Annotated in this window: 34 protein-coding genes and 4 pseudogenes; 9 read left to right on the forward strand and 29 right to left on the reverse strand. The window is 41.3% G+C overall.

From position 1 onward, the window contains the following. Positions 1-422: 422 nt before the first annotated feature. The 9 genes and pseudogenes from RMY31_RS34845 to RMY31_RS34885 all read right to left on the reverse strand — a co-directional run bounded on the left by RMY31_RS34845 (position 423) and on the right by RMY31_RS34885 (position 6,562). Positions 423-1,622 (reverse strand): nucleoside hydrolase, encoded by a 1,200-nt coding sequence (locus RMY31_RS34845; RefSeq protein WP_322663934.1) that lies wholly within the window; start codon positions 1,620-1,622, stop codon positions 423-425. Positions 1,623-2,010: 388 nt separating this feature from the next. Continuing rightward, complete coding sequence (locus RMY31_RS34850) at positions 2,011-2,190, reverse strand: hypothetical protein (protein ID WP_409879327.1); 180 nt, start codon at positions 2,188-2,190, stop codon at positions 2,011-2,013. 55 nt (positions 2,191-2,245) lie between these two features. Beyond that, complete coding sequence (rpsU, locus tag RMY31_RS34855) at positions 2,246-2,434, reverse strand: 30S ribosomal protein S21 (protein WP_322663933.1); 189 nt, start codon at positions 2,432-2,434, stop codon at positions 2,246-2,248. Positions 2,435-2,550: 116 nt separating this feature from the next. Then, the gene (locus RMY31_RS34860; RefSeq protein WP_322663931.1) at positions 2,551-2,856 is read right to left on the reverse strand and encodes an RNA recognition motif domain-containing protein; all 306 of its coding nucleotides are present in this window, start codon (positions 2,854-2,856) and stop codon (positions 2,551-2,553) included. 414 nt (positions 2,857-3,270) lie between these two features. Next, positions 3,271-3,567 (reverse strand): annotated as a pseudogene (locus tag RMY31_RS34865) (IS630 family transposase); the annotation flags it as partial. Between the two features lie 137 nt (positions 3,568-3,704). After that, the gene (locus tag RMY31_RS34870; protein WP_322663929.1) at positions 3,705-4,070 is read right to left on the reverse strand and encodes a transposase; all 366 of its coding nucleotides are present in this window, start codon (positions 4,068-4,070) and stop codon (positions 3,705-3,707) included. A gap of 70 nt (positions 4,071-4,140) precedes the next feature. Beyond that, positions 4,141-5,416, reverse strand: a pseudogene (locus tag RMY31_RS34875) (DEAD/DEAH box helicase); the annotation flags it as partial. Between the two features lie 286 nt (positions 5,417-5,702). Then, the gene (locus RMY31_RS34880) at positions 5,703-6,308 is read right to left on the reverse strand and encodes a hypothetical protein (protein ID WP_409879330.1); all 606 of its coding nucleotides are present in this window, start codon (positions 6,306-6,308) and stop codon (positions 5,703-5,705) included. Positions 6,309-6,430: 122 nt separating this feature from the next. Continuing rightward, positions 6,431-6,562: a hypothetical protein gene (locus RMY31_RS34885; protein ID WP_322663927.1), complete on the reverse strand. Its 132-nt coding sequence runs from the start codon at positions 6,560-6,562 to the stop codon at positions 6,431-6,433. A gap of 230 nt (positions 6,563-6,792) precedes the next feature. On the opposite strand from RMY31_RS34885, the gene RMY31_RS34890 reads away from it, so the two are divergent. From RMY31_RS34890 to RMY31_RS34905, 4 genes are all read left to right on the forward strand, one after another. Then, positions 6,793-6,957 carry a hypothetical protein gene (locus RMY31_RS34890; RefSeq protein ID WP_322663925.1) on the forward strand — a complete coding sequence of 55 codons (165 nt, stop codon included), beginning with the start codon at positions 6,793-6,795 and terminating at the stop codon, positions 6,955-6,957. Positions 6,958-7,260: 303 nt separating this feature from the next. Continuing rightward, positions 7,261-7,437 (forward strand): hypothetical protein, encoded by a 177-nt coding sequence (locus RMY31_RS34895; protein WP_322663923.1) that lies wholly within the window; start codon positions 7,261-7,263, stop codon positions 7,435-7,437. Positions 7,438-7,748: 311 nt separating this feature from the next. After that, positions 7,749-9,881 carry an AAA-like domain-containing protein gene (locus RMY31_RS34900; protein WP_322663921.1) on the forward strand — a complete coding sequence of 711 codons (2,133 nt, stop codon included), beginning with the start codon at positions 7,749-7,751 and terminating at the stop codon, positions 9,879-9,881. A 25-nt stretch (positions 9,882-9,906) separates the two neighbouring features. Then, positions 9,907-14,289: an N-acetylmuramoyl-L-alanine amidase gene (locus tag RMY31_RS34905; RefSeq protein WP_322663919.1), complete on the forward strand. Its 4,383-nt coding sequence runs from the start codon at positions 9,907-9,909 to the stop codon at positions 14,287-14,289. A 145-nt stretch (positions 14,290-14,434) separates the two neighbouring features. Here the strand turns inward: RMY31_RS34905 and RMY31_RS34910 are convergent, their stop codons facing one another. The 4 genes from RMY31_RS34910 to RMY31_RS34925 are packed head-to-tail and all read right to left on the reverse strand — an operon-like array spanning position 14,435 to position 18,909. Further along, complete coding sequence (locus tag RMY31_RS34910) at positions 14,435-16,228, reverse strand: response regulator (protein WP_322663917.1); 1,794 nt, start codon at positions 16,226-16,228, stop codon at positions 14,435-14,437. 17 nt (positions 16,229-16,245) lie between these two features. Beyond that, positions 16,246-18,393, reverse strand: coding sequence for a peptidase domain-containing ABC transporter (locus tag RMY31_RS34915; protein WP_322663915.1), 2,148 nt, complete (start codon positions 18,391-18,393; stop codon positions 16,246-16,248). A 6-nt stretch (positions 18,394-18,399) separates the two neighbouring features. Further along, positions 18,400-18,615 (reverse strand): hypothetical protein, encoded by a 216-nt coding sequence (locus tag RMY31_RS34920; protein ID WP_322663913.1) that lies wholly within the window; start codon positions 18,613-18,615, stop codon positions 18,400-18,402. Positions 18,616-18,660: 45 nt separating this feature from the next. Then, complete coding sequence (locus tag RMY31_RS34925) at positions 18,661-18,909, reverse strand: hypothetical protein (protein ID WP_322663911.1); 249 nt, start codon at positions 18,907-18,909, stop codon at positions 18,661-18,663. 410 nt (positions 18,910-19,319) lie between these two features. Here RMY31_RS34925 and RMY31_RS34930 point away from each other — a divergent pair, with 410 nt between their 5' ends. After that, entirely contained in the window at positions 19,320-19,631 is a 312-nt protein-coding gene (locus tag RMY31_RS34930; RefSeq protein WP_322663909.1) for a LysR substrate-binding domain-containing protein, read from the forward strand. 664 nt (positions 19,632-20,295) lie between these two features. Here RMY31_RS34930 and RMY31_RS34935 read toward each other — a convergent pair. From RMY31_RS34935 to RMY31_RS34950, 4 genes are all read right to left on the reverse strand, one after another. Beyond that, the gene (locus RMY31_RS34935; protein WP_322663907.1) at positions 20,296-20,607 is read right to left on the reverse strand and encodes a hypothetical protein; all 312 of its coding nucleotides are present in this window, start codon (positions 20,605-20,607) and stop codon (positions 20,296-20,298) included. A 335-nt stretch (positions 20,608-20,942) separates the two neighbouring features. After that, entirely contained in the window at positions 20,943-21,689 is a 747-nt protein-coding gene (locus RMY31_RS34940) for a SagB/ThcOx family dehydrogenase (protein ID WP_322663905.1), read from the reverse strand. Positions 21,690-21,741: 52 nt separating this feature from the next. Continuing rightward, positions 21,742-23,073, reverse strand: a complete 1,332-nt coding sequence (locus RMY31_RS34945) for a YcaO-like family protein (protein ID WP_322663903.1) — start codon at positions 23,071-23,073, stop codon at positions 21,742-21,744. Then, complete coding sequence (locus RMY31_RS34950) at positions 23,070-24,191, reverse strand: TOMM precursor leader peptide-binding protein (RefSeq protein WP_322663902.1); 1,122 nt, start codon at positions 24,189-24,191, stop codon at positions 23,070-23,072. The genes RMY31_RS34945 and RMY31_RS34950 overlap by 4 nt, the downstream gene beginning before the upstream one ends. Before the next feature lie 261 nt (positions 24,192-24,452). On the opposite strand from RMY31_RS34950, the gene RMY31_RS34955 reads away from it, so the two are divergent. The 4 genes and pseudogenes from RMY31_RS34955 to RMY31_RS34970 form a co-directional block, all read left to right on the forward strand. Next, positions 24,453-24,845, forward strand: a complete 393-nt coding sequence (locus tag RMY31_RS34955) for a hypothetical protein (protein ID WP_322663900.1) — start codon at positions 24,453-24,455, stop codon at positions 24,843-24,845. A gap of 657 nt (positions 24,846-25,502) precedes the next feature. Continuing rightward, positions 25,503-27,326, forward strand: a complete 1,824-nt coding sequence (locus RMY31_RS34960; RefSeq protein WP_322663898.1) for an ABC transporter ATP-binding protein — start codon at positions 25,503-25,505, stop codon at positions 27,324-27,326. A gap of 103 nt (positions 27,327-27,429) precedes the next feature. Beyond that, positions 27,430-27,658, forward strand: a pseudogene (locus tag RMY31_RS34965) (transposase); the annotation flags it as partial. Continuing rightward, positions 27,642-27,807: pseudogene (locus RMY31_RS34970) on the forward strand (IS701 family transposase); the annotation flags it as partial. The pseudogenes RMY31_RS34965 and RMY31_RS34970, both read left to right, overlap by 17 nt. Before the next feature lie 233 nt (positions 27,808-28,040). On the opposite strand, the gene RMY31_RS34975 reads toward RMY31_RS34970, so the two are convergent. From RMY31_RS34975 to RMY31_RS35030, 12 genes are all read right to left on the reverse strand, one after another. Then, entirely contained in the window at positions 28,041-28,859 is an 819-nt protein-coding gene (locus RMY31_RS34975; RefSeq protein ID WP_322663896.1) for a hypothetical protein, read from the reverse strand. A 1-nt stretch (position 28,860) separates the two neighbouring features. Next, positions 28,861-29,145, reverse strand: a complete 285-nt coding sequence (locus RMY31_RS34980; protein WP_322663894.1) for a hypothetical protein — start codon at positions 29,143-29,145, stop codon at positions 28,861-28,863. 133 nt (positions 29,146-29,278) lie between these two features. Then, on the reverse strand, positions 29,279-31,288 hold the full coding sequence (locus RMY31_RS34985) for an ABC transporter ATP-binding protein/permease (protein ID WP_322663892.1): 2,010 nt from the start codon (positions 31,286-31,288) through the stop codon (positions 29,279-29,281). 40 nt (positions 31,289-31,328) lie between these two features. Next, positions 31,329-32,066, reverse strand: a complete 738-nt coding sequence (locus RMY31_RS34990) for an SDR family oxidoreductase (protein WP_322663890.1) — start codon at positions 32,064-32,066, stop codon at positions 31,329-31,331. Then, positions 32,066-32,767, reverse strand: a complete 702-nt coding sequence (gene hypB / locus RMY31_RS34995; RefSeq protein WP_322663888.1) for a hydrogenase nickel incorporation protein HypB — start codon at positions 32,765-32,767, stop codon at positions 32,066-32,068. Before hypB ends, RMY31_RS34990 begins: the two co-directional genes overlap by 1 nt. Continuing rightward, complete coding sequence (hypA, locus tag RMY31_RS35000; protein ID WP_322663887.1) at positions 32,751-33,113, reverse strand: hydrogenase maturation nickel metallochaperone HypA; 363 nt, start codon at positions 33,111-33,113, stop codon at positions 32,751-32,753. Before hypA ends, hypB begins: the two co-directional genes overlap by 17 nt. A 3-nt stretch (positions 33,114-33,116) precedes the next feature. Beyond that, the gene (locus tag RMY31_RS35005) at positions 33,117-34,310 is read right to left on the reverse strand and encodes an agmatinase family protein (RefSeq protein WP_322663885.1); all 1,194 of its coding nucleotides are present in this window, start codon (positions 34,308-34,310) and stop codon (positions 33,117-33,119) included. 121 nt (positions 34,311-34,431) lie between these two features. After that, on the reverse strand, positions 34,432-35,601 hold the full coding sequence (locus RMY31_RS35010; RefSeq protein ID WP_322663883.1) for a DUF6014 family protein: 1,170 nt from the start codon (positions 35,599-35,601) through the stop codon (positions 34,432-34,434). Positions 35,602-35,648: 47 nt separating this feature from the next. Next, on the reverse strand, positions 35,649-36,443 hold the full coding sequence (locus RMY31_RS35015; RefSeq protein WP_322663878.1) for a class I SAM-dependent methyltransferase: 795 nt from the start codon (positions 36,441-36,443) through the stop codon (positions 35,649-35,651). A 47-nt stretch (positions 36,444-36,490) separates the two neighbouring features. Next, positions 36,491-40,753 (reverse strand): amino acid adenylation domain-containing protein, encoded by a 4,263-nt coding sequence (locus RMY31_RS35020; protein WP_322663876.1) that lies wholly within the window; start codon positions 40,751-40,753, stop codon positions 36,491-36,493. Continuing rightward, entirely contained in the window at positions 40,750-42,627 is a 1,878-nt protein-coding gene (locus RMY31_RS35025; RefSeq protein WP_322663874.1) for an FAD-dependent oxidoreductase, read from the reverse strand. The genes RMY31_RS35020 and RMY31_RS35025 overlap by 4 nt, the downstream gene beginning before the upstream one ends. Before the next feature lie 70 nt (positions 42,628-42,697). Then, positions 42,698-48,413 (reverse strand): amino acid adenylation domain-containing protein (locus RMY31_RS35030; protein ID WP_409879340.1); only part of this gene is annotated, 5,716 nt, incomplete at its 5' end.

The following is a 48,413-nucleotide window of genomic DNA, read 5'->3' on the forward strand; positions in this document are numbered from 1 at the left end:
ACTTCACCAATGTAGTAACCATAGAAGCCCAGAACCACGCTCAATAGCAGGCTTAAAAGCACTATTGTTAATTCGGTTAAAGCTTTCAGGGTACTTTTCATGATACAAGTTTCTCTACATCAGTAACGGGTGGCGAGCGCCGCCAGTGGGGCGCTCTTAACTTGCACATTTTAGAACTGTTATGTAGTAAGGCTTTGAGAAGCATCATAAAAATGTGCTTGTTTCATATTTTGCTAGTGCGTTGCTGCCCTAGTTAGAGGCTCAAATCTAGCTAGCCTGTCTTGTTCAGTATTATTGACTTTTGATTTTGGCATACAAACACACCCCACACTATTCGCGATAGTAACTCGCGAATTATTTTCCCTCTCTCTTATATTTTTTCCAAATTGGGATGTTCCCTCTGAAAAGGCGTTACTTATAAATCAAGTTCTCTGAGACTGCTTTTTGCATTTTATTAATTCTCGTACTGCTAGTAGAGTACTAAAAGCTAGAGAACCAAATACTGTTACAGGTTCAGGCACTGTTTTACTTTTAAACACTTCATGTGTGCTGAAACTGATATTGTTAAAGCTAGCATTTAGGCATACGTTCACATTAGAAGGTAAGCCATTAACTTTAACTGTTTGTCCTTGAGTTTCACTAGGTGCTGTATTAGTCACAACTTCTAAATGCAAAGGTACTTCATTACAGAACGACGACTCACTTAGGTTAATAGCGGCAACCAAATCCCAAACTTGAACAGGATTTTCTACTCCTCCAGCAACCACTGACAATGAATAATCCATTAACTGTGATGCCAATATGCTTTCAGGTGTGCCAACTGCTTTCCAAGCATCTCGGTCTGCTGCCGTGAACGTGATTGGGTTTGTTGCATCAAGAGGAGTTAGGGAAATTGGCAACCCTGACGAAAATACTTCTTGTGCTGCAACTGGATCTGCCCAAATATTGAACTCTGCAACTTGATTCTGCGCCAGAATTGGATCGGTATGAAAAGTTAAATTCCCCTCTACATTCACTGCACCACCCATAATTTCCACAGCCGCAATCTTATTTTCAATTGATGGTTCTTGGCGAAGTGCTTGTGCAATGTTGGTTAATGAGCCAGTTGCCAAAATTGCCACAGGTTCTGATGACTGCTTAACAGTATCGATAATCAATTGAGCAGCATTTCGCTCATCCACAGTTCCACTGGGTATTTCCGTTAAAGAAGGTACATATGGTGTGTAAAAACCATCTGCATCGGCTCGCCATACTTCGGGAAAAGCGTTACTTCCTGCTAGGGGTACTTCACTGCCAACTCCTACTGGTATTTCTGGAACATCCAGCCGATTGAGAGCTTTGAGCAATTTCTCACCAAATATTTGTGGGTGAGCCATACCATGAGAAATGGTGATTGCTTTGACTTGAAATTTGGGGTTTTGCAACATATAGGCTAAAGCAATCAAACCGTCCTGGCTACCGTCATCATCCACGATTAAAGGGATGGGTTGATTACTAGTCCTGAAGTCAGCACCAAGAACTGGTTGAGTGTGAATGAATTCAACTACTAGTGCTGCACCTAATACCAGCCCAGTAATGACTTTAGTAACAACAGCTTCTAAGGTTGAAATTTTCGGAATCATTATCTTTATAGAGGTAAAACATGCTCTTGGTTGTTCACCGATATATTACTGTATTGTCATTTCTTGAAGGTTAAGAAAACTGCATTTTTAATAAATTGGGATAGTCAAAGGCAAAAAAACAATTTGGGTCAAGGCTTTTAGAAAAATTTAATATTTCCTAAATCTTCGTTGATTTGGCACTCTTAAGAATAAAGAAATTAGTTTACACACACAACGTCAAAGCTAGAAATTGGTTTTCCAATTTTGGAATCTTTGGGCTTATTGCAGCTTTTCCAGAGGTGAAGTAGGGGCAATTGACGCTACTTGATACCGCACAGAAGAGCATATACTGTGTGCCTGGGTGAATATTTGCTTTTGGGTTAGGGCAGAGTATATACTGTACTCTGCACTAAAAAGAAATTTTATCTGCGTCTGCTTCCTCCTTCTGAACCCAAGGCTTACACCCAACAAACCATGACCGCGCAAGAAAGGTGCGAGACATTGGTGGCTGTAATCCTTTATAGATAAAGCCTTGAAGCCAGTAAGAATTACCATTGCTTAATTTTTGCTTACTGCTGCTAAATTCCATAGAAAAAAACCCTCATAAACACTATGAGGGCATTCGTTTATATTTATGTCAGTTCTCAAGTGCGGAAACGTCTTTTACCCTGCTTTTGTAAAGCTTGTTTTTTGCGCTTGGATTTTTCAATAGGCGTTTCAAAGTGACGATGCTTCCTCATATCTTGAAAAATCCCTGCCTTGGAAACTTCTCGCTTAAATCGGCGTAATGCTGACTCAAGGTGTTCATTTTCACCCACTACTACTTGGGTCATTATTTCTCCTACTAAATCGACTTCATCAATGGCACGATCGGGCGATAACAGTGTAAAAAAAAGAAAGACTCATTGTCTAACCTTAAGGCTTGCTTGTGAATTTTAAGGTTTAAAGCTTAGTAGCGGTTACGTCCACCGCCACCGTATCCTCCCCGATTACCACCAAACGAACCTCTGTCTTCCTTGGGTTTAGCCTTATTCACTTTCAGGTCACGACCCATCCATTCAGCACCATCAAGAGCTTCAATGGCAGCAGCTTCTTCAGCATCTGAATTCATGTCCACAAAAGCAAAGCCGCGCAGACGACCTGTTTCACGGTCATTTGGTAGCACAACCCGCTTAACAGTACCATATTCGCCAAAAACACCTCTAATATCATCTTCTGTAACTTGGTAAGAAAGATTACCTACATAAATTGACATCGATTTTCTCCAAAATTATCAGCGTGTAGAGATTTAAATTTCGGAGATAAGCCTGTGAATACTAAAAACAAACACTGTCACCGAATTAACTCTCCTAATTAGGATGACATAGAAGCCAACTCTATGCATCCAGTAGATGCTTAGTTAACCAGTGATGGCGTGGGTGCAGTTGCAACTGGGGAGATAAAGCTAATGCTACCTAACACTTTTGTCTTATTGTCTTACACAGGCTTACGGTTGAAGCAATATAGCAATTCTCAGTTGGGTGCAGTATAGTAACAGCAGTGGGTGAACCATCCAATAATGTCTTTTTTAGTTACTGCATTGAAGGCATTTGTAATGGTCTGGTCTAACTCTTGATATGTTCTAGCAGCTTGCGAACGCAAAAACTCTTTCACCTTCGACCAACAGTTTTCAAGCTTGTGAAAAATCGGGAGAGTAAGGAGACAAGTAAACTAATCTTGCCCCAATAGATTCAATTGCTTCTTGGATACTTTTAACCTTGTGGGAACTGAAATTATCCATAACTACACAAGCACCAGGCCAAAGTTTAGGAACTAAAACTTGAGTGACATAAGTGTAAAATGCATTGCTATCTGTGCCTCCTTGAAAGGTGATTGCGGCAATAATCCCCTCCAATGACATAGCCCCAATCATTGTCACATTTTTCCCACGTCCATCAGGGCGATCGTCATAAGCACGACTACCTTTAGGGGAACGAGCGCTGAGGCCGAGTCATGGCGATGTTAACTCCCGCTTCGTCGATAAATACCAGGTCGGCTAGGTTTACGGTTCCAATTGTTGTCCAATACTCTAGTCTGAGTTTTTGTACTCGCTCGGTGTATCGCTCACTGGGATGTATTGTTTTTTTTGCGGGTTAGATTCAGCTTTTGGGTGATTCTTCCCATTGTGGCTCGACTTATTTTCACTCCAGCCCTTTGTTGCAAGCGCTCACACAACTCCACCAAAATAGCATCATTATCTTCCTCCACTAGGAGCATTACTAAAGCTATTTGTTCGCTATTTAATTTGGCTGATTGACCTCCACCGTGAGGTTTTGGTTCAACTGTTCCACTACTACGGTATCTTCTGAGTAAACTCTGAACAAAACTTAGACTGACACTAAATCGTTTTGCTAGTTCTCGTTGAGAGCCTTCTTGATTCTTATATGCATTTATCACTTTTTCACGGAGGTCAGTGGAGTATGCTTTCATCCCATATCTACTTACAAATTACATTCTCCATTCTCTCATCCTATATTGCACTCAAGTGAGAACTGCTATATTAGCTTTCGTTGATCAACCGCAGCAACTCTTGTGTTGATATTTTGCCACTTAGATCGGCACCTTCGAGCAGGCTGTCTGCCAAATCTCGCTTGTGGTGATGCAAATCCACAATCTTATCTTCAATAGTATCTTTCGCTACTAAACGATAGATAGTAACTGGGCGTTGTTGTCCGATGCGATGGGCGCGGTCGGAGGCTTGGTCTTCTAACGCTGGGTTCCACCAGGGGTCCATATGGATTACGTAATCAGCGGCAGTGAGATTGAGACCAGTACCACCCGCCTTGAGGCTAATTAAAAATACATCTCCTGACCCAGCTTGGAAAGCATCTACCCGTTTTTTGCGTTCTGGAGCGGGAATACTGCCATCTAAGTATTGAGAACTAATACCTTGCTTATCTAGATAATCTCGAATGATGTGCAAATGGTCAACGAACTGACTAAACACAAGGGCTTTATGGCGATTGTCCAGCAGATCGCCCAGCACCTCAGCAAAAAGTTGCAATTTCGAGCTGGATAGTTCAGTATCAGGCATAACGAGGCTGGGATTACAGCAAGCCCGGCGCAATTTCATAATTTCTGCTAGCACTTGCAGGTGTTTCTGACCAGCAATTGCTTCACTTTCAGTCAGTTTGGATATTGCCTCCCGCCGCAACGCTTCATAAAATGCCATTTCCTCCCAGGGCAAACGCATCTAAAGTATAAGAATCCTTTAATAGCAAGGGTTTTGGCGTTTTTAAAGTTAGCCTATTTTTTCGTCAATATCCTTATCCTGCAAGGGTTTTAGAAATACCGTGCGTTCGCCCTGCATTTCCTCCCGACTCAATTCCACATGCAACAGAATCTCAGTACGAGAAGGCAACTCTTCTAGCACCTGATTTTTTGTACGACGCAACAGGAATGGTTGAATGAGTTTTTTGAGTTTGTTGCGTACTTGATTTGTCCTGAAATTTCTCAATTGGGATTGCAAAGCGTTGATTGAAGCTTTCAAACGAACCCAGAAGTCCAGGATTAATAAAGCGGAACAAATTCCACAGTTCGCCGAGGTGATTCTCAATCGGAGTCCCGGTGGTAATCAGCTTAAAACCACCTTTGAGGTTCATTGCCGCCTGGGAACGTTTGGTGGTCATATTTTTGATTGCCTGGGCTTCATCTAGCACAATTGTTTGCCACTGCACCTGGGACAGCATTTGGGATACTTCTTCCTGCTGCAACAGACCGTAGCTGCATACCAACATATCAAACGGTTGTAACCCAAAGAGTAATTTTTGGCGATCGCGTTTCCCTTTTTTGACGATTAATTCTGGTTCTCCCTTGACGATTTCCATACGGGTGGTGGGCGAATCTTCCCAAAAGACCAATGGGTGTCCAATTAAGGCAGAGATTGCCTTTGCGTTGAACGTATACTCGGTTTTGCCGTGATATCCATAATCGTAGTCAGTAAATGTTTCAATGCAGGCACATACCCGGATATCCTGGGGCGTGAGATAATCAAACTCACCCAGGTTCCCGCTCATGCGCTTGATAGCTATGGGACGACCTTTGCTTCACTCCCCTTTGGCGTTAATCTTTTGCTCGCTCCTGGCTTTTCTGAGGGCTTTGAGACCAACTGTGTAATATTTGGTTATTGCAGATTTGCTCGAAGATTTTATTTACAGATATCTTATTGCTCTGACTGTATTTCTGGTAGTCTTCAATCTGTTTATTAATGAAATTGGGGTCGTGACGGTAAAAACCAATACGAACTTCTCTGATGAACTGGCGCTCGCTCTGGAAATACCGGGTTCCGCTTGCGTAACCACTAGATATAGGTAACACTTTGGAGACAGAGGTCGCTAGGATTTCAAAATATCCTGCTTTTACCGCATCACGAGTAGCAATCTCTGTTATGAGCGGATGGCATTTAGGGCCTTGCCCGCTTGACTGAACTAGCAAGCCTGCTGCTAATAATCCATCAATGTGGCGGCTTAAGCTTTTGTTAATAAAAGGTTTATTGTTTTCATCTAACGTGCCGATTTGATTGAGGCAATTCATGAATGAAGTTCTGTTTATCGGTTCATAAATCACCGAAAATAATTGCACAATCTTTTGGTCTATGTGTGATAGCTGACGATAGTCTTTAGCAAGTTGCATTTGTAGTTTTGTGCTATCAGCATCAGAATCGGTCATGGTACTAATCATCAACACCATTGTCAGGCACTTTAGTAGATTTTGTCACCAGCAAAGCCTCAAGCTGGGATATAAGCTCTTGCGCTTTTTGATGAATTGCAGGATTTTCTAAATTAGCTTCCCTAGTCAAATCGTAAAGCTTTTTGAGCCGGGTTTTCGTGTGCTTGATATTGATAAATTCCTGGGCGATCGTCATATTTAGCTTCAGAAGCTTGTACAAATTCTCCACTTTTTATAAGACGAGCCTTTTTCATATTATTAATATTGTATTTTATTAATAACATTTATAATATTTTATTATTTTGTGTAATGACTTGAGTGATTACTCGTATTTTGATAAAGTTTACCAGGCAGTGTTTAGTAATTAATATTGTTAACTGCATCAATTTTATTGCATTTGGTCACTGTACGCCGAATACTTGTAGAAAATGGCTTGATTGATAAGATTGCTTTTGATAGTTTTCTAGAAAATATATTTAGTTAAGTGCGATCGCTCTTTCAAACCAACGGTGCAACTAATGCCCACACTGGATTATTGCACCAAGCGATTCACCAGCTATGGCATGGTTCGGTTACTGAAGCGAAACAACTGCTGGCGCGGCAGATAGCAAGGGAGAGCGAATGTGTTGATGCTGTTGTAGGGGTATAGGGATGGCGAGGGGTTTTAAGAATGGTGGGTATGAGTGGACTTACTGCTCCTAGCGCTATAGAAATGCTTATTATCATTGGCAGAAAAATGGGCAGAAGAAAACCAAATACATTCCCAAAAAATTACTAGGGGATATTCAAGAAGCCGAAGCTGCTAAACGTTCAGTTGTAGAGATATTAGGGCTATTGGGGGTTGAGGTCAGCCCTAGTAAATTACTAGGGGATAAACAAATAAACCCTAGTAAAATGCGGCGAAACAAGGGGGAGGGTAGCGGTAGTATTCATTAGCGCACGATTACCAAGAATGGCAAGGATTACTAGCAGGTGTACTATCACGCTTGAGTTTTGGAGCGAGGGCGATCGCACCCTCAAGTCATCGAAGTATATCCCCAAGCGTTTACTGAAGCGCGTTCAGCAGATGGAGCAACAGAAAGCGGTGGTTAGGGAGATTTTGCGGGTGTTGAGAATAACGAAACGATGATTTTGAAGCTGAGTTCACGCCTGACTACACCAAGCCATGGATTAACTGAAGCACGGTTCGGTTGGTGAAGCCAAACAACTGATGGGTTGGCAGATAGCCCAAAAGAGCGAACGTTAAGAAAATTACTATTTTTGAGGAGAAATCGATTTTTTCCAAATTTTATTCAGCTTATTTACTAACGTAAATCTACTGACACTGCTAACATAATTTTAAATGCTGTTCTGAGGATTTGTACGATTAGAGCCACAATTACATGAAAAGTGGTAGCTATCGGTGTTTAGTGGCTTGTCTCTTCTTTAGAATTAACTGCCGTGAAAAGGATTTTGATTTTAACAGCTAACCCAAAGAATACAAGCAGACTACGCCTGGATGAAGAGGTGAGGGAAATTCAGGCAGCGTTGGATCAGTCAAAACAACGAGACGAATTTGAAATCATCACTCGTTGGGCAGTTCGAGTAGACGATCTACAGCCGATTCTACTGGATCACAATCCTGATATAGTTCATTTTTCAGCGCATGGTGGAGGAAGCCAAGGTTTAGCACTAGAAGACGAACTAGGGCAAATGCAACTGGTCAGTTCCACAGCGTTAGCAGGGCTGTTTAAGTTATTTAAGGCGAAAGTAGAATGTGTCTTTTTGAACGCCTGTTATTCTGAGGAACAGGCAAAAGCAATTCATCAGCACATTAACTGCGTGGTAGGAATGAATCAAGCGATTGGAGATATCGCAGCTGTTAAGTTTGCTAAAGGTTTTTACCGAGCGATCGCGACTGACAAAACTTACAAAGAGGCTTTCGAGTTTGGGTGTAATTTAATCGATCTTCAAAATATCCCGGAGTCTTCTACACCAGTAATTAAGCTTAAAAAGCCAACTCAGGTAAAACGCAAGAAAGCTGTATCTGCCTCCACTAAGACAACCAGAGTGTTCATTAGCTACCGCAGTCAATCTCCCGATAGAGACTTGGCTCAACAGTTTTTTGAGACGCTGACGGCAGCAGGGCATGAAGCATTTATGGCAGGGGAAAGTATTCGGCTGGGTGAAAACTGGCCGGAGCGTATAGATAGAGAATTAGAGCAATCTGATTACTTTCTGCTATTGTTATCTCAGAAATCTGCAACCAGTGAAATGGTGACAGAAGAAGTAAGGCGTGTGAAACAGTTGCAGGATTTACGCCCCAATCATAAACCAGTTATTTTGCCAATTCGCATCAATTTTCCTTTGAATTCGCCGCTGAATTATGATTTACGGGGATATTTACAAAGAATTCAACAGCGAGAATGGAAATCATCTGCTGATACGCCTCAAATTTTGGAAGAAATTTTGACTATTTTGGCAGAAGGTCATGAGCTTAGTTTGACGCAAGAGGAGCTAATAACAACTCCACCTGCTATAGAAAGCTTAGAATCTCCACCTTTACCAGTTGCAGAACCAGAATTGCCGGAAGGGCAGGTAGATTTGGCTTCTCTATTTTATGTGGAACGCTTTCCTATCGAGTTTGACTGTTATGAAGCAATTTTGAAGCCTGGTTCTCTTATCCGCATCAAAGCACCCCGGCAAATGGGTAAAACTTCACTAATGGCACGTATTCTTCATCGAGCCTCACAACAAGGTTCTCTAATCGTATCTTTGAGTTTTCAACAAGCAGATAGTAAAGTGTTCGCAGACTTGGAGCAATTTTTGCGCTGGTTCTGTGCAAGTGTCGGTCGAAGACTGCGATTACCAAATCGGTTAGCGGATTACTGGGACGATATTTTTGGTAGCAAAGATAATTGTACGGCTTATTTTGAGGAGTATCTTCTAGCACAAATCAGCGAACCCTTAGCTTTGGGTTTGGATGAAGTCGATCTTGTATATCAGCACCCTGAAATTGCTTCTGATTTTTTTGGACTCCTGCGTGCTTGGCATGAAGAGGCAAAGAATGGAGGCATATGGAAGAAATTGCGATTGATAATAGCTCATTCAACGGAAGTTTATATCCCAATGAATATTAATCAATCGCCTTTTAATGTAGGGCTATCAATTGAGTTGCCGGAGTTTAACGTTGAGCAGATCCAAGATTTAACACGCAGACATGGGTTAAATTGGGGTTCTAGCCAAATTGAACAACTGATGGCAATGGTTGGAGGACATCCCTACTTGGTACGAGTAGCACTTTATCGCATTGCACGGCAAGCTACCACGTTGGAGGAATTACTAAAAGTTGCTCCTACAGATGCTGGGCCTTTTGGCGACCATTTGCGACGACACTGGTGGAATCTGAAACAACATTCAGACTTAGCAATGGCAATGAAACAAATTGTTGCAACAAGCACACCAGTACAGTTAGAGCCAATACAAGCTTTTAAATTAAAAAGTATGGGATTGGTAGAACTAGAAAGCAATAACGTTTTACCCAGGTTCAATTTATACCGCCAGTATTTCCGCGATCGCGCGGCTTCTTTATAACGAAAATCTTATAGTTTCTCTGTATATGAACGCAGCACAAAATCCAGCCTATGAATATCAAGTCGGAGGGAGCTTGCCAATTGATGCTCCTACTTATATATTGCGGCAAGCAGACCAAGACCTTTATCAAGGATTAAAGGCAGGAGAGTTTTGCTACATACTGAATTCGCGGCAAATGGGCAAGTCTAGCTTGCGGGTACAAGTTATGCAAAGACTGCGAGCAGAGGGCGTTGCCTGTGCAGCAATTGATTTAACCAGAATTGGCAGCCAGCAAGTAACACCAGACCAGTGGTATGCAGGGATTATTCGGATTTTGGTCAGCAGTTTTGAACTTTCAAAAAAGTTTAATTTGCGGAGTTGGTGGCCTGAACAAGATCATCTTTCGCCGGTGCAGAGGTTAAGTGAATTTATTGAAGAGGTACTGCTGCCAGAAATTGATAACAATATTGTTATTTTTATTGATGAAATCGATGGTGTCCTCAACCTCAAGCATACTGTGGGAACTGACGATTTTTTTGCTTTCATTCGAGACTGCTATAATCGACGTGCTGATAAGTCAGAATATAAACGCCTAACTTTTTCTCTTTTAGGAGTAGCAACGCCGTCAGATTTGATTGAAGATAAAAAACGCACCCCTTTTAATATCGGTCGAGCAATTGAACTATCTGGTTTTAGTTTAGAAGAAGCACAGCCATTAGCTATAGGATTGGTCGGTATAGTTAGTAATCCTCAGCTAATACTGCAAGAAGTATTAGCTTGGACTGGTGGGCAACCCTTTCTAACTCAAAAACTTTGCAGATTCATCCTTGGAGCTTCCCCTCCTTTATCAGATAATAATGAGACGTTGTGGCTAGAAAACTTAGTGCGCTATCGTGTGATTGAAAATTGGGAAGTCCAGGATGAACCTGAGCATTTGCGGACGATATCTGAGCGAATTTTAAGCAGTGAAAAAAGAGCAGGAAGGCTTTTAGTACTGTATCAACAAATTTTGCAACAAGAAAAAGTTGTAGCTAATGATAGTTCTGAACAAATGGAATTGCGGTTATCAGGACTAATAGTCAAGGAACAAGGTTATTTAAAAGTTTATAACCATATTTACCAGTCAGTGTTTAGTCTGAATTGGGTTAGTCAAGCTTTAGCAAATTTACGACCATATGCACAATCAATAGAGTTATGGCTAGCTAGTAATCGTCAGGATGAATCACGACTGTTGATTGGAAAAGCATTGCAAGATGCGAACACCTGGGCCAGAGGTAAAAGTTTAAGCGATTTGGATTATCAGTTTCTAGCTGCTAGCGAGGATTTGGACAAACGAGATGTGCAGAAAAAATTGGCAGCAGAAGAACAGGCAAAGCAGGTTCTAGCAGAAGCTTACCGCAAAGCTAATCAACGCATTCGCATTGGAACGGTGGTGTTGGGGATAACTTTGGTAGGGGCAGTGGTATCTGGAATCTTTATCTTATCAATTAATAGACAGGTGCAGCTAGCTAAAAAAAGTACACAATTAGAAAAAAAAGGAATTATAAACCTAGAGCAATTTGAGTCTGATTCTGTGAAAACTTTGGTAGCTGCGATTGAAAATGGAAAAGAGTTAAAAGAATTGGTGGATCGTAATCGTCTGGAAAAATTGGAAGAGTATCCGACTACCAGTCCTGTTTTAGCTTTACAGACGATCCTAGACAAGATGCCACAACCAAAAGTACTCCAAGAGAAGAATATTATTGACAGTGCTAGCTTTAGTTCTGATGGGCAATATGTTCTCACTACGGTAGGAAAGACAGTCAAAGTGTGGAATAATTTGTCTGGACAGGAAATTGTAACTTTGAAAGGACATCAAAACACAGTAAATAGTGCCAGCTTTAGCCCAGATGGACAACGCATCGTCACTGCGAGCAATGATAAGACAGCTAAAGTGTGGGATTTATCTGGGCGTGAGATTGCTACTTTGAAATATCAAGGCATAGTAAATAGTGCCAATTTTAGCCCAGATGGGCAACGCATAATTACTGCTGCTGATGACAAGACAGCAAAAGTGTGGAGTTTGTCTGGAGAAGAAATTATTACCTTACCCCATCAAGATAATGTCAATGTCAATAGTGCCAGTTTCAGCCCAGATGGACAATATATCGTTACTATTTCTTGGAAAGAAGTTATAGTTAAAAATCCTAGTTCCTCAGACGAAACTGAAATTATCAACCAAATAGCCAAGGTGTGGAACTTGTCTGGACAGGAAATTTTTTCCTTGAAAAGCAATCAAGGCAAGCTAGACAGCGCCAGTTTTAGCCCGGATGGACAAAGAATTGTCATTGCTGGTGATGACAAAACAGCCAGTGTGTGGGATATATCTGGACGAAAAATCCTGACCTTGCAACATCAAGATAGGGTCAAGAGTGCCAGTTTTAGTCCAAATGGAAAGTATATCATTACTACTTCCGACCCAAATAATAAAGTTAAGGTGTGGGATTTATCCGGACAAGAAATTGCTGCATTAGGATCTCAAGACAATGTTAATAGCACCAGTTTTAGTCGAAATGGAAAGTATATCGTTACTACTTCCGACCCAAATAGTACAGTTAAGGTGTGGGATCTGTCTGGAGAGGAAATACGGAACATCCTTAACTTAAATCATTTAAATCCTGTCAAGAACGCCAGTTTTAGCCCAGATGGAAAACGCATAGTTACTATCACTTCTGATGGCTCGGCTCGTATTTGGTTAGTACAACCGCTCCCTTTGCAAGGATATTTGGGTAATTTTAGCCCAGATGGGAAGCACATTCTGACGATCTCCTTGGACAGGACAGCTACAGTGTGGGATATATCTGGACAGCAAATTGCTACCTTACAAGGAAATCAAGACATAGTAAATAGTGCCAGTTTTAGTCCAGATGGAAAACATATTTTAACAGTCTCCTTAAATAAAACAGCTAAGGTGTGGGATATATCTGGACAGCAGATTGCTACCTTAGAAGGACATCAAGATATAATAAGCAGCGCCAGTTTTAGCCCTGATTCTCAATATATTGTTACAGCCTCACTTGACAAGACAGCTAAGGTATGGGACATATCTGGACGAAATATTGCTACCTTGAAAGGTCATGAGGGCGTAGTAAATAGTGCCAGTTTTAGCCCAGATAGAAAACGTATACGTATACTTACTGCTGCTGATGATCAGACAGCTAGGGTATGGGATATATCTGGAAGAAATATTGCTATCTTAAAAGGTCATAAAGGTATAGTAAATAGTGCTAGTTTTAGCCTAGATGGAAAACATATCGTTACTGCAAGCAATGACAAGACAGCTAGGGTATGGGATATATCTGGACGAAATATTGCTACCTTGCAAGGACATCTGGGTCTTGTAAACAGTGCTAATTTTAGTCCAAATGGTCAGTATGTTGTCACTTCATCTGTTGATAATACTGCTAAATTATGGAATATCTCGTCTGACCAACCAATTGCTACCTTGCAAGGACATTTAGGTAGTGTAAACAGTGCTAGTTTTAGCCGGAATGGACAACGCATTCTTACCACTTCTCTTGATGAAACTGCTAGAGTGTGGAGTTTGTCAGGACGGGAAATTGCTAATTGGTCTAATGTTGATAAAGCCAGTTTTAGCCCAGATGGTCAGAATATCCTTACTACTTCCTTTAATAATTATGCTTATATACGCTCAGTCAAAAACTTAGATCAACTACTAACGCAGGCCTGTGAATGGTTACAAGGCTACATACCCTATGGGGCTGATATACGTGAGACTTTAAAACTTCCTACTTGGCAACAAACTGGACAAATATGTAATTTTTCCTCAACAGTAACTTTGCCACCTGCATCTTTAACACCCCAGAAAAAAATTGTAGTAGTCGATCCCGGACATGGTTTGCCCCCAGATACTGGAACCAAAGGCTTTGTGGTTGAAGACGATGTAGCTTTATCTATCAGCAAAAAAATAGCAGCGATTTTGCAGCAACATGGTGTTCAAGTATTGCTAACGCGGGATACATATGACAATGTTTCTGTAAGTAGCATAAAAGACAGCTTGTCATATAGGGCAAACAAAGCAAGACAGGTTGGCGCTTCCTTATTTATTAGTATTCATGCAACTGCATTTAATAACAAAGTAAATGGAATTGAAACATATTCTGATACCAATAGTCGGCAACTAGCCAGAGTAGTTCACAGTAGCATTATTCAGAATATTAGTGGCTTAAGAGATAGAGGGGTTAAATCAGGTGACCATTTATTTATAATCAGGAATAATAGTGTACCTGCGATTTTAATAGAGACAGGTTTTATCGATCACCCCAAAGATGGATTGCGATTGAGCAATATAGATTACCAGAATCAAATGGCTGATGCGATCGCTAGTGGTATTCTCAAGTATTTACAACAAAACGAAGTAACTGAATAAGAGCTAATTTTTAAATAAATTTAAAGTTTTTGTTGGTGGAGATAGGGAACAGGGAACAGGTAAAAAGTGTACTGAGTTTTTTTCAGAAATCAAATGTGAGTCCTATATTAAGGAATCTCTTGTAAATAGTCGCTTTGAATATTAATTATAAATTGGTAAGTAGACGAGCTTTTTTAAGAAGAAACTGTAAAAGTGTTTCTTGTTTTGAAACTATATCTGCCGATCCTTCCATCCCTGCTTGCAGGATACATTCTTTATCCCCTGCTTCGAGCTTAAAACTTTTGGGTTTAATTGTGATTTCATAAGTTTTCAAAGCCTCAGAAGATTGATTTTGGGACATAAAGACATCTGGAGAAACAGCACTTACTGTTCCTTGAAGGATGCCATATTCTGGATAAGGACAAGCAGAAACCCGCATCTGTACATTTTGCTTGGTTTCCACCTTGCCGATGTCAGCAGAAGTGACAAATGCTTTTACTATTAAAGGAGCATATCTAGGAGCAATTTGGGCAATTTCATCACCTGGACGAACAAATTGCTGGCGATTGCGGAGATTAAGTTTTTGAAGAATACCAGCAACAGGGGCACGAATGACTGTATTTTTCAGTTCCGTGGCAATTTGTTGGAGTTCGTGGCGATCGCTAATCAGTCTCGTCTCGATTTCTATACGTCGCTGGACTAATTCTTCTTTTGCTTGATTTAACTGGGCAAGAGTCGCTTTTCCACTGGCGCTGGTTTGGGCGATGTTCTTGTTTGCTATTGCTACTGCTGCATTGCTAGGATTAATCGCTGCTTGCACTCTTTGCAGTCTCGCTTTAGCAGTTTTGAGGCCTGCTTCTCTTTCTCTTAATTGAAGTTGGGGAATCGCCCCTGTGTTTGCTAGTTGTTGATATCTAGCCAGTTCTTCTTGTGCTAATTCTAAGGCTGCTTCTGCTTCGGTGACTTCTGCAACAGTGGTAATTTTGCTATCTTCGTACTGTCGTTGATTTAGTTTCAGTTCTGCCTTGGCTGAAGCGATCGCCTGTTGTATTTTATCTGTTTCTGCTGCCATCTGCCGATCCAAAGTCTGAAGCTGGGCATTGATTTGCTGGATTTGTTGTTGGTTTTGGAAAATACTTACTTGCAGTTGCTTCTTTTTTGTTTGCAGGCGGGAATCTTCTAAATAAGCGATTGCTTCCCCTAATTCAACTTTTTGGTTATCTTTAACTTCGATGCGGGAAATAGTCCCTTCAGTAGCGGCTTGAACCAAGCGCAATTCACCCGCAGGACGCAACATAGCTGGAGCTTTGACAGTAGTTTTGAATTTCAGGACGCTAGCAAGCAAAATTCCACTACCAAATATTACCAAGCAAGCGAACCCTGCCCATGTCAACTTACGACTAATATTAGGAAGAAATTCCTCCGGGGTGGCAATGTGCAGGGATTTGGTAATGAGTTTAGGCTTTGATTCGCTGTATTCGTTAACGGTATTTACGATTTTTTCTTCTGGTTTTGGAGAATTAATTTTTACCCATTGTCCGCCGCCAATGCAAGCATATCCTTTGTGAACAAATTGAATAGCCTCTTTCAATTGAGCAGCAGACGTTTTTTGTTTAGAGACATAGCCCATCGCCCCTGCTGCAAATGCTTTATTTATATAATCTTCACTATCATTGGAACTGAAAGCTAAGACTTTAATGCCTATAAATTGGTTACAGATAATCTGGGCAGTACTTACTCCATCCAGATTGGGCATTTCTATGTTTAAAAGTACTATATCGGGTTGTAATATTTTTACTTGGGCGATCGCACCATGACCGTCATCAGCAGTTCCCACTACCTGTAAATCTGACTCTGACTTGAGCATATTCGTGAAATCGTCTCGAATGGATTTTTGCTCATCTACTATGAGAATGCGAATCATGGATGGGTTAACCCCTTCGGGGAATTCAAAAGTCAAAAGTCAAAAGTCAAAAGTCAAGGGGTTAAAAAATGTAAATGCTCTCCAGAAAGCTTTTGTAAATCTTCTGGTGTTCCCTGTAGCATCAACTTACCTTTATCTAACAACACAATCCAATCAGCACGCAAGATGACTCGGGGACGGTGGCTGATCGTAATTGTGGTTTTTCCCTGACGATACCACAACAGCCTATCCAGCACTTTTGTTTCTAAAACTGGGTCTAATGCCCCTGTGGATTCATCTAAAATCAAGACTGGTGGCTCTTTAACAATTGCCCTGGCTAAAGCAAGTCTTTGCCGTTGTCCCCCAGAAATATTCGCCCCGAATTCTCCTAAAACGGTGTTATATTTATCAGGCATTTCGCTGATAAATTCATCTGCGTAGGCGACTTCACAAGCTCTGACAACTTCTTCTAAGGTAATATCAGGATAACTAAAACGGAAATTATCTAAAATAGAACGCTGCCAAAAATGGGGTTCTTGGGGAACTAACACTACCTGTTGACGCAGAGAATCTAAAGATAAGTCCTGCTGGTTGTAAATGCCATAGCGGATATTTCCCGATTGCAGTGGATATAGTCCTGCAATCAGTTTGGCAAGGGTACTTTTACCACAGCCAGATTGACCAATCAGGGCGGTAACTTGACCTCCGGGAATAGTCAAGGAAAAATCTTCAAGTAAGTCTACCCTACCTGCATGGTGAAAGTTGAGTTTTTTACAAAAAATATCAGCATCACTCAATATATATGCATAAGCTTTTTTAGTTTCTTCTTCGTCGTCCTCTGGGGTACTGTCGATGACTTCTGTGAGTCTTTCCATCGCCGTTCTGGCAAGGGCAAATTCATCTACGAAATCGATGACAGAACCAATAAACCCGGTAAAATTACCGTTCATGCTGTTAAAAGCCAGCAATTGACCGATAGTTAATACCTTACCGATAACTAAAGTACTGCCAAACCAAAGTAAAGCGATACTACCTAATCCAGAGACTAAACTGGAAAATATACCGTTAAGAATATTAATTTCAATTGTATTAAAGGTAACATTAGCCAAGCGACCAAATCTTTCTTGAAATTCCTCCCAAGCTTGAGGTTTGGCATTGGTACTTTTTAATGTTAATGCCCCTTTGAAAGTTTCTACTAACATCCCCTGATTTTCCGCCGATGTCACCAAAACCGCCCGGGTTTTCTGTTGCAAAGTCGGTAAAAAAATCATGGTAGAAAGACTCATTAAAGCTGCGATTAATACTGCTAATAGTGTCAATTGCCAGCTATAGAAGACCATCAAGCCAAAAGACACAACAGCAATAAAAAAGCGGCTGGGAAAGCCGATAACTACTTGAGAAACCAATTGATTGATTTCTCTAATATCTCTTAAACGACTGATAATCTCTCCACTGCGACGGGCTTCGTAATAAGTCAAAGGTAGCCGTAAAATTTGCCGTCCAAATTCTAAAACTAATCCTAATTCTAATCTTTGGGCAAAATGGGCAATTAAGTTTGATTGAATGAACCGCAGAAAACTACTAAACAGATTTATCGCCATTACTCCAATTACCACCGTGGTGAGTAACTGGGTATCTCCTCGCACCAACACATCATCAGTGAGGATTTGCAGGAGGAAGGGGAAAGCCAACGCCAGTAAGCCAATTACTAAGTTGAGGAGGATGACTTCAATTAAGAGACGGCGATAGGGTAAAACCCTTTTGAGAAAGCGACCGAAACCCCCGATATTTTCCTCTGGTTGTTGATAAAAGCGCAGTTCATCGGGAGTCAGTAGCAACATTACCCCGTTCGTCCAAGCTGTGTTTAATTCTTTACGAGTTAAGTAACGAATACCCACAGCAGGGTCAGCTATGATGTACTTTTTGCGCTTCTTCCCGTATAAAACTACCCAGTGGTAGCCCTTCCAGTGAATAATAGCTGGTAGGGGTGCTTGGTCGAGATGGTCGAGGAGTTCAGGAGAGGCTTGCACCTGACGGGCGTTAAATCCCAGAGTTTCTGCCCCTCGTCTGAGTCCTAGTAAGGTAGTACCCAATTGTCCCGTACCAACTGCTTCGCGGATGCGACTAATGGTAAATCTGCGTCCGTAATGTAAGGAAACTGTAGCTATACAAGCTGCACCACAGTCTTCTTCACTATGTTGTTGGACAATTGGGTATTTCATCAGTGGCTAAACACCATCGAAGTGAGGATTGTTCGGGTTGAACAAACCTCCATTTCCTGGTATGCCAGCGTTTCCTGGTTGACCTGCATCTGGATTGTCTGCGGCATGGGGGTTATTTCCATTGCCATTAAAATAACCTCCGGTTTGAGGTTCGCCTGTATTTCCTCTACCACCAGAAATTTGTTCGGAAGTGCGATCGCTTAAATCGGTAAAAAATTCCATTGTATTTCTCCTTATCAACTGAAAGATGTGTTAGTTTCTGAGATTTTATTTTTTGCCGATGATACCTTCTTCTTGGAAGAAGTGATTAGCATTCTCAGGTGCTGTGTTGCCAGCTTTCACTCCATTTTGTAAATCTCCAAATTTAGCTTCCTGCTTAACCAAGAGTGCATCAGCGTTTTCTGTGGCTGTTGCCTGCCCGGGAGCATTTGAAGCATTACCATTATTCGCTGAATATGCTTGACCACCAGAAATTTGTTCAGAAGCGCGATCGCTTAAATCGGTAAAAAATTCCATTGTATTTCTCATTGAATTAATTATTAATGGGAAAACTAAAAGTAGTACCCAATTTTCCGTTAACCACTACTTCTCGGATGCGATTGATAGAAAATCTGCGTCCGTTCCGTAGTGTAAGTAACCTGTTAAACAATGGGGTATTTCATTGCTTATGGTATTTAGTCCTCAAAGTGAGGATTGTTGGGGTTGAAAAACCCTCCAGTTCATGGCTCGCCTGATTTTCCTTGCGATCCAGGTGGCTATTGTAGATTTGGATTTACATGAGGATTATTGCCATTACCATTAGGCATAACATTACGATCTCGTAAATGTAACAGTCAATGATTTATACAAAACATCCTACTTTTCCCACTTTTCCCACTTTTGATACTTAACTTATAAAACTGTAAAATACTATAAAATTTATCGGGATGTCTGAAGAAAAGTATCCTGGGCGGAACGATCGCATCCGTGATGTTTGTCGTTGCGCTGGCTTCTTGCCAAATCTGCATTTGTTTGCCGATAGTCACCCCTCAATGATTGCTCTGGTTGCCGCAGGGCAAGGAGTCGGACTGATGCCGAATGAAGGAGCCGCCCTGCCTCATTCCCAAGTTGTCTTTATGACACTCCACCATCCGATCTACTATGGGCGATCGACTGCTGCGTGGAGAAAAGAAACACCTACTAAATCTTTAGAGAAATATCTCCAAATTCTGTTTGAGAATGGAGAAGCGAGTGTCTAAGTCCCGATGAACTACCCCTGACTATTATCCTTATCTCAAGTTCGGACAATTAGTTATGATTCCTACAGTCATTGAACCCCACCCCGCTGCTTCCGTCTCCCCTCCCGAAGCGGCGGGGTGGGGATTAAGGGGTGGGGTTCTTGGGTTTTAATAAGTAATCAAGCAAACATGATATTATTCGCTGAATATGCTTGATCTCCAGAAATTTGTTCGGAAGTGCGATCGCTCAAATCGGTAAAAAATTCCATTAGTATCTATAGCTTTTGATATTCTCAATATCAGAGCAAAAATGCAAGGACAGTTAAGACATTTAAGCAATAATTTTGAAACAGTTAAGATAGGTCAGAAAAATATTTCATAAATTGATTCAAATTTGCTCAGTCTATAAAAAAAATTTATAAATTAGATCGGTTCGGTTGTTGATAACTGCATTGGGTATGTTCTCATCATCTCCTGCAATTCCACAGCCTCCCCATCAGGCGTATAAACGACCCCACCTGACATTGCCAACACGATTCTCTGCTTCCGCGCCCACTCGAACCATTCGCTGATAACGGCGGTAAGGGTATTCTTGCCCTTAGCCCCACTCTTGCACGAATTGATAAACAGGCCAGTCGGGTTATCGCACCAGCCTTCTGCGATGTCTGCGACAAGCCGCAAGCGTCTACGCATCCTTCACCCTAGCAATCGCCCCCTGTACATTCGCCCAATGCTTCTTAACCACCCCCAAGCATGGCTGGGGATTAATCCGCAATCTCCTCAACTCGTTGCAAACCTCTGCAATCTCCCGCTTGCTCACCTTACCCGTATTTGAATCAGCTTCGACCTCAGATGCGGAAAACTGGTCTTCATCAAAATCCAATTCTTCAGTCGAGTCATCCAGTTCAGGCTCATCAACATAGCAAAAGCTAGGTCTAGAAGGACTTTGGGAATTACCAGGTCGAGGAGGTAAAACGAAATACTCTGAAGAAGACATAGTTTTTTTGGAAGAATGCCTCAAACAAGAACCACGTACATATAACAGTGTTCAATTAGCTCAGAAATTAGAAAGCGATCGCTCTATTAAACTGAGTCCCGACAGATTAAGACGGGTACTCAAAAAAAGGGGGTTATTTGGAAACGAGCCAGAAAGAGCCACAAAGGGAAACAAGACCCGAAAGTCAAACAAATAAAGCAAGCAGACAAGGATATTGATGAAAAAAGAGACTCAATTATAAAACGCCCAAACCCTTGCTATTAAAGGATTCTTATACTTTAGATGCGTTTGCCCTGAGATGTTGTCTAATCATGTTTTGGCTTCAATTAGACATCTTAAAATGATAATTGTTGGTCGCTACGAGTACCAACTGCAACACAATAAACCGCGGCATGATGTCTCCCGTCAATACCCAACATGGCGTTCATGCTTATGTCATGGAATCCACCGATGCAAAGACTGTCGAGTCCCAATTGCACAGCCATTAGACACATATTTTCAGCCTGATGACCAGCTTCCAAAAGCGCAAAGCGGTAGCCGCGCGCACCGTATTTACACATCGATCGCATAAATACAGATGTAAATACGAACAGAGCATTGGCATTAACTGCGTAATCTTGTTGCAATAAGGGTTCTACAAAGTCTGCTGGCACGGCATCATTGACTCGATGCAACCCGTGACCACGGGCTTCATAGTGATACAATCCGGCAGCTAGACCTTCTACCGCCTGGGTGGATACGAAAATTTCAATTGGATAAAGTCCTCCCGCAGAGGGGGAGTTTCGAGCTTCATAGGTGTAACCATCCATTTCACGCAACCCATTGATGCCGCATCCTGCATCTAGTAACTGAGCCAATGAGATCAGTGGCATGACTGTATTCTCAAACGCTCGCACAGAACAACGTCGCTGCAAAAGCTCAGTCAGTGGGTTATCACGTGGTGCTGGCGGTAGTTCCAGAAAAGCAGCCTCTGGCAGATACCGCATTTCAGTAGCCGATACACGCTTGACATAACTTTGGGGTACTGGAGAGTTCAAATGATACAAAAGAGCTAACTCCAGTGGTTCGTTGACTTTGTACATCGCTTTGATTTCCTCATCTTCCGAACTACAAATTACGAATTACGAATTAGTACTAAGCCATAGGATGTGGGCAGGGATTTAAGTCACTTTCAGTACGTCGTCCACCATAACCCAACCTTTCTGGTACCTCAAACAAGCGCCGAGTCCCCAGTGGCTCTAATCCATAGCCAAAATATATAGGGACTAATTCACTTACCAAAGTCCGCACTACTCGAAAACCAAGCGATGCGATATCAGGAGTTGTAATCTCTACTAAATAAGGTTCAGCACTTACTGAATGCAACCTAGCAATTACTGATTGCAATTTCTCTGCTTCTGCTGAAGATGTGTAAGTTAATAAATCTTCGACTTTTACACATTGGTCATGGTGAAACAAAAAATCCAACTCACCCAGCCGAGCTGTTGTGTAGAAAAAAGCGCTGTGATCGTCCAAATCCTTAACATCTTCATATTTATTGAGATTAATCCCAGCACCAGCAGCCATGTGTTCTATGTCACCAAAACGGGCTTGGCAAACTTCAAAAATCGCCTTGCGAAGTGCTGTTGGCCCATCAAGATGACATCCCAGACCAGTTGCAACAGCAGGACTTTTACCTGAATGGTCAATTAACATTGCCATCACAACTGGGACTTTAATATCGGTGGTGAAGTTAAAAGCAACCAGTTCAATGCCAAATCGAGCGTAGTGGCGTAAAATTTCAGTCTCAATTCCTGGTCGGTGGTCGAAATAAATACGTGGAGCAGGTAAGCGATTTAACCATGTAATGATGAAAGCATCGCGCTCAATCAACTCGCACAAGCCACTATAGGCAGCAAACTCAAGAGTTGGGCCACTTGCCATGCCGTTAGAAGTCACGGGTAGAATATAATCTCCTGGTTGCTCCCCGTCCCAATCCAAATAAACAAAGAATGCTGGGATTAAAACCTGTTGCTTGCTTGCTAGAGCCAGGGCAGCCATCCACGAAGTCTGCGTTGTTGGATCGAAAGCTGGATAGGGAAAAGTTGGGTCAGAGTATTGTTTGTCAGAAAAGGAGAAAAAAGTTGGAGGAGAAACGGCGCGTTGGCTTTGCTCACCGTAGGCATCTTCTAATTCTGTGTAACTACTGAAAATTAGTTGCCTGTAATCAATGATACCACCGCAGTAGCGCTCTATAGCTTCGCCTATAGCACCAAAAATTGCTTGTTCATCAGTCATGCCCCTGCCTACGCCATAACGTAAATCATCCTGCTGTTTACGAAGCTGGAAATTTGCTAATTCAGCTTGCCACAAGACTGGCAAATCAAACTCTGTATAAGGTTTGGTAAACCTATTGATCGCGCGGATGATTCCAGTATGCGGGCTGACTAAATCGCGCCAGCGTGGACTAGCAACTGCTGCATTCACTGTGTTTTCTCCTGTCGTGAACAATGCGGACAACCAGGTTTTTTCAGCACAACGTTGTGAGTCAGCTTTGTGCTGAGCAAGTCTAGATGCAGTAATTTACCATTGGTGGCGATCGGTAGACCGAGTAACATTTTCACTGCCTCAAGAGCTATATAACTTCCAACCAACATCTGTCCTATCGGCAAACTTTCTCGCAGCCGTGGTTGAGAACGGCGTTCTCGGTCTAGAAACTGCTCAATCGCCAATTCTGCCTCTGGAAGCTTGGCACAAGCCATAGACCGCATCCGATAGCACAGATAGCAAGGGCCATCCTGAAAAAACACCAGTGGCCCAATAGTTCCTTCAACACCAACAGATCCGCCCGGTAGCAGTGGTCGCTGCATCTTTAGGCATAATCGATTCAAGCGATACGCTAGATTCACAGATACAGCATCGGTGGCCACAATCACGAGGTCAACGTCATCTAGTAAAGCATTTACTGTTGCGTCGTCAGTTAAAGGATCTGTGACGATTTCAGTTTGGGTTACTCCTGCGTTAGCGGAGCTTAACGAAGTTATCGCCTCAATTTGTTGAGCTGCTTCCACACCTTGAAAAGCACCAATTTTATTCACCTGGCTTGACATCATCAGGGAATCGCAAAGACGGAGAAAACCAATACCAGTAGTAGCCAAATTTGTTGCTGCTACCAGCCCTGAACCTCCGAGTCCGAAAACAGCAATTCTAGCGTTGGCTAATTGTTTCTGAACATCTTTTTGCTCAAAACCTAGCTCATGATAAAGGCTGATTTGAGGAAGTAAATAAGCATGACTATCTAAATCAACTGTATCCTCCGAAGATTCCATCACTAAGCGATTGTCAATCAAAAATTCTAAACATTGATTCAGTGAAGAATCTGTCAACTTTTCTCCTATAGCAGCCCGGATTTCTCCTATTGTTCGGGAGCCATCTAGTAAAGGTAATACAATTTTTTCTACATTATGCAGTGCTTGACCTTTTACTGTCAGCGTTCGTCGCGTCGTATTGAAGATCATAGTTTCTTCGTCATTGCAATCTGGCGGTGCAACGTGAATAACAATATGTTCTAATAGACGTAAACGCTGATTATCGTTTAATTTCATAAGCTTTGTTTTATTGTTTCAAGCTTCAGAAAAAATATGAAAACTCGGTTGTATCCGGAATGAGCGAAAGATTAAGTGGCAGTTCAAAAAAGAAAAAACCCTGTTTTTGCAGATTTAATACTCATGTAAGTAAAAAACAGGGTTTCTACGATTTTTTAGAGCAATAATTTGTGGCTCTAATTTCAGAAAAATTCGCTTTCTAGAATTACTGAATTGCTGTTCTATCTACAGGTTGTTTAATATCCGAATCCAACCCGATCAGTGTCTTCTATCACACCCGATATTATTCCAGAATCACTAATTTTACATCCACCACAACCTTTACATCCACCGCAGCCACTGCATCCGCAGCCACGGCATCCGCAACCACGGCAGCCACATCCACGGCATCCGCATCCACGGCATCCGCAACCACGGCAGCCACATCCACGGCAGCCACATCCACGGCATCCGCCGCAGCCACCACAATTAGCAAACCATCTTTGGGTAATCGGAGAGTCAGATTCTCCTGGCATTGCTAATTTTTCTAAAGCCGCTATTTCCTCATCAGACAACAGAAGTTGTTCTAGTTTGTCTACTTTATCTGCCAAACGCATATCTATTGTTTGTTGGGTCAGTGTTGTTTCTGCAAGCATTATCACTTACTCCTTTTAACTTCAACTTAATAGCCTGTCCGTAAATCTGCATTCAAATTTGTGAATTCCGTGGATGTTGTTTTTAAATCAACCAGTTTTCACTTTTAAACAAGCAAATGTGAAGAATGACCAGAAAATAATACAAAGATTAATTAATGTTTAACTATCATCTCCATCCAGATATAGTTAAACAACAAACACTACAGTTTTTATTCAGAGTCTTAACTAGTCCACAAAAGATCAAAATCACTTGATTGTAAGTGCAGGAAAATCCCAGGTGAGATTTGTTTTCCCTAAAACCTTGTCTTTGATAAAAATTTTGCTATTGTTAGCGTCGTATTGTCTTTTTTCGATCGTCTAATTTCTATAACAATATCTTTTTCTCTAGTTTTTTATTCTTTCTGAAGTAGTACTTTATTGATTATTAAAAGTAGTCTTACTCTTTCTAAAGTAGGATTATTTTTAGTTTTGATAGCACCTAAGATATTAAGCTGCATCGTGTTACTCGTGCAGAGAAACTAAAAAAATTGAGAATACAAAGCATCTTGACGGTTAAAAGCAATTTTTGAATAGTGTTCATAGCAAATTTCAAGTTGGTGAATTTTACAACACAAGTCTCAAACTCAGGGATCAAAAATATTTTTCTTAACACAGAATAAAAAATCAGGTTTAATTGATGAGCGATTTAAGAGTTTGGTTTGAAGACTACACTAGAGCTTTATTTCGTTCTCTACCCTTGTTATGGACAGCAGCACCGAAGGAAATGGTCTTTCTCGTCGCTGTCACTTTATTACAGGGGTTTCTCCCTGCTATAAGTGTTTGGATTACCAAGCTAGTGGTAGATACTGTAACAACGGCCTTGACATCGGGCAGAGAATTAAGCTACTCAATTTTGTGGCCTTTGGTAGCGGGATGGGTAGGAGCCTTGTTACTAGAGACGCTCTTGTATCCTTGGGTATTCGCACTTCAAGGAAATCTCAATGACAAGTTAATGGCTCACATTAGCTTATTGTTAATGGGTAAAGCTGATACTTTTCCAGACCTGAGCCGTTTTGAAGATTCTCAGTTTTATGATGAACTACAACTTCTCCAAGAACAAGTCAGCTATAAGCCGTTGAACTTACTGGAGAATTTGGTTGAATTAGGTCGGTCTTTTGTGACACTCATTGTGATAGTTGGGCTACTAATTCCCCTAGCTTTTTGGATACCACTGGTGATTGCGATCGCTACCATACCCCAAATAGTGGTTTCTTCCCAGTATGGAAAAGCTATTTGGCTAACTTTATTTGAGAACAGTCCTCAAGCTAGGAGAATGGAGTATTACACTTCGGTGATGCTCACTGATACCTATGCCAAAGAAATGAGGTTGTTTCAGCTAGGTTCGTTTTTTATCGGGCGTTACCTGCAAGCATTCCAGTCTTTACATCAATCTATGCGCCATCTGAGGGGCAAGCAAGCATTTTGGTCATCTAGCTTGGCTATTCTGAGTACTTTAGGGAATGGTTTTTCTTTTTACTGGGTAGTACAAAAGGCTTTCAGAGGAGACTTTAGCCCAGGAAGTGTGCTTCTGTTCGTACAGTCATTAACTTACTTCCAGAATAATCTAGAAAGATTTATTGCTAATTGGCTGGATCTGTTTGAAAATATTCTTTACATGCAGCAGTTTTTCAACTTTCTCGATAGTCCAATCCCAATGCCGCTGAGCATACCTGGAGAGAAAGTACCAACTCCGATTCGTTCAAGCATTACTTTTGAAAAAGTTGACTTTTGCTACCCAGATGGTCGATTAGCCCTCAAAGATATTTCTTTTACCCTGTACCCTAGGCAAACAGTAGCCATAGTAGGAGAAAATGGAGCTGGTAAAACTACTCTAGTTAAGCTGTTGACTAGATTATACGATCCAACGACAGGAAGTATTTTAGTTGATGGCATAGACTTGAGAAATTTAAATTTAGAGCAGTGGCGACAGCAAATTGCTGGAGTTTTTCAGGACTTTGGTCACTATGCGCTCACACTGGGAGAAAATATCGCTTTAGGAAACCTAGCAGCCCTAGAGCGTCCAGATATTCTGAGATATGCAGTTGAAAAAGCCGATATTGCCAAACTAGTTGATCGTTTTCCCACAAAAGGGGATACACCGCTGGGCAAGCAGTTTGGCGGTACAGAACTTTCTGGAGGTCAATGGCAAAAGTTAGCTCTGGCTCGTGCTTTTGTCCGCCAAGAAGCCCAGCTATTACTTCTGGACGAGCCTACTGCTGCACTTGACCCCCGCAGCGAGTCCGATCTCTACCTTCGTTTTATTGAGCTAACTGAGGGCAAAACTACCATCCTGATTACCCACAGATTGGCTTCAGTACGAATGGCTGACCGAATCTTAGTCCTTAAAGCTGGCCATTTAATTGAGGATGGCACTCATCAGGAACTTTTACAGCATGGAGGCGAATATACTACACTGTGGAATATGCAGGCACAACAGTACGGCATTTCTGCTCAACATTGACACACTCGCTGGCTCAGAGGATGTTTGAAAAGTCGGACAGGGTGTAAAAAAGCTCTCCCAGTATAAGCTGTGAATGGATAATAAACAGCACCGAGAGAGCAACATGAGTAAAGCATACCCCAGTAACCTCACCCGAACCCAATATGAATTTCTCAGTGACATGATTCCAGAAGCAAAACCCGGTGGTCGAAAACGAGAAATCGATATATGGGAAGTCCTGAATGCGATTTTCGCGAGTTCTGGTTGAAGGAGTGACATGGCGGGGATTACCAGGCGACTTTCCGGTCTGGCAGACGGTATACACCTATTTTCGGAACTGGCGCAAAGATGGGAAGATGGGCAAACAAACCTTTGAATACTTTTACAGAAGCTTTAGAGGCTTTCAGAACAGCTATGTATGCACCGATTTTTTGACTGGTTGACCCTCAATCATCACCTGTTTGCTTCTTATAAAGCCAGTTTAGGCTATATTTGGGCTTGATTTTTGTTTAAGTCCCGTTAATAATTTCAGTTGTACTGTGAGGCTATGGAATGGAGAATTGAGGAATGGAGAATTGATGGTTGGGGTGCAGCATTTGAAGTCTTATGAATACTTGCCGCAGGAGTGTCAACAAATGCAGATGATCTGCGATCGCATCAGCAGAATATATTCCGATTCTCTGCAGGAGACAGTCAAAAATCTGTTGCAGTATCAAATAAGTTAAGACCAAAAAACTAAATCTCCTCCCGCATTTTTCCAATAAAAGAGCTAATTGTTATACGCTCTCCAATGCCTGGTAAGACTTCATGAAAATTACGGCTGTTGAAGATAACCAAATCTCCTGTGAGTGGAATATTATGCTTTACTTCTGAGTTAGCTACTAAGGAAGAATCGTAGCCATAGGAACCAGGAATTTTATATTTTTCATCTTCAGGCTGCCACTGGCAGTTGTAGACTTTGCAGATACCACCTTGGCTAGGAGCTTTAATATATACATTCCATACTAGTTGAGAAGTAATATTTCCTATTGTCCAATCTGGAGCATCTAACCCTGCAAAGTCTAGGTGTAACAAGGCAATATTGATATGACGTATCAACCCCGCAAAATAATACCCATACCCTTCATTTTCGTATGCAATTTGTACTTTACTTGATACATTCTGGCGCAAAATTGTTGCTAAACGTTTTAGCGGGTCAAAAGATAAATAAGTTACTTTATTATAAGTTTCAGTAGCTTTTCTAACTCCATCAAAATATCCTGATTTATTCCTATTCCTATATTCAAATTGAGTAATGCCAATTCTGCCTATAGGTGGTTTTACATTTATATAAAAATCAAACCCAACTTTTTCAATTGCTAATGCTAATTTATGGCATTCTTCAATTGAAGCAAAGCGAATGTCTATATGTTTTAAATTAATTTCTAAGTGCGGATTTATTATAATCTCACCAGTATTGGTGTAATGCCCAACAATCACATAACGACCCCCATTTCTCGTCATATTCAAGCCCTCTTTGACAGCAATGGGAATACTTGTGGCTTCAATAGTCACATCAGCACCGTTGAATTTCTTTGAGCAGAAATCTTACAGATTCGGTTTTGCTTCGTTCTGAATATATCAGCTTAAGAATGCTTTCAATTCCAAAACTCGCTATATATTCTCCGATAATACCTACAAGACCAAGCAGTCCTAAACCGCCTAATAAGCCCAACGGCCCTCCCAAAGATGAGAGTAGAGTAACAACAGCGACGACACTACCCCCTGATGTAGCAGTTGCAATCACAAACAGTATGCCAGGAAGACCTAAACCAGCAATTTTTTTGACGAGTTCATCCATTTTACTTACCTATCGATCCTCAATTTTTAGTGAAAATAAGCCCATCACAACCGTTTATATATTTGTTATTTTGGTCATATCGTTTTAATCTCTAAACAAAAATAAACTCTAATCTTTAAAATACTCATAGACATTAAACTCTTATCCATTTCAGCACATGAGTATCTTTATCATAACGGTAGGTAAAGCCGTCCCTGGCATTAATCGATTCGCCTTTGCTTGCCTTACTTCTAATAGTTTTAATGGAATAGAAGGTTAATTCAGCCATTTCCTTATGAGAAAGTCCTTCACTTATGGCTTTTTGGCTCAATCTTTCTAATTGATTCTGGTTAGGCAAACTATCCTTAGTAATCCCAGTGTTGTCAGTAGAGTTCTGAGTTATTTTTTGATTTCGATAATCTTGCACAGTTAAAACTTGCCAACTGGAATCTTGTGTAAGTTCCAGAACCCATTGATGATAATCAAATAGGCTTTCCCGGTGTCCTACACTGATAAACGTTGTTTTCGTTGCTTGTAATTGTTGATATAAACTTGCTTCATTTTTTAAATCCAAAGCACTTGTTGCTTCATCTAATATTGTGAACCGAGGATGAGTCACTAATAGGCGTGCGAACGCAAGGCGTTGTTGTTCTCCCAATGACAATATATTCTCCCAAGGAACTTCTGTATCAAAGCCTTCAATTCGACTTAGCAAGTTTTGTAGATTCACTTGTCGCAAAACGTCCTTAAGTTCTGCGTCAGTCATTTGACGATTAGTTTTCGGATAGAGTAACTGTTCGCGCAGAGTTCCCAAGATGATATAAGGACGTTGTGGTAGGAATAAGACATCTTTTAAGGTAGGTCGCACGATACGACCAGTTCCCGCATTCCATAAACCAGCGATCGCTCTCAATAGAGAACTTTTACCTCTACCACTTGGCCCAACAATTAATAAACCTTCTCCCGGTTGAACGGATAATGATAAATCTTCAACGATTACCTGTTCAGAGTTAGGAGTTTGCAAAGTGACGTGTTCAAAAGCCAGATGATTTTCTTCTATTGTTTTAATAGTACTGGCATCTTCTGCTTGTTTAGTTATGTTTTCTAAAGCATCTGAAAACTCAGATAATCGCTGAACATAACTAGAAAATTGTCCGGCAATTCCAAATTGAGTGATTAATTCTCCCAAAGCAATAGCAAATAGATTACAAGCTAAAGCGGCTTGTCCAAGTTGTCCAAAATCAATTTCATCTCTAATATATAAAGGTGCAAGTACTAAAAAGGGAAATATTTGAATAACAGATTGATATCCTCTACTAAAAATTTCCAAACTTCTTTCCCAACCTATCTTGCGTTCAATATTCTTGAGAAGTTTAATAAAACGCCGTTCCAGGATATTTGATTCTTGGTCTTCTCCTTGAAAAAAAGCTATCGATTCAGCGTGATTTCGCACATGGGTTAAGGCATAGCTGTAGTCAGCTTTAAATGACAGTTCCTCTTGATTAATCTTAGTTAATTCTTGATTTAAGTAAACAGCAATTAAATTGCCTAGTACCGTATAAGCAAGTAGAATCAGCGCAATATTTTGAGAAATTGACCAAACAATTATTAAGAAAGTCACCATTTCTAAAGCTTTTTCCAGAAAAGTAGCAGAAAAGTTCAGAGCATTAGTAGTAACAGGTTCAATTTCTTGAGATAGTCGCTGATCTGGGTTATCAATATCTGCTTGAAAATTTATTTTATAATAAGCACGATTACTTAAATATTTATCTAAAATCTGATTATTAAGGCATTTGTACCAATCAAGAGCGATTTGTTTTCTGATGAATTTAGAAAATCCTGCTAAAAGGGTTACGCAGACAAGTACAACAATATTTGTTATTAAAATATTAATAAATTTAGAATAATCTCTGTCTTGAATTAGGCTATCAACCAGATAGCGATTAACAAAACTATTATAAGCAGTGGTACCCACAAGACCGATTATTAGTAGTATCAGCAGAATCAGTGTCGCCCAGCTACGGATCGCATCTGAAAACGCTCTTTCTCCTGGCTTGGTTGGATACCAGTAAGACCCAGCGATCGCTTTGATATCGCCCCAAAATTGAAGAAAATCTGAAAAAGGATTTTTCTGAGATTGAGCTTGAATAACTTGGGTTGTCATATTTTATAATCTTGATTGTCAGAAGCAATTAGTGTTGTGATTACAGCAGGGTTACACCACCATCCACAGGTAAGATAACCCCTGTAATATAAGGATTTATCATCAAACTCAACACTGCTTGCGCCAGTTCTTCTGGTTGCCCAAGATGCTGGGTAGGTAAAGCTGTTTCACCCCATTTTGACAGATCCGCTAGCTCAGACTCGCTTTGATATGTCAATACGCTTCTATCCTCGATTATGCCAGGAGCAAGAGCATTCACACGAATTGGTGAGAGTTCCAAAGCTAACGTGCGCCCAAATACTGCAACAGCCGCATTGGCGGCGGCGATTACTGAAATACCACCCATCTTTGAAGGTTTGGAGATAGTGACACTGGATGTCAGGGTAATCGAGCCATCAGCCGCTATATATTTCACCGCCGCACGCACAGCATAAAACGTTGCCCAGAATTTTTCCATCGCACCTTGAGCCGTTTGGGTTGTCATCTCTGTTAACAGCGATCGCGGCATATTTCTATCTGGTACAGCCGTGACAACTAAATGATCGAAGTTGCCAATTTTCTCAAATAGCGCATCAACGGAAGCCTCGTTCAAGATGTCAACAGCGATCGCTTCAACATCAAAAGAAACTAAATCCTTGAGTTGATTTAATTTGTCTTGTGAGGGCCCTGATATGACTACCGACGCTCCTAGTTGAGATGTTTTAGTGGCGATCGCTAGATCGATCCCCGAGCTTGCGCCAATAATCACTACTTTTTTGCCTGATAGCGACTGAGACATTAATTGATTACCTTCTTTTTACTTTTTACTTGCTTTTTAGTCTGTTTACGCAACCAATTAAACCAAATTTCTAATCCTTCACCTACTTTAGTAGAAACAGGAATAATCTCAACATCAGGATTTATCTGACGAACGTTTTTTTCAATTTGGCTAATATTAATATCTAGATAAGGAACTAAATCTATTTTTGTAATCAGCAGACAATCTGCCTCTTGAAACATAATCGGATACTTTAGTGGTTTATCCTCTCCTTCTGTAATGCTTAATAAAGCGACTTTTACGTGTTCTCCAACTTCAAATTCAGCAGGACAAACTAAATTACCGACATTTTCAACTAATACTAAATCAAAGTCTGAAGGATTATATTCATGTTCCAGACGATGGATACCACCAGCTACCATTTTAGAATCTAAATGACAAGAACGCCCTGTATTAATAGCGATTACAGGGACATTATATTTCTCTAGACGTTCCGCATCTAAATTAGTTGTCATATCGCCTTCAATGACGGCTATTTTTAACTCATTACTTAAAGCCGCCAGTGTGCGTTCTAATAACGCAGTTTTCCCTGCGCCAGGACTACTCATAATATTGAAACAAGTAATTCCCCATTCATCAAAATGCGCTCTGTTATGGTCAGCACCTTGTTGATTGGCGTGCAGTAAGTTAATTCCTAATGTTGCGTCAAATGTTTGATGCATAAACGTACTCAATTTTATCAATTTTCAACTCTCTACCTGAGCGAATATCCTCCATTGGAGAATTGCATGTAGGACAAGCGTACTGTAAACCAATTTGCGGTGAATATTCCTGTTGACAACGATGACAAAAAGCAATCAGTGGGATTTCTTGAATAATTAGTTTAGCTTTTTCTAAAAAGGTGTTGCGTGTTTGGACTTCAAAAGCAAATTGTAAACTAGCCGGTTCAACGCAAGTAAACTTACCGACAGTTAAGTGAACTTGAGAAATTTCTAGATGTTCGCTTTGAGATTCCCACCAATCTTTTACTGTTAAAATCAGTGCTTTTGTCATGTCAGTTTCGTGCAAAATTTACCTCCATTCTTCAACTAATTCGGGTTGGGCTTCGGGATGAATATATGCAGGCTTTTCTTTGCGCGGTAATTGACCGGATAAAACTAGATGTGCCATTGCATCGCAAATTACTCTTGTCGCCATTAATGATGTCATATCACTAATATCATAAGGCGGTGAAACTTCCACCACCTCTAAGCCACAAACAGGCACATTTTGGATAATTTTTCCCAACAAATATAAGGCTTCACGCGGTAATAAACCACCAGGTTCCGGCCAGCCAGTCCCAGGTACAAAACCAGCATCAATACAATCAATATCAAAACTGATATAAACGCAATCTGTACCGTCTAATGCTCTTTCTAGAGCAAAATCAACGGCTGCATCTAAACCCATTTCAGTAATGTCTGTGACTGTTAAGATATTTGTGGCTCTTTCTCGGCAGACTTTCACACCTTGACGCGGTACTTGCCAGCCACCAATCCCCAGCTGTACTAGGTTTTTAGCTGGAGCATTTTTAATATTTGTGGCGTGAAACCAAGGACAAGTGTGCATTCTTTCGTCTAAGTCTGTTTCTTGGGTGTCTACATGGCGATCAAAGTGAATAATTCCTACTTTTTTATCGCCTAAATGACGACAAACACCCCGAACAGTAGGAAAACCAATTGAATGATCGCCTCCCAAAATTATTGGAAATGCACCAGAATTGAAGATATGTGCAATGCCTTTAGAAATTTGGTCAAAAGACTTTTCATTATTAGCTGGAATAGTAAAAATGTCGCCTACATCACATAAAGTAATCTGCTCGCGCAAGTCTACACCAAATTCAAAATTATAGGGGGTGTATAATGCAGAAATGCGTCGAATTCCTTGGGGGCCAAAACGCGTCCCAGGTCGATAAGTAGTTCCAGAATCGTGGGGAACACCAACGATCGCCACGTCATATTCACCTACTCTTCGTACATCCTCCAAATACGGTGCTTTTAAGAAAGTATTAATCCCTGCAAAGTGGGGAAGTTCGCCGCGCGAAAAGGTAGGAATCGAGCGATCGCGTATACTTTCTGCCGCTTCTAACCCTAATTCTAGTCCTCTGGAAACCTCCTGTTGCCAACCTGTAAGCGGTAAATTGGCTTCTTTTTCTAACGCGCGTCCGGCTTGTGTAGAACGTCCCTGGAAATGAGAATTAGGATCGCTAAAAGATTGTTCACTCATATATATCTTAATGGCATTATTATTTGTAGCTAACCTTTATATCGTATAGCGATGTGGCAAAATTGTTTGAGTCGATTTATTCTTCATTATTACAACAATCCTAAAAATCAAGAATAAGTTGTTATTGTAACTTGGCCCAAATTCCTTGACAGCGTTCAATAACTAGTCCCTGAAAAATTGATTGAATTGAAGGGTGAACTTCTATTTTGTACAGAGAAAAAAGACCAGTAGGACTTTTAATATTTAACTCTCTTCGAGTCAAGGATAATGCTTGCGATCGGTGGAGTTCCACAGCTTGAAGTAAACCTGGATAACTCAAATTACGTAAAGCTAATTGACCATTTTTTGTGATATATATGGCATCATTTTGAAAAAGATGTTCTAAGCTCAAAAGTCCTGCATGTACATCCACATCTTTTTCTAAGCCTCCTAAACGGTGAGCGTCTAAGCCAAAGCGGATGCAGAAATTCACAGCTACTAACTTCCCAGCTTCAATTGCAGGTAAAGCGCAAGCTGCAAACTCAAACCCCAAGCTATCAGCACGCCATTCCTCTGTACCAGCATAAGTATAGTTTTGGAAAAACTTATGCTTTAACTTGAAGTCAAATCCTAAACCACTCGCGTGTCCAGCTTCATGCACTTGAGTATCTGCATGGCGATAGCGTTCGTAATTGATTTCATCTTCTAAAGGTTCTAATAAGAAATTAGCCGTTTCATATTCAAAGATTTTTTGGATACATTCGCGGCTAGAACCTAAAAAACGTCGTTGCTGCTCGCTTGCATTGTTTAATACGGGGCCAGAAGCACTGTTAGCAAAACACCATCTATACGGGACAACAAAAGCTTCACCACTTTCACCGTTGATATTACCGCAACTGGCAATTTCGGTAAAAGAATAGTTTCTTGGAACTGGTTGGCTGAGTTTGCCAAATTTTTCCCGGCAGAGATTTTCTAATTGTTCGATAGATGGCTCTTGGGTGTCGTGTAGTTTCCCATAAATTGCACTTAAAGCTACGTGGGGTTGGGATTGTCGGTTGATTTTGTAAGGTGCAATAATTAGGAAATAACCATTTTTCCCTATAAAATCCTTATTAATAAAGCCTTCAGATAAGATATTCCAATCGTTGTTTTCTAAAGCATCCGCTGTTTTTAATAGCCAACAAGAAGGAATTTCGCCAGAGTTTACCGCCTGTTGACGTAGTTTTTTGATAGCCCTGGCGATTTCATCTCGCTCAATATCTTGGACTATTTCTTTAGTTAATTCTTGTTCGTTGGTACAAATTGTTGTCATTATTCTATCTTTTTATTTGCTTGATTCATTAATTTCAAATCCACAATCTAAAATTGTTTGACTGGCTTTTTTATTGCAACTAACAAATAGGTTATAGATGAAGAACTTAGCAAATTATCAATGGCAGATATATTTACCTGATAGGTTTGTTCATCTATCTCTCCTGCTTGCCATTCTGTTTCAATTGAAGATTTTAGATATCGGTAATGTGTTAGCCAGCACTCATCTGTTACGTCCACAAATTCTAAGAGTTGAAATCCTGCTTGTTGATAAAGATTTTTATACGTCTTAATATCTTTCTCTTTAACAATATTTGTTTGTGGAACAATCCAATCACCAAAAAGCTGTGTATTATCAAAAATGATATCAGAGAGAATAAGATGACCACCTGGTTTTAATACACGCCAAGCTTCTTGGATAAACTTCTTTCTAGTCTCAAAGTAGAAGGCAGCTTCTACACAAATGATGTTATCAAATAAATCATCATTAAATTCCATTTCTACAGCATCCATGCAAATAAATTTGCATTCTGGGGAGTTAATTGTACATCTTTCAATTTGTTGGGATGACATATTAATACCCACAACATCATTAGACGAATAATACTTGAGTAAATAATTAGTCGTTGCGCCTAAACCGCAGCCCACATCCAGAATATTACCCTGCTTTTCGGGAAGAAATTCTAAAAGCTTTTCTATCAGGTTATGACAAGCTGACTGCTGATTCTGAGTATCCTCCAGCCAATAACCTACATTAAAAAACTCTTCTTCTCCATATAATTTTCTAGTCACTGGGTTGAGAATTAAACTGTCGAAGTTGCTGATATATTCGCTTTTATCCATTTTCACCTTATTAGCGATCGATTATTAGTTAATAATTCTCCTCTTAACTACTCCTTTACTTTCTGGATACAAGCCTTCAACCTTTCGGCTAAAACTTGCACATGGGGTTCAGCCATCAGCGTGATATGATTTCCTAGTACAAATTGGATATCCACTTCAGAACAAAACGCACTCCAGCCCAAGGATAAGTCCTTTGTATTCTCAGCATTTAAATGATTATTCGGGTCGTCTGCTAAATCCTCCTCAGCCCGTAGAATTGTCAGTTTACCGGGATAAATCTGTTTTGGTTGATAATCAATTAGACACAAACAACTGGTTTTATAAGCTTCTATCAAATGTCGCAGTTGAGAAGTTTGTGCATCAGGAGGCAACATATTAGCCATTTTGAAATACTGTAAAACGTATTTTAGTTGCTCCTCCTTAGTTAAACCTTGGAGAGTTTCGTAGGAAACATCAATGTCTTTATCTAAATAAAGTTTGATTCCTCTACTCACCTCAACCAACCATCTAACATTATCCCAATCAACATAATCAGCCAGGAATTGCTTGTCTTTATAGTTGGATGCAGAAGCATCAATTACAGCTAATAAAGCAACTTTATGTCCTTGAGAAACCAACTGCTGCGCCATTTCAAAAATAACGTTACCGCCATAAGAATGACCTCCCAAAAAGTAAGGCCCCTGTGGCTGTACAGTTTGCATTGCTCGTATATAATGACTTGCTATATCTTCCAGTCGGGGGGATGAACCTAATTCATGTACATTATGTTCAAAACTATATAAAGGTTGGTCTTGTCCTAAATAACGCCCTAAATGATAGAAGTAGTAAGGGCTACCAGGAGCGCCAGGAACGCAAAAGAAAGGTACATTTGAACCATGCGGCTGAAGTGCTACCAAACAAGAAAAATTAAATTCCTGGGAGTCTTTTTGAATAATTGTCGCCAACTGTTCAACAGTTGGATTTTGAAAAAGAGTTGTTAGGGGTAAATTTTTCCCAAATTGCTGCTGAATTTGAGTCATTAAGTAACTAGCTAAAAGCGAATGTCCACCCAGATCGAAAAAGTTATCTTGAACGCTTATCTTGTCAACCTTGAGAATTTTTGACCAGAGTTGTATTAATTGCATTTCTAACTGGTTACGGGCTTGGACAAATTTTTTGGAGTTATCTGTGTAAGAAATGGCTTTTAATGCACGGCGGTCTACTTTACCGTTTTGTGTTAATGGTAGAGATTCCAGGATGACAAAAGCCGATGGCAGCATATAGCTAGGCAGTTTATTACTCAGGAACTGGCGCAGTTGTTCCGTTGTGATGGTAACTCCTTTTGGCGGTACTACATAGGCAACTAACCGCTTCTCGCCAGGGGTATCTTCATGGACGATGACGCAACATACTTGCACATCTTCATGTTGACTAAGGACAGCTTCAATCTCTCCCAACTCAATACGGAAGCCCCGAATTTTTACTTGGTTATCAATTCGTCCTATGTATTCAATATTGCCATCGGGTAAATAACGTACTAAATCTCCCGTTTTATATAATCTGCTCTCTCCTGCCTCTTGCCTTCTGCCTTGTGCCTCCACAAAAGGATTAGGAATGAATTTCGCTTGTGTTAACTCACTTCGGTTGAGATAGCCACGTGCTAGTCCCGCACCACCAATGTGTAATTCTCCTGGCACACCAACGCCAACTGGTTGGAGATATGCGTCTAAGATATAAACTTGTGTGTTACTAATGGGGCGACCGATGGGGATTGATTCTATATTTGCCTCATTCGTTCTAGGGATAGGGTAACAACAAGTAAACGTTGTGCTTTCTGTAGGTCCGTATCCATTAATGATTTGTGTAAGAGGCAGATTTTCTAAAGCTTTACGGACGTGAGTAACCGAAAGTGCTTCACCGCCAATGAGTAACTGTTGAATTCCTGACAATGCTTTTTCGTCATCATCAATGATGGAGTTAAATAAAGCTGCCGTTAGCCATAAAATCGTAATGCCATGTTTTTCGATTACTTCACGCAGATTTTGAGATGTGGGAATCGTTCCTGGGAACAGAACGCATTTTGCACCATGCAGTAAAGCTCCCCAAATCTCGAAGGTAGAAGCATCAAAAGAAATTGGGGCTAACTGAAGAAATGTTTGTGTGGCATCTAAATTAACGTAATTTGCGCCAAATAATAGACGATTCACGCCACGATGAACAACTTCAACTCCTTTAGGCTGACCTGTAGAGCCGGAAGTATAAATTATATAAGCTAAGTTAGTTGCTCGTACATCAGTAGTGGCATTATCCTGACTACATTGCTCAATCAAGTGAGCGTCACTATCCAAACAAACTACCTGTGCAGTATATTCAGGTAATTTATTAACTAGCGATCGCTGAGTCAGTAATACGGAAATTTGAGCATCACGCAGCATAAAGCTTAAACGCTCTTGGGGATACTCAGGATCGAGTGGTACATAAGCTCCACCTGCTTTGAGAATGCCCAATAATCCCACAATCATGTCTAAAGAACGCTCTACACAAATACCAACTAGCTGATCGGCTCCTACACCCAAGGACTTGAGGTAGTGCGCCAAAGAGTTAGCGCGACAATTCAACTGGTGGTAAGTGAGTTGTTCATCCTCAAACACTAAAGCCACAGCATCCGGTGTACGCTGCACTTGTTCCTCAAACAACTGGTGGATACATTTATCAGAAGGATAGTTTGTTTGAGTATCGTTCCACTCCACTAACAATTGATGGCGTTCTGCTGCACTCAACATTGGTAATTGGGCAACTCGCGTTTGTGGATTTGCCACAATTGCTTGAACTAAAGTTTGAAAATGCTCGGCTAGGCGGGCGATGGTTGTCGCCTCAAATATATCAGTGTTGTAACACCAAGTAGCCTCCAGACCACCGGGTACTTCCCAGAAGTTAATTTCTAAGTCAAACCTAGCTTGCACATCAAGTGGTAAGGCAATGTTCTGCATATTTAAACCTGACAAATTACCCGAAGATTGTGGGGCATTTTGCAGGGAGAACATCACCTGTACCAGGGGGTTCCGACTCAAATCTCGTTCTGGCTGAAGTTTTTCCACCACCATCTCAAAAGGTAAATCTTGGTGGGCGTAGGCTGACAAGGTTGTTTGCCGTACTTGTGCCAAAAATTCTGCAAAGGTGGGGTTGTCTGAAAGGTTTCCTCTCAATGCTAGGGTGTTAGCAAAAAATCCCATTAACTGCTCGACTTGGGAGCTGTTGCGGTTGGCGATGGGGGAACCAATAAGAATATCTGACTGACCGCTATAGCGAGACATTAACACCATAAAAGCCGCCAGTAGCGTCATAAACAAGGTTGTTTCCGACTCTTGGCTCAACTGCTTGAGGCTTTGTGTGAGGTGGCGATTTAGGAGAGAATATTCGACTCCACCCTGAAAAGACTGGAGTGGGGGTCGTGGGCGATGCCTACGGCGAGCTTCGCTAACGCTTGGTAATTCTAGCACCAAAGGCGCACCTGCTAACTGTTGTTGCCAGTAGCTCAGTTGACGTTCCAAAACTTCGCCTGTAAGCCATTGGCGTTGCCAAAAGGCAAAGTCAGCATACTGGATGGTCAATTCTGGGAGTGGGTTGGGCAATCCTTGAGTAAAAGCTGCATAAGCTAGTGAGAATTCCCCAAAGAAGATGCTTAAAGACCAGCCATCATAAATAATATGGTGCATCTTCAACAGCAGTACATAATCCTGTTCGCCCAATTGCAGTAGAGTAAACTCTACTAATGGCCCCACAGCCAAATTAAAAGGCTTGGATGCAATGTACTGAGCCATTTGCCGAATTTGGGCTGTTTGTTCCTCTGCTGACAAACCCTGTAAATCATGGATGGGTAAATTTAAGGCTTGAGGAGGAGCAATTTTTTGAATAGGTTTTCCCTCTACCGTGGGGAAAGTGGTTCTTAAAACCTCGTGGCGACGAATCAATTCACTCAGGCTTTGTTCCAGTGCAGCTATATTGAGAGAGCCGTTGAGCCGCAACGCCTCTAGCATATTGTAAGATTGACTGTCTGGTGAAAGCTGCTGTAAAAACCAGAGTCTTTGTTGGGCAAAAGATAGGGGTAAATCTTCCTTTCGTGAGACGGGAACAATGGCTAATTCACCAGAGCTAGAGGCAGTTTTTGTTTCTTTTAAAAAGGCGAGAATTTCTGGTTTGATTGTGCCTATTTTTTCCTTAATTTCTGCTGTCATTGCTCCTTTAGGAGACTGATAGCGTAGCTTATCTTCTTCCAGCCAAATTTTAATATCTAAACTATTTAAATAAGATAAAAATTCTACTACTTTCATTTGCCAATTGCCTCCCAAAGCTGTTGTTTGACCAGTTCTAAATTGCGCGGTTCGCTCTTAGGCTCAAAAAGTCCATCAGCCTCCCATGTACTAGCATCGAGACTAATTGCCCAAGCGTTTAACCAGGAATTAGAGCTAACTTTAGGTAACATCTCTGGCATTGTATCCTCTAGAGCCAAGTGAAACATAATTTGCGCCACTTCCTCCAACAGTTTGAGGCTAAGGAAATAATTTTCCAGAATTTCTGACTGCGTTTGATTATATTTTAAGTTGCGCGATCGCAGTTCATTAACAAAAGGAATCGCTAAATAATCAATAAATTCAAAATTAACCCGATGCAAAGATTTATTCGCCCAATCTCGACACAAATGTTGCATCCGGTAGGAAAGGGGGAAAAATTTACTATTGTTATGTTGAACTTTAATTCTCAATTGCCGATTCAGGAAGATAGAATTAAACATCATCAAACCGCTGAATGTCCATCCTGCTAAAACATCCCAAATGAATTTCATGGACATTGCTGTGCCGTTACCCAAGCAGTAATAGGCGTTTTGAATATTAAAGGTTACTCCATCGCTATAGCTTAGATAAAAGTGATTAGCATTTTCAACTGTATCCTCAACAAGTTTACCTTCAAGATCGAGTTCAATCATTTGGGTAGTTAATGAATTGCCAAACCCAATATTATCTGTACCTGGAGAATAAAATGGATCGGGAAATGTCCCAGCTTCCCCGACACAAGCCCAACGATTCAAGGAAAATACTTGTTTGGATGAGTAACTATATTTAGGCATTTTCTTAAAGTCTTTGGGTTGTCTATCTTTTAAATGAAAAGCCAAAATTGGTTCGTTTTTCTTTAACCATTGATAAGCCAGTTCATAGTTATGATAATTCTTCAAAGGATGAATGTCTTGGCGAGCGACAATTCCAATACTGGTATAACCAGTAGACAAAGGAATTGTCCAAACCCAGTATCCTTCACCGCATAAATGATTAGTGGAATAATAACGGTTTTTGTGAGGAACGCGATTATGCCATTTTTCTTCACTACTAGGCACAAAATCACACAGATCGAAGCGACCATCAACTCGAAACCAAACAGCACCAAATTGCTCGTTATTAGGTTTATCTAAATTCAGTTTTCTCTGGAGAAATCGACGGCGACCCATTGCATCAACTACCCACCGTGCTTTAATTATATTGTTTTTTTTATTATCTCCATTCCCCTGAGTATAAACAATTTTATGATGTTGCTGTAACCCGACCGCGAGTTCAATATCATTAACTAAACAATTTTCTATTAATTCTATTCCCGCTTGCACATTAAACTGGCGTAAATCATTTTCTAATTTTCCCCTATCTATTTGATAAGAATTAGGAAGATGAAACTCTGATAATCCGAGTTCAGGTCTGTTTTGAAAATTAGTTTCCCAATTGTTGAAAAAATATCGCAATCCCAGCTTAGTTAAATGTTGTTGTTCAAAGTAATCAGTTAACTGAAGAGTATTAGCTAAATAGAAAGCTCCTACTTCAACAGTTGATTCTCCAACTTTAAAACTAGCTTCAGGTAAAGGACGAGTCATTCTATCGAGAACTACAACCGAAATATTAGGCTTTTGAAGTTTTAACTGCCGTGCTAAGGTTAAACCTGCTAAACCACCGCCACAAATGGCAACATCATAAGCTTTTTCTTGATTTAAAGCTTCAGCTTCTTGGCGCAATAATACAATTAATTCTTCCTTACTCTCCTTTAACAATTCCAGTAACTCTGGTGTCATTATCCCTTGGGGTGAACGATAGCGTAGCTTATCGTTTTCGACCCAGACTTTTACTCCTAAATGATTGAGATAAGATAAGAATTCAACTGTTTTCATAGGTTAAATTTCACCAAAATTTAGCAGTCGTGTAGAAGATACAAACAAATCTATTTTGGTAGAGAGTTTTTCATAGTTCTCCTTCTTCGTAATCTTCTTGGATGTTAGTAATAGATGGTTGACCGTCTTGTACTAAACCAACTACTTCAATGATTTGGGCTAAGTTAGCTACCGTTGGATATTCAAGAAAATTTTGTAAGGACAATTCCACCGAGAACATATTACGTAGACGAGATATTACTTGCGTTGCTAGCAGAGAATGTCCGCCAAGTTCAAAGAAGTTATCATAAATGCCAATGCGATCGCTTCCTAAAACTTCACTCCAAATCTGCACCAATTGAGCCTCAATCGGTGTGCGGGGTGAAACAAAGTTAGTACCAAGATTTCGCACAGCCGTATCCGGTGCAGGTAGAGCGCGACGGTCTACTTTACCATTAGGTGTCAACGGCAGAGCATTGAGCAGGACAAAAGCTTGGGGAACCATGTAATTAGGTAGCTTTTGTTCGATAAAGGAGCGCACTTGCGGCACAAGCTTTTGGACTAACTTGCCGTATAAGGGATTATTAGTATAGTCAGCCCAAGATTTGGTAGTAATGCTGGAATTATCCCAGAAGACGACTCTTTGCTCTTGTTTGCGGCAGAAAATCACATCATAAGCACCATTTTGACTACTACACCACCAACTGAGGTGGACAGTGTAACCGAGTTGTTGCCCCAACTGGTAGAACTCTTCGGGGTTAATCCCCTCTGTTGGCTGTTTTGCTAGTAGTTGGCGCAGTTGTCCCACAGTTTCCACAATAGGAGGATTTTCCCACCATTGCCAAATCTGTATTGCTTGCTGCACTCGTTGATTAGGTACGCCTCTAATTCCTAAAACTTCTGGCTGTTGCTGGAGTTGATTTTGAATTTGTGAGAACGAAAGCCTATCTAATTGCCAGTTTACCCAGGGAACTACCGTTGTTTGGACATCAGCATCTATATGCAGGGTGACATCATAGCGGAATTGCGTTAATTCATTTTGGGCGTAACCGCGTTTGGGCTGAATCTCTACCCAAGTAATTTGGGGAAAACGTTGTTTGAGGGCGATGAAGAAACCAGGATCGATTAGCAATTCTTCCTCAGCAGCTACACTTTGATTAACCTTTTGCTGCCATTGCTCAATAGTTATTTCTTCAGTAGCTTGGGACAACTGCACGGCTGCATGATATGGCTCCAAAAGAGGTAAACTGCGGATATCTCCCAGGAATAGCTTACCTTGAGTGTCAATTGCCGCGATCGCACCTGCAATGACCTGCAACAAATAATCCACACTGGGGAAATACTGCACCACTGAGTTAATCACTACAGTATCGAAGCTCCCTTGGGGAATATCTGCAAAGTTGTCCGCCATTCGGTGCAGCAGGCGCACATTGTTTAAACCCACTGTTTGACATATCTGTTCAACGTGCTGTAGTGCCGCACTAGAATAATCACAGCCCCAATACTCTTGACATTGCGGAGCCACACGAGATAGCAGTAACCCCGTACCACAACCAATTTCTAACACTCGCTGCGGTGAAACCGACAGGATGCGATCGACAGTATTTTCCACCCACTCGCGCATTTCCCACTCTGGAATGGCTTCCTTGGTGTAGGAACTGTTCCACCCAGAAATATTGAATGTAACATCATCTGTGGATAGTTGCTGTTGCCCATAAGCTTGCTCATAGAGCATTTGCCAATCGGAAACATACTCACTCTGCAATTGCGCCAACTCCTGAGGTAATACCTTGTTTTTCAAAGCTGGGACTAAGTAAGCCACCAGTTGTCGCTCGCCATTGCGATCGATGGCGACAACTACACCTTCTTGTACCAAGGAATGTTGGCTAATTACGCCTTCAATTTCCCCTAATTCAATACGCAAGCCACGCACCTTGACTTGATTATCGATGCGTCCCAAATATTCAATTTTGCCATTTGGTAAATAACGCGCCAAGTCCCCTGTTTTGTAGAGTCTTGCATCCGGTTCATTGCTAAAGGGATTGGAGATGAATTTCTCATCTGTCAATTTTGGGCGATTGAGATAGCCTCTGGCTAATCCTACACCGCCAATGTGCAGTTCTCCCGGTACACCCACGGGAACTGGTTGTAAGTGCTTGTCTAAAATGTAGACTTGGGCGTTGCCAATGGGACGACCAATGGTAACTTTCTCGTCCTCAAGATTGCATTTGGCGATGGTAGCGCAGACGCTGGCTTCTGTCGGCCCGTAACCGTTGAAGAAGTTTCTGCCAGTTGACCATTGTTTTATTAGTTCAGGTGAACAAGCTTCACCAGCGACAACGATCGCTTGCAGTGATGGCAGTTCTTCAGTTGGCAGGACTGCAAGGGCTGATGGTGGTAGGGTGATATGGGTAATGCCATAGTTGCGTAATCGCTCAAGTAATGGCATACCCGGCATGATGGAATCTTTTGTTCCCAGGTAAAGGGTTGCTCCTGAACCCAAAGTCATCAAGATTTCGGATATACAAGCATCAAAACTAAAGGAGGCAAACTGAAGCACGCGACTCTTAGAATTTACACCGAAAGCTTGAATCTGTGCTAGAGCTAGGTTATACAATCCTCGATGCTCAACCATCACACCCTTCGGTTTACCTGTGGAACCGGAAGTATAAATCACATTGGCTAGATGAGAAGCCGTGACAGCACTAGTGAGGTTATTTTGGTTGTTTTCGTCAATTTGTGACCAGATTTCATCAATGAAGACTAGGTTTGCGCCTGTTGGGGGTAGTTTTTCAACTAAGTGCTTTTGGGTGAGCAGTATCGGGGCTTGAGTATCTTGGAGCATATAGCTGAGGCGATCGCTAGGATACTCACTGTCAAGCGGTACATAAGCACCACCAGCTTTGAGGATTGCCAGCAAGCCTATAATCATTAAAGGCGATCGCTCTACACATAACCCTACTAGTACATCTGCTTCCACACCCAACGACTGCAAGTAATGGGCTAATTGGTTAGCACGACTATTTAACTCGTAGTATGTGAGTTGTTCATTACCAAATACCACCGCCACCGCATCAGGGGTACGCGCTACCTGCTCCTCAAATAACTGATGAATGCACTTATCTTGGGGATAATCCACTTCAGTCGAGTTCCACTCAACTAACAACTGATAGCGTTCTTGCTGAGTCAGTAGGGGAAGTAAGGCTACTTGCTGCTGGGGTTCATCAACAATTGCCGCTAACAAAGTCACAAAATGCTGCATCATGCGGCTAATAGTTGCCGCGTCAAATAAATCCCGGTTGTAAGAGCAGAAGCCTACAAGACCTTCTGGTGCATCCCACAAGTGAACTTCTAGGTCAAGCCTTACTGAGTCGAGTCCTGAAGCCATCCCTTCCACCTTCACATCAGGCAGATCCCAAGGAGAGGAGGGAGCATTTTGCAAGGCAAACATCACCTGCACCAAGGGGTTGCGGTCTAGGTTGCGCTCAACTTGCAATTCTTCGACTAACATCTCGAAGGGCAAATCCTGATTATCATAGGCATTTTGGGTAACTTCTCGCACCTGCCTTAGTAAACTCTCAAAGGTCGGCTCCCCAGATAAATCAAATCTTAGTGCCAAGCTATTGACAAAAAAGCCAATTAACCCTTCTATCTCTGTACGATTGCGATTGGCGATGGGTGAGCCAATTACCAAATCGGTTTGTCCACTGTAGCGAGACATCAACACCACAAAACCCGCTAGCAGTGTCATAAATAGCGTACTTCCAGACTCTTGAGTGAGCTTTTTCAACTGCTGCGTTAGCTGACTATCTATTTGCAGTTGCTCTGTACCGCCTCGGAAAGTCTGTATAGCTGGGCGGGGGCGGTCTGTAGGTAATTCTAATAGAGGTGGCGCACCTGTTAAATGTTGCTTCCAGTAGGTTAACTGACGCTCTAATACCTCATTTGTCAGCCATTGACGCTGCCACACAGCAAAGTCGGCATACTGTACGGGTAATTCTGGTAACTGTGCAGTACTACCTGTTGAAATAGCTTTGTAACAGGCTGATAGTTCATTGATTAAAACGCCCATTGACCAACCATCGGCAGCGATGTGGTGTATTGCAAATAGTAATACGTGTTCATCTGGTGCAATTTGCCACAGTTTGATTCGTAGTACAGGGCCATGAGCCAAATCGAATGGTTTGCAGGCTTCTTGTGTCGCCAGTTCTTCGACTTTTTTGGTGGGATCGGACTCATGCTGTAAAGCGATCGCTCTTAAGCTGATGGTCGTGTTGGGTTCTATGACCTGGACTGGCTTGTTATCTTTCATTTCAAACCGCGTCCGCAAGGGTTCATGACGTTGCACTATCTTATCAAAGGCTTGTTCCAAAGCTGTAACATTCAGATTTCCCAGCAAACGCACGGTGAAATCTATAGTGTATGCACCGCTTTCTCCTTCCAGTTGATTGACAAACCACAGTCGTTCCTGCGCCCATGATAGAGGTATATCTGCGTTTCTGGAAACAGGTACAATTGGCGGTACTGTTAGAGCTGAACCTGTTTGTAGTTGCGCTAATATTGCTTCACTTAACTGGGCAATTGTTGGTGATTCAAACAGATAGCGTAATGGCAATGAAATTCCAAAGGCTGACTGCAAGCGAGAAATTATCTGCGTCGCTAACAGGGAATGTCCCCCAAGTTCAAAGAAGTTATCATGTATGCCGACTTGCTCGATTTTCAGCACTTGCGCCCAAATTTGTGCCAGTGTTTCTTCAACGGGGGTGCGAGGTGCAACAAATTCTGCTGTGGTGTCTAACTCTGGTTTTGGCAGGGCGCGGCGGTCTATTTTTCCATTTGCCGTGAGGGGTAAGGATTCCAGGATTACCAACGCCTGGGGCATCATGTAAAGCGGCAGATGATTGGATAAATATTGACGCAGTTCGCTAGTTGTGGGTATCTGTTGGGAATACGGTACAATGTAGGCGACTAACCGCTTGTCACCTGGGATATCTTCGCGCAGGATTACACAACTAGCTTGCACATCAGCATTTTGGTTGAGTATAGCTTCAATTTCACCCAACTCAATGCGGAAGCCACGAATTTTGACTTGATTATCAATCCGCCCTAAGTATTCAATGTTGCCATCTGCCAAGTAGCGTGCCTTATCCCCAGTTTTATACAGACGGGAATGAGCTTGATTGTCAAAAGGATGAGCAATAAATTTCTCTTGTGTTAACTCATTTCGATTGAGATAACCCCGCGCCAAGGAAGCCCCGCCAATATGCAGTTCTCCCGGCACACCAATCGGTACTGGCTGCAAATACTCATCTAAGATGTAGACTTGTGCGTTAGCTATCGGGCGACCAATTGGCGGTGCAATATTTTTCTCTTGTCCATCAGCCACTACTACACCAGAAGTAGTGACAACTGTATTTTCCGTTGGGCCATAGTTATTCACCACCTGGAAAGGTAGTAAGTTGGATGGATAGCGATTGAGTTTATCTCCTCCAGTCAGTACAGTCCGCAAAGCTGTATTTTGCTTCCATTCCAGAGATAATAATTGCTCGGCTACTGGTGTGGGTAGAAAACTGATGGTTATGTTCTGGGATAGCAACCAATCTTGCAAATCTACCTCAGATCCCAAGATTCCCGGTTTGATTAAATAAATACTTGCACCTGCCGAGAGATAAGGCCACAATTCCCACACAGCCGCATCAAAGGCGGTGGAAGCTACTTGCGTGGCTTTGTCAGATGCAGTGATTTCAAAAGTACGTTGATGCCAGAATACGAGATTGAGCAGTGCTTCATGGGCAACTAATACTCCT

This window comes from Dendronalium sp. ChiSLP03b (assembly GCF_034531165.2).
Classification (GTDB): Bacteria; Cyanobacteriota; Cyanobacteriia; order Cyanobacteriales; family Nostocaceae; genus Dendronalium; species Dendronalium minutum.

Coding starts and splice junctions, on each gene's coding strand:
- RMY31_RS34845 (WP_322663934.1), bottom strand. CDS start 1,622: ATGATTCCGAAAATTTCAACCTTAGAAGCTGTTGTTACTAAAGTCATT.
- RMY31_RS34850 (WP_409879327.1), bottom strand. CDS start 2,190: ATGGAATTTAGCAGCAGTAAGCAAAAATTAAGCAATGGTAATTCTTAC.
- rpsU (WP_322663933.1), bottom strand. CDS start 2,434: ATGACCCAAGTAGTAGTGGGTGAAAATGAACACCTTGAGTCAGCATTA.
- RMY31_RS34860 (WP_322663931.1), bottom strand. CDS start 2,856: ATGTCAATTTATGTAGGTAATCTTTCTTACCAAGTTACAGAAGATGAT.
- RMY31_RS34870 (WP_322663929.1), bottom strand. CDS start 4,070: ATGAAAGCATACTCCACTGACCTCCGTGAAAAAGTGATAAATGCATAT.
- RMY31_RS34880 (WP_409879330.1), bottom strand. CDS start 6,308: ATGACCGATTCTGATGCTGATAGCACAAAACTACAAATGCAACTTGCT.
- RMY31_RS34885 (WP_322663927.1), bottom strand. CDS start 6,562: ATGAAAAAGGCTCGTCTTATAAAAAGTGGAGAATTTGTACAAGCTTCT.
- RMY31_RS34895 (WP_322663923.1), top strand. CDS start 7,261: ATGGCAAGGATTACTAGCAGGTGTACTATCACGCTTGAGTTTTGGAGC.
- RMY31_RS34905 (WP_322663919.1), top strand. CDS start 9,907: ATGAACGCAGCACAAAATCCAGCCTATGAATATCAAGTCGGAGGGAGC.
- RMY31_RS34915 (WP_322663915.1), bottom strand. CDS start 18,393: ATGAAATACCCAATTGTCCAACAACATAGTGAAGAAGACTGTGGTGCA.
- RMY31_RS34920 (WP_322663913.1), bottom strand. CDS start 18,615: ATGGAATTTTTTACCGATTTAAGCGATCGCACTTCCGAACAAATTTCT.
- RMY31_RS34925 (WP_322663911.1), bottom strand. CDS start 18,909: ATGGAATTTTTTACCGATTTAAGCGATCGCGCTTCTGAACAAATTTCT.
- RMY31_RS34930 (WP_322663909.1), top strand. CDS start 19,320: ATGTCTGAAGAAAAGTATCCTGGGCGGAACGATCGCATCCGTGATGTT.
- RMY31_RS34935 (WP_322663907.1), bottom strand. CDS start 20,607: ATGTCTTCTTCAGAGTATTTCGTTTTACCTCCTCGACCTGGTAATTCC.
- RMY31_RS34940 (WP_322663905.1), bottom strand. CDS start 21,689: ATGTACAAAGTCAACGAACCACTGGAGTTAGCTCTTTTGTATCATTTG.
- RMY31_RS34950 (WP_322663902.1), bottom strand. CDS start 24,191: ATGAAATTAAACGATAATCAGCGTTTACGTCTATTAGAACATATTGTT.
- RMY31_RS34960 (WP_322663898.1), top strand. CDS start 25,503: ATGAGCGATTTAAGAGTTTGGTTTGAAGACTACACTAGAGCTTTATTT.
- RMY31_RS34980 (WP_322663894.1), bottom strand. CDS start 29,145: ATGGATGAACTCGTCAAAAAAATTGCTGGTTTAGGTCTTCCTGGCATA.
- RMY31_RS34985 (WP_322663892.1), bottom strand. CDS start 31,288: ATGACAACCCAAGTTATTCAAGCTCAATCTCAGAAAAATCCTTTTTCA.
- RMY31_RS34990 (WP_322663890.1), bottom strand. CDS start 32,066: ATGTCTCAGTCGCTATCAGGCAAAAAAGTAGTGATTATTGGCGCAAGC.
- hypB (WP_322663888.1), bottom strand. CDS start 32,767: ATGCATCAAACATTTGACGCAACATTAGGAATTAACTTACTGCACGCC.
- RMY31_RS35005 (WP_322663885.1), bottom strand. CDS start 34,310: ATGAGTGAACAATCTTTTAGCGATCCTAATTCTCATTTCCAGGGACGT.
- RMY31_RS35010 (WP_322663883.1), bottom strand. CDS start 35,601: ATGACAACAATTTGTACCAACGAACAAGAATTAACTAAAGAAATAGTC.
- RMY31_RS35015 (WP_322663878.1), bottom strand. CDS start 36,443: ATGGATAAAAGCGAATATATCAGCAACTTCGACAGTTTAATTCTCAAC.
- RMY31_RS35020 (WP_322663876.1), bottom strand. CDS start 40,753: ATGAAAGTAGTAGAATTTTTATCTTATTTAAATAGTTTAGATATTAAA.
- RMY31_RS35025 (WP_322663874.1), bottom strand. CDS start 42,627: ATGAAAACAGTTGAATTCTTATCTTATCTCAATCATTTAGGAGTAAAA.